The sequence below is a fragment of the Teredinibacter haidensis genome (assembly GCF_014211975.1).
Taxonomy (GTDB): domain Bacteria; phylum Pseudomonadota; class Gammaproteobacteria; order Pseudomonadales; family Cellvibrionaceae; genus Teredinibacter; species Teredinibacter haidensis.
In genome coordinates, this window is the sequence record NZ_CP060084.1 from 1 (window position 1) to 57,671 (window position 57,671).

Sequence of the window (57,671 nt, forward strand, 5' to 3'; positions counted from 1 at the left end):
TACGCTCTGACGATTGTGACTAGGCCGTAGAGCCGTAGCTGTTCCTGACGGGGAATCGGAATCGTTTAGCTCCCGTCTAAAAAGTTCTTTGCTTGTTCATGGCGCTAAGGATGCAATTCGAGCAGCGCTATGGACCTATATCCCCACTTTACCTACCTAATGGCCTCTTTGGTGGTGAGGATAAAGCGCCTAAATATTGAGGACCGGGTTCGGGTATATTATTTGGGGCTATGCCGATAATTGTTACTATTAGGAAGAGGAATCGCCCTGTCCGAATGTTGCTACTTATAAAGCTCTTGCGTAAAACTGATTCGTGCTTACCGGCCGTCGATGAATGCTCGATTAGGTCGGAGTAGCATATTTTCTAGTTCATATGAGCGTAGGGCTGTTGGTAGGGGTTTTAGTGTCCCGTTTTGGGATTGAAGGCAGCAGCTTATTATCGGGTTTTTTGGTTAGTGTGGAAATATTGATGAATAACAGTGCTGTTTGTCACTGGTTAATAAGATGAGACACTTGCCCTGCGCTAGGGTTTATGATCTGTTTTTTCGATCAAAAAAAACGGACTCTCGATTTTATTCGGAGCCCGCTTTGTTTGTTTTAAGTCACCAAAAATACAGTGTACTTAGCTTGTTTAGGCGCTCTTTTTAGATATCTTCTTTGCCTTGGGAAGCTCGATGAGCTCAGCTTCTTCGCGATCATACTCCTCGGTGTACGCCCGTCCGTAGTAGGAGTCGAGAAGAATCTGCTTCAACTCACTAATCAGAGGATAACGAGGGTTGGCACCAGTGCACTGATCATCAAAGGCTTCTTCTGCCAGATTATCTACTTTAGCTAAAAAGTCTGCTTCTGATACACCAGCAGCTTTAATCGACAAAGGGATATCCAATTCGACTTTCAATTCGTCGAGCCAAATTAACAGGGCCTCGACTCTATCTGCGGTACGCTCTTGATTAAACCCGAGTGCCTGTGCCACTTCACCGTAACGTTGAAGCGCTTTTGGTCGATCATATTGCGAAAAGGCCGCTTGCTTGGTCGGGATATTAGTCGCGTTATAGCGAATAGTATTGGTTAGCAATAAAGCATTTGACAGACCGTGTGGTAAGTGGAACTCGGCTCCCAACTTGTGAGCCATACTGTGGCAAATACCCAAAAATGCGTTCGCAAATGCAATGCCGGCAATGGTCGCCGCATTGTGCACTTTTTCTCTAGCTACAGGATCTTGCGCACCGTTTTTGTAGCTGCTGGGCAAATAAGTCTTCAGCAGCTTAAGTGCCTGCAACGCCTGGCCGTCCGAATATTCATTGGCCAGAATAGAAACATAGGCTTCCATTGCGTGAGTTACCGCGTCGTAACCGCCGAATGCTGTTAATGGGCCAGGCATGTTCATTACTAGGTTGGCATCAACAATAGCCATGTTCGGTGTTAGTTCGTAATCCGCAATAGGGTACTTTTGCCCAGTCTTATCATCAGTAACAACAGCAAAAGGTGTTACCTCTGAACCCGTACCGGAAGTGGTGGTGATCGCGACTAACTCGGCTTTTTTGCCCATTTTGGGGAATTTGTAAATTCGCTTACGAATGTCCATAAAGCGCAGTGCAAGCTCTTCGAATGATACTTCTGGATGCTCGTACATAACCCACATGATTTTTGCCGCATCCATTGGCGAGCCGCCACCGAGTGCGATAATAACGTCGGGCTGGAAACTGTTTAGTACATCTACGCCTTTGCGTACGATACTAAGGGTAGGGTCTGCTTCAACTTCGTAAAAGACTTCGGTATCCAAGCCTTTGGACTTTAATAACTTCACCAGGTCAGAAACGTGGCTAGTATTGTTAAAGAGATAACGGTCGGTAACAATGCATGCGCGTTTTTTGTGATCGAGGTCGTCCATAGCAACAGCTACGGAACCGCGACGAAAATAAATAGATTTTGGTAGTTTGTGCCAAAGCATATTTTCAGCTCGTTTTGCGACAGTTTTTTTGTTGATCAAATGCTTGGGACCAACGTTCTCAGAAATTGAATTCCCGCCCCAGGAACCGCAACCGAGGGTCAGTGATGGTGCAAGTTTAAAATTGTACAGATCACCAATACCGCCGTGGGATGCGGGTGTATTGATAATAATACGTGCGGTTTTCATGCGGCGCCCAAATTCACGGATACGCTCGTTGTTGGTATCCTGGTCGGTGTACAAACAGGAGGTGTGTCCAATCCCGCCCATTTCGACCATTTTTTCCGCTTTAGCTAGTGCATCTTCGAATGTTGAAGCGCGGAAAATCCCAAGTGTTGGCGATAATTTTTCGTGAGCGAAAGGCTCGCTCTCGTTTAATTCTGCGCCTTCACCAATCAAAATTTTGGTATTAGACGGAACTTTAATACCAGCCATTTTTGCTATGTCTACGGCGCTTTGGCCAACAATTTTGGCATTGAGAGCACCGTTAACCAGAATAACTGCGCGTACGGCGTCTGCTTCTTTCTTGTCTAGGATGTAACCGCCGTAATTTGAAAAGCGTTCCTTAACGGCATCATAGACCTCATCCATAATAATCGCTGCTTGCTCTGAAGCACACACAACGCCGTTATCGAAGGTTTTAGACATTAAGATCGAAGAGACTGCGCGTTTAATATCTGCGGTTTCATCGATGACGACGGGAGTGTTACCCGCGCCAACACCAATTGCGGGCTTACCTGAAGAGTAAGCGGCCTTCACCATGCCGGGGCCACCGGTTGCCAAAATTAAATTAATGGCAGGGTGGGTCATAAGCTGGTTAGATAGTTCAACCGATGGCTGTTCTATCCAGCCAATAATATCTTTAGGTGCACCGGCTTCAACTGCGGCGTCTAATACAATACGCGCAGCTTCACAGGTGGAATTTTTCGCTCGTGGGTGTGGAGAGAAAATAATACCATTACGTGTTTTAAGGGAGATTAGCGCCTTAAAAATTGCTGTAGACGTTGGGTTTGTAGTGGGGACAATACCGCAAAGAATGCCGATTGGCTCGGCAATTGTCATTGTGCCGAACTCGTCGTCCTCTTCCAAAATGTCACAGGTTTTATCATCTTTGTACTTGTTGTAAATGTATTCAGATGCAAAGTGGTTTTTAATCACCTTATCTTCAACAATACCCATACCGGTTTCTTTCGCAGCCATCTTTGCCAGTGGAATACGGGCATCTGAAGCTGCTAAAGCAGCTGCACGGAAGATTTTGTCAACCTGCTCTTGTGAATAGTTTGCAAAAATCTTTTGGGCCTTTTGGACCTTTTCGACCAATGCATTTAATTGCTGTAAATCGGAGTTGTTTTGATTACCCAAGGTGTCTACCTCCAGTTTGGGTTTGCAGTGATATCTCACTTTCTACCAATGGAACGCGTACGTCGTTGTTAGGACGAACTATTTGAGAACCATTCTCTTGTATTGCTTAAAGTTTAACGCATTTTAGGTGTTGTTACGTATGTACACGTTGATATGTGTCATTAGTAACAGTAATTCACGATTGTTAGGGGGTTAGAGTCTCACCCGAGGTGTGTGACCGGGTGCTTTGTTGCCATTGTCTATGACTTCAGCGGTGATGTATTTATTGTTAGCCTAGCACAAAGATCCATGTGCTGTGAGAGACATCATAATGTATACTTTTCCGCCAGGTTTACCGGATCTTTCCCATATCGATCAGCCGGGGAGTGGCATCTGAATGTTCCCAAATAGAGGTCGTTGAATGAAGATTAAAAGTTTTTTGTGGTTTCCCATTGTTGCGCTAGTGCTCTTTGCCCAAATTGGATGGGCGGGTTTCTCCGTTAGTGGCACCAAGCTTTTGGATGCCAACGGGCAACGTTTTGTTATGCGTGGAGTGAATCATGCTCACACCTGGTATAGGAATGAACTGAGTACTTCGTTAGAGGATATCGCGAGTACTGGTGCAAACACTGTTCGCGTTGTGCTGTCGAATGGCGATCGCTGGACAAAAGATTCCAGCAGTTCCGTGGCAAATATTATTGGTGGGTGTAAAGCTAACCAGCTGATATGTATGTTGGAGGTTCATGACTCTACGGGCTACCCCGAGCAAAGTGGATCTACGCACTTAAGTAACGCCGTTGATTATTGGATTGAGATTGGCGATGTGCTGAAGGGTGAAGAGGATTACATCCTTATCAATATCGCTAATGAGCCTTTTGGTAACACGGGCGTGGCTGCAAACGATTGGAAGGACTCTCATATTGCAGCTATTACCCGCTTACGAAATGATGGTTTTACCCATACTCTGGTTGTCGATGGGCCAAATTGGGGGCAAGACCACAACGATACTATGTATAACGATGCGACTGCAGTGTTTGCTGCCGATAGCTTAAGTAACACCATTTTTAGTGTGCATATGTATCAGGTTTACGCTACTAAGGAGCGAATTGAAGACTATATTGGCGGATTTTTGGCACATAACTCTATTCCACTGATTGTTGGCGAGTTTGGTGCCGATCATCAGGGGGCGAATGTCGATGAAGACACCATTTTCGCCTATACAGAGGAGAAAGGTGTTGGTTATTTAGGTTGGTCATGGTCTGGCAATGGCGATTGTTGTGTCTCTTTGGATATTGTTGAGGGTTTTGATGTTTCCCGTTTAAGTGTATGGGGAGAGCGCCTTGTTAATGGTGCAAACGGTATTAAAGCAACGTCTGTACTGGCGTCAGTATTCGATGGTGTAAGCTCAATTAGCTCTCAGTCCAGTTCCAGCAGTTCTTTAAGCTCTAGCAGCTCATCCAGTTCTGCGGCTGGTGATTCCGGCGGTGGAGGTAGTGTGGGTTGGTTAATGCTGCTTATTCTCGTTGGTAGCCGACAATTGAAGAAATTAGTGCGTTAAAGAAAAAGCCGAGCCGTATGGCCCGGCCTTTTTTTGTGGCTAGGTTTGGGGCGAGCGAAGGCCCTCATGATGGTTTGCTGGTAAGCAGACGAGTAATGCAGTCTGTTATTTGGCGTTGGCAGAAAGGTAGGGTTTATTCTGCTCTCGCCTCAAGGTAATCTAACCAGCTCAACACAATATCGTTGTAGCTAACAACACCTATCACTTTTTCTTCCTCGATTACCGGAGCAGATGAAAGGCCAAACGAATTGAATAGGCGGGCGCAGTATTTAATGTCCATCTCTTGTCGTACGGAGACAATGGGTTTGGCCATAATTTCATAGCAGTTTACGCGCTCAGGGGAGCGATCTTTTGCAATCACATGTTTTGCGATATCTGACAGTAGAACCTGCCCCCACTCGTCATGTTCGTCACGCTTTTTGATGATGACTTTTTTATAGTTGTTCTCATTCATAATTTTCAATGCTTCTGACACGGATGTTAAACCATCAACGATGGCAAAACGTTGGTTCATAACATCGCGGCAAGTGATGACTTTGCGGCTCATAGTTCTTCCTCGACAATTTCTGATAATTCTTGTGCTTGATGGGCTATGCCTACGGCGTCTTCTACATCGATTTGGATTGCGATTCCTGTTCCCGGGCTGGAGTCAAATTCGCCCACATTGGCGATACGCTCCAATATTTGCCGGCTCAAATGCTCTTCCACTAAAAATAGCAGGACATCTCGTTGGGTTTCCAGAGAAAGGCCGAAGAATGTTTTTTTCTGCTTCAGCCCTTCTCCTCTTGCATGATTAATAATGGTTGAGCCCGTAGCACCCGCTTTGCGTGCGGCTTCCATGATGGCATTGGTTTTTGAATCCTCGGTAAAAACCAAAATCAATTTAAATCTCATCGGATGCACCTCGTTCATATCTGGAATTAATTTCACGACGGGCTTCTCTATGTGCCCGCCATTCAGCAATTTGCGCGTAGGCCATTACTGATATTATAGGGAATAGGCTTGCAAAAGCGATTAGCCCAAAGCCATCGATAAGCGGGCTTCTACCGGGTATATGTTCTGCTAGTCCAAGTCCGAGTGCGGCAACAAGTGGAACAGTTACCGTAGAAGTGGTTACGCCACCAGAGTCATAAGCAAGGGGCACAATGAGCTTAGGGGCAAAGGTCGTTTGGATAACAACAATAACGTAGCCCGCGACGATAAACCAATGAATGGGGTAGCCCGTAACAATGCGCCAAGCACCAAGTGTTATGCCAACGGCAACGCCAATAGCAACCGATATACGCAAGCCCCAGATGCCGATGGCACCACCGGACACTTGGTTGGCTTTAATGGCAACCGCCATTAAAGAGGGTTCGGCGATAGTTGTACTGGCGCCAATGGCAAAGGCAAAAATATAAACCCATAGATAACCAGTATGTGGGTCGTTAAGAGCCGTAAGTTGTTCAGCCATTAAACGGCCGACTGGGAACAAGGCTTTTTCGAGGCCCATCAAAAAAAATGAAAGCCCTATAATGACGAGAGCAAAGCCTGCGAGTACGCTAGGGAGCGCGGGTATACGCTTACGAATAATAAAAAATTGAAAGCCAAAAATAATCGCTGCAATGGGTAGCACATCCCGTACAGTGGATGCGAAAACCTGTAAATATTCAGCTATAAAATTCATGATTAGAAGACTATGCCGTAGATCATAACGAAAATCATTGGGGTAAGAGAGGCGAAGGCGATCAAACCGAATCCATCAATCATTGGGTTTCGTCCTTTAATAGATGATGCCAGTCCAACGCCTAAAGCAGTGACTAAGGGGACTGTTATCGTTGATGTGGTAACACCACCACTGTCGTAGGCAATGCCTATAATTTCTTTGGGGGCAAACATGGTGACAATAATTACCATGATATAACCGCCAACAATGAGATATTGAATTGGCCACCCTCTAAGGATTCTTAAAACGCCCACTAATATAGCGATACCTACGCTTAGAGCCACAGTCATTCTCAAGCCGTTGGCATACTGCGCCAGCGCATCTTCATTGTTTTCGATAACGCCCCCTTCTGCCGCAACGCTGGCAGCCTCTGCAGCTACCGCGATAAGCGCGGGCTCCGCTACCGTCGTACCAAAGCCGAGACAAAAAGCAAATAGGAGTAGCCAGATAACACTACCTTTACGTGCAAACGCATTGGCCATATTCTCGCCTACGGGAAAAAGCCCAATTTCCAGGCCGCGAATAAAGAGGGTTAGGCCGATGACCACCATAAGCAGCCCTCCAAGAATCTCGATTATATTGGGCAGTGCTTGCCGCAATACAACCGCCTGAAAAAATGCGATCACCAGCACAATGGGTAGTAAATCCCGTACGCTTCCTGTTAATGCTGCTATCAGTGCTTTCATATAAAGGGTATATGGCCCGAGGTTCGGTTTGATAATAGTTATAAGCCTAGCAGAAATCTGGAGAAGGTTGTTGTTGAGCGCGTGCTTGTATCCTACTGGTTACTTGAGTGTTTTGTTTGAAGCTCTAGGGGCGTTGGTGAGCAAAGGGCGCGTTGCTGCTTGTGGTAGTATGCAGCCCTCTTTTGTGGTGGGGTGCTTTTTCCATGTCTCTTATTCTAGGTGTTGATCCAGGGTCTCGTAAAATGGGTTACGGCATTATTAGCCACGAAGGTAATAAACTAACTTACATTGCTAGCGGTGTTGTACGTATTCCCAAGTCGATGCTGGCTTCTGATTGTTTGGCTGATCGGTTAAAAGTGATTTTTGACTCTCTCTCGGAAGTTATTGAGCACTACCAGCCTCAGGAGTTTGCGATCGAGCACGTATTTATGTCTAAGAGTGCCTCCTCTGCGCTTAAACTCGGTCAGGCGCGCGGTGCCGCGATAGTTGCAGCCGTTAATCAGGGGTTACCCGTTGCCGAGTACGAAGCAAGAAAGGTCAAGCAGGCGGTAGTAGGAACCGGCGCAGCAGATAAAATTCAGGTGCAACATATGGTGAAGGCTTTACTCGCCTTGCCTAAGGCACCACCGGAAGACGCTTCAGATGCCCTTGCGGTAGCAATATGCCATGCCTACGCGTTTAGTGCTTTGGTTAAGCAGGCTGGGGCCAAAAAATTTCGCCGAGGGCGGATCGTCTAGCTCGTTTCCTGTCGTTAAATTTGGCGCGGGAGCTACTGGGAAACGAGTAGGCGGGCTCAGCTTCCTGCCGTTAGTCACCTAAACGTTTAGCAGCTTGCTGCGCCCGTCGCTCTGTTTCAAGCGTCTTTTTTTAGCCAATTCCCAGGAAAATAAAATTTGTGATTTTAGATGTAGCGCACAAAAATGTAACCGGTTACTATGGTCCTCGATAAGAATAATGTTAGCCTGATCGGCTGTGTAAAAAGTAGGCGAATGTGTGTTTTTACGCTGTATATAATCCGCATAGAAAAAGAATTGCTTCGCTCTGGATCATAGAGTTAATGGATCAGGTGGAACGTCAGTAGTGATTTTAGGTTGGCTCAAGTTTTCGGATAATTCGGCTTTTTCTGGGTTTTGGCGCGTTTTTCTCGCATGCAGTGGCGTCTGGGTGAGCTGTATGCGATAGCAGTTACCGCTAAAAATATCGACGCAAATCGTTCGTATCGTTTTTTACGCGTCAATATGGCGTATCTATTATTGAGCGAATTTACAGCCCTGCATTAGGCGGAGGATTACGCAATAACAGAGCAAAAAAGCGAAGCAAAATAACAAAAAATGTAATCGGTTACGCCATTGTTGCCGAACTGGCGTAGTCGCTCGGTATGCCATCCCAACCTTTCTGCTGCTCGATTGCCGAGAGGTTTGGATAGCTGTTAGAAATAGTGAAACTTGAATTTCACTACAAAATAAAATCCATAATCATTGGGAGAATTAAGGTCATGTTACGAAAAATCCCTTTTAACCGTAAGCTGCTTTCCAGCTGTATTGCGGCCAGTTTAGTCCTTGGCGCTGATGTTTCTCTAGCACAAGAAGAGTTGGAAGAAGTCCTTGTAACGGGTATTCGCAGCTCTTTGGATCGTGCTATTGATATCAAGCGTGAAGCGGTTTCAGTCGTTGATTCGATTAGTGCTGAAGACATTGGTAAGCTACCAGATGTCACTGTTACCGATGCATTGCAGCGTGTTACCGGTGTTCAAATTCGTCGTGATGCCGGTGAGGGCACCACGGTTAATGTTCGTGGCACCCCTCAGGTTGCCGTTTTTCTTAACGGCGAACAGTACTTAAGTGCCGGCGCAATTGAATCCGCGCAACCCGATTTTGCAGATATTCCAGCCGAATTACTTTCTGGTGTTGATGTTATTAAATCATCAGAAGCGAAAACGTTGTCTGGTGGTATGTCCGGTACGATCAATTTGAAGTCCCGTCGCCCCTTTGAATTGGTGGAAGGTTGGACTTTTGCCGGTTTGGGTGAAATAAATGATGGTTCCTATGTTTCTGAGAAAGGCCATAAAGTCGCGGCATTCGCTGGATTTAACGATGATAAGTTTGGTGCGTTGTTAACGGTTTCCGAGTCCAACGCTAACCTGGCAAACTACCGCTACGGAATGTTTAACGATTGGTGGTACAGAGGCTACCATGAGGATGGTTCCTGGCCGGGTTACCCCGAAGTTGATGTCACCGGCGACGGCGACACCAATGACGCGATCTTGGGCACCATTGATTACGGAATCACTAATCGTACGAGTGAGCGTGATCGTTTGGGTATTAACGGTACCTTGCAGTTTCAGGCAACAGATAATGTGGAACTGATTGCCGATATCTTCTACACCAAGATGGATCAGTATCAACGTGCCAATGGTTTGGTCGCAGATAACGCATGGGCGGAATATGACTGGTTGAAGCCTCTTCAGTTGACGAACCGGGGGCCAAGTGCTGAAGGACATACCAACGAAGATTTATACACTACCACCGTGTTTGATCTCAACGCGCTGCGTGTTACTGCCAAAGCTGAAAGTCGTGTTGAAAAGCGCGAATCTTTGAACACGAACTTCCAGGCGAATTTCATTTTCAGTGACAACCTGACGGCGACTGCGCGCTATATTCATGCAAATGCCGAGAATAACTCGACTGCAAATATTGCAGACGCAAACATCACTTCTGGTGCACAGCATGGATTAAATACCCGCGTTGCCGGAGTTGAAGCGCCTGTACACCCAAGCGGTGAAGGTCCTGGCCGAGTTCTGGTTCACGCCGATATGTCTGGCACCTACCCTAGCTATGTATACCCTGATGGGTTCGCTAACGAATTGTCTGACTACGGTTTGGTTTCCACTTTCTCCGATTTGAACGTCAACGAAGAATCTACCTTGGATGTATTTCGTTTTGATGGAAAACTGGAGTTTGACAATGGATCGTTTGAGTTCGGTTATCGATACCATAGCCGTGATGTAAGCCGTGAAGACTATGACTTTATTGCGCCTTTCACCGATAACGATGCTGATGGGAATCCTACGACTGCCTATGCTAAGTGGAAGGATTCTGGTCTGGCTATTGCTGGTGACGGCAGCGACACGATTGGTAAAACTTGGAACTTCACTGAGCTAGATAGTATGGGGTATATTCACCAGCTGAGTGACTTTGGTCCTGCAAGCTCGGGTGAAAGTTATTACTTTATTGACCCTGAAGTATTGGATGATGCTTACGGTTTCCAAGAGTCTCTCTACCCTGGAAACACCACCGTAATCAACAATGCTCGCTCTTACGAGATCAACGAAAAAAGCCACACCGGTTATATTCAGACCAACCTCTCTGGTGAGCTGGGCGTGCCTTACGACGCTAACTTTGGCGTGCAAATCGTTCGTACCTTTCTCGATATTGATCAGGTGATTGCTGGTCCGGACAACTCCGTTGTGTATGTTGATGGTCAAGAGTATCCGGGTATTGGTGGTGCACGTGGGCCAGCTATTGGCGATCGCGAAACTAAGCGAAACTACACTGACTTCCTCCCTCGTTTCAACGTATCTTTCGATATTCAGGAAGATATGAAGTTGCGTTTTGCTTACACCAAAACCATGACTCAGCTATCGGCCAACGATTTGGGTCTGGGTTTAAGTCTAACCTTCAATAACAATACTGACTTAGGTGTGTTTGAAGTTGTTAGTGGTAGCCAGGACGGTAATCCTGATATGAATCCATGGCGTGCTAACAACTACGATCTGTCGTATGAGTGGTACTTCAGTGAAACCAGCATAATCGCGGCTGGTCTGTTCTACTTTGAGGTCGATGAATATATCGCGACCCAAACTGAGCCGGTCCAGGGTGTGCCTGATTCAGATGGTGTTGTGCGTAATAACGGCATTGACGTGACATCCCGTGTTAACGCAGAAGGCGGTACGATTCAGGGAATGGAGCTGGGCTATCAGCAAGCTTTCGATTTCCTGCCTGGCGTTTTGAGTGGCTTAGGTGCAACGCTTAACTACACTTGGGCCGATGGAGAAGGCGGTGACAACGACTTCTATGGTTCTCGCATGCCTATCGCCGATTACTCAGAGCACCAGTTCAACGGTATTCTGTGGTATGAATACGAAGGTTTGCAGGCTCGCTTAGCCTATAATTATCGTAGCGAGCGTTACATTGGTAAGCCGTGGAACGATGGTCACCCTGCTGCTTGGTGGTCTGCTCCGACGTCGTACATTGACGCTTCTGTAAGCTACCAGTTTATGGAAAATTACACTGTGTACTTGCAAGGCTCAAACATTACGGAAGAGTATGAAGAAAGCTACATGCAGTGGGAAGATGTCATCGTTAACCAGAACGTTTACGAAGCTCGTTATGCGTTAGGTTTACGCGTGAAATTCTAAATTGTTCGGTATTTAAAAAGGTGAAACTAAGGGGCAGCTTGCTGCCCCTTTTTATTGGGTGTGAAAAATGAATTATGGCTCCCCTTTAAAAATGGTTATTGTTGGTGGCGGTACTGCGGGTTGGATGAGTGCCGCCATCCTGGCTCATAGCTTGAAGAGTCAGCCGGTAGATGTCGTGTTGCTGGAATCAGCGCTTATCAGTACCGTTGGTGTGGGCGAAGGTTCCACTCCAGCACTAAAAACGCTTTTCGACCAGCTGGGGATTACTGAGCAGGAGTGGATGCCTCGCTGCAACGCAACGTACAAATGTGGTATCACGTTTGAGGGTTGGTCAACAAAGCCTGGCTTTTCCCGCTATTATCATCCGTTTGCTTCGCAAATAGACAGCCACACGTTGCCTTTGTTTATTGCCAATGCTCAAGCGAGGCTAAGAGGGTTTGATACCCACGCGCATCCGAACCGCTATTTTTTATCTGCCCGTCTGGCGGATAATCATCTCGCCCCGAAGCCTCACTATAATTTTCCGTTCGAAGTCCACTACGGTTATCACTTTGATGCCGCGCTGCTTGGTCAGTTCCTAAAAGAAAAAGTACTGCAAATGGGAGTAGCCCATCAAGTTGGAACGGTCGTTCACATTAATTCGAAAGATAATGGAGGCATTGCTTCGCTATTAACGGATGAGGGCGAAAAGATCGAGGCTGATTTTTTTATTGATTGTAGTGGCTTTAACGGCCTACTTATTCAACAGCACCTTAAAACACCGTTTGAAAGCTATGGAAATGCTCTCTTTAACGATTCGGCGGTTGCCTTTGGGACTAAGGCAAGCGAAGTGCTGCCCTCGCAGACAACGGCTACTGCCTTGATGCATGGCTGGGCCTGGAAAATTCCTTTGGCCAGCCGGACTGGTAACGGTTACGTGTATTCCAGTCATTATTGCAGTGCAGACGAGGCTGAGCTTGAATTGCGGGAGCATTTGGGGGCGAAAGAAGCCGATGTTGATGTGCGGCACCTTAAAATGAAGGTGGGACGTGTGAAACAGCATTGGAGTAAAAATTGCCTGGCGGTCGGTCTGTCACAAGGGTTTATTGAGCCGCTGGAAGCGACTGCGCTATTCCTTGTTCAGCAAACGGTTGCCTTGTTTGTCGATTATTTTGGCCGAGGTAATTTTACCGATAAGCACCAAAACGACTATAACAAGCGTATAAATGAACAGTTTGATGGTGTTCGAGATTATGTCGTAACACACTACAAAACCAATTCTCGGGATGATACCGAATACTGGCGGGATGCTAGGGCAAATCCCGATGATATTTCTCAGCAGCTTAGGGCACTCTATCAGTGTTGGATGAGTGGGAAGGATCTGGCGGCAGAAGTGAAGCGTCAAAAGATGGATAGATTTTACCCTGTCCCTTCTTGGTACTGCATTTTTGCCGGAATGGGTATCTTTCCAAGTCGTGACCGCCTTAACGCAGTAGCGGAGCCGAACGCAATGGAGGCGCTTGATCATTTCGTAGCGCGTTGCGCGCTGAATTACGATTCTCATCGCGAAGTGCTATCGCGCATGAGGGAAGCGCCAGTAAAGTGAGAGTGATTTCTGGGGTGGGTTTATGGACATTGTTGGCACCAAAAAAATATGACACTAAAAATATTCGACATTTTAGTGGCGTAACGCCATGTAACCGGTTACAATGTTTGTGTGGCATCGAGTCTCTCTCTGTTTCACGATCACCTTAGCGGTGGAACAGTAGAACCGACGACACTCGGTGTTATTGAAGTATTAAGGCATACACTCTCGCATATGTCATTTTTCGGGGCAGTTTTTACTGCCCCATTTTTTTGCCTGTAGCCTTTGCGATAAGGTAATCGATTTTATCTGTTTTCAGCAAAATCCGTGTACCTGAATGTTTGCGGCGATGAATTTCATTGGCGCTCTGCGGTACACTAGCTCCTTTGTATCGCCCTCCAGACCGAGATGTTGCAGCCTGTTCGGGGTGAGAAACCAAAACGGAGCTCTTTGCCCTCTATGATTGCCAGACTTAACGGAATTCTTGTCGAAAAACAGGCCCCTCAACTGATCGTTGATATTCAGGGTGTGGGCTACGATTTGTTGGCCCCTATGTCAACCTTCTACCGCCTGCCAGAATTAAAGCAAACGGTTCTTCTACATACGCATTTTTCTGTGAGTGAAACTTCGCAGCAGCTATTCGGTTTTATCTCGAAAAAAGACCGTGATTTCTTTCGGATGCTAATAAAAGTTAATGGGGTAGGCCCCAAAATGGCCGTGGGTATTATGTCCATGGAAACGGATGATATTGTCCGCTGTGTGGGGGGCGACAACGTTACTGCACTGGTAAAGGTGCCCGGCGTTGGCAAGAAAACTGCGGAACGTTTGATTATTGAAATGCGCGATAAGCTAAAAGGTTGGATCTCGCCCGCTGGTGAGGATGGCATTACAGAGCCGCTTACCGCTGAGGCCGGTGATATCTCTCAGAATACATTGATTTCCGAGGCTGAAAGCGCGTTGGTGGCTTTGGGTTACAAGCCTACAGAAGCGGCGAAGGCCGTATCGCGGGTCGTAAAACCTGAAATTAGCCGCAGTGAAGACCTTATCAAGCTGGCATTGCGCAGCATGATCCCTGCATAATGTGGCACCTTTTTTCATTACAAAATAAAGCATTTCATGATCGAACAAGATCGTATTATTGACGGCAACGCGCAGCCGCGTGAAGAACAGCTGGATAGGGCCGTAAGGCCTAAAACGTTGGCAGAATATATTGGCCAGCCGGTTGTTCGTGAGCAGATGGAAATTTTTATTGGCGCGGCCCGGGCTCGAAAAGAAGCCCTGGACCACACGCTGGTATTTGGTCCTCCCGGTTTGGGTAAAACAACACTTGCCAATATTATCGCCGAAGAAATGGGTGGCGATTTAAAAACCACCTCGGGCCCGGTGCTGGATAGAGCTGGCGATTTGGCGGCCCTAATGACCAATCTTGAGCCCGGTGACGTACTCTTTATCGATGAAATTCATCGATTAAGCCCTGTGGTGGAAGAGATTCTCTACCCGGCGATGGAAGATTTTCAGCTGGATATTATGATCGGCGAAGGCCCTGCCGCGCGCTCCATCAAACTGGAGTTGCCTCCCTTTACCTTGGTGGGGGCTACGACGCGTGCCGGATTGCTCACCTCTCCCTTGCGAGATCGTTTTGGTATTGTTCAGCGCCTAGAGTTTTACAACGTTAAAGATCTCACTTATATCGTGACCCGCAGCGCAAATTTAATGGGCATATCGATAGAGCCGGGTGGGGCGATAGAGATTGCTCGTAGGGCAAGGGGAACACCGCGTATTGCCAACCGTTTATTGCGACGGGTACGCGATTATGCCGAGGTCAAAGGTGACGGGATTATCACCGAATCGATTGCGGATCTGGCGCTCGATATGCTGAATGTGGACAGTCATGGTTTTGATCATATGGATAGACGCCTGTTGCTGGCCTTAATCGAAAAGTTTTCCGGAGGCCCCGTGGGGGTGGACAGCTTGGCTGCCGCGATCAGCGAAGAGCGGGATACCATTGAGGATGTGCTTGAACCCTACTTGATTCAACAGGGTTATATTCTGCGCACGCCGCGTGGCAGAATGGCAACCCAAAATGCCTATCGCCACTTCGATATGGTTGCGCCCGATAGTGTCGGCGGCAAAAATCGGCAAGATGAGCTTCCCGGCTCATAAGATCAATTTTTATGACTGAATTTTCGTATCCTCAGCGAGTCTATATCGAAGATACCGATGCGGGTGGTATTGTTTATTACGTCAACTATTTAAAATTTATGGAGCGGGCTCGTACAGAGTTTTTCCGCTCGCGGGGTTTTAGCAAGCCCGCATTTATTGCTGAGGACCGGTTGATGGTTGTAGCCGCGGCTAATGTAGAATACAGGCGCCCGGCACAGCTTGATGATAGGTTAGTAGTGGGCGTGCACTTACAAAAACTGGCCCGAACCTATGTCGTGTTTGAGCAAGAAATATTTCGTGGTGACGAGCATTTGTGTTCGGGTACTATTAAAGTCGCATGTGTTCAGCAGCAAACGATGAAACCAAAAGCACTACCAAACGTTGTTGTGGCGGCTCTACGTCAATCCTTGGGGGAAAACAGCTAAATGAAACAGGAACCCTTATCCATTCTTCATCTGATAGGCGATGCAAGCCTGCTAGTACAGATCGTAATGTTTCTGTTGCTGCTGGCCTCCATGGTGTCTTGGGTGATGATTGTTCAGCGTGGAATTTATCAAAGCAAAGCCAGTAGTGCGTTTAAAGCCTTTGAAGCGCTGTTTTGGTCCGGCACCGATTTAACCCAGCTTTATCGCCAGGGCAACGGTAATGCCAACCGCAACTCCATTGAAGGTATAGAAAATATTTTTCGGGCCGGCTTTAAAGAGTTTACCCGTTTGCGTCAGCAGGGCAGTACCGATCCGGACGCGATTATGGAGGGTACACAGCGGGCGATGCGTGTGGCGCTGACACGCGAAGAGGAGAAGCTTGAAAGTAATCTTCCGTTTTTGGCGAGTGTTGCTTCGGTTAGCCCTTACATCGGTTTGTTCGGGACGGTGTGGGGTATTATGAACTCTTTCCGCGGCTTGGCGAATGTTCATCAGGCCACATTGGCTACTGTGGCTCCGGGTATATCCGAAGCTTTGGTGGCAACGGCCATGGGCTTGTTCGCCGCGATTCCGGCTGTTCTCGCTTACAACCGTTTTTCTGCCAGCGCGGAACGATTAACCACTCGCTACGAAACTTTTTCCGAAGAGTTTTCTTCGATTCTGCACCGTCAAGTGCACGCAAAAACTCCATAGAGAAGAACCATGGGCGGAAAAGCAAAGCGTAAGCCAATGGCTGAGATTAACGTGGTTCCCTACATCGATGTGATGTTGGTGCTGCTAGTGGTGTTTATGGTGACGGCACCTTTGCTGATGCAGGGAGTGAAAGTGGATTTGCCGCAAGCGCCATCCACCCCAATGGAAAATAAAGACGATGAGCCTTTGATCGTGTCGGTCAAGCCCGATGGAACGTACTATTTGAACTTGGGAGGCGAGCAGGAACAGGCGAAACCGTTAGCATCCATTACGAACACCGTGGCTAAAGTGTTGCGACAAAAACCTAATACTCCTGTGCTGGTATGGGGCGATACTCATGTTGAGTATGGTTTGGTGGTGTCACTAATGACAGAGCTGCAAAAGGCCGGGGCCTCTTCGGTTGGTTTGGTAACTGACCCTCCCTCAGATTAATGACACTAATCCGTTTCTACCTAATTCCCATTACCGTCAGCTTGCTATTGCACGGAGCCGTGATCGCTGCTCTGCTGTATGGCTGGGAACGGGCACCGGAAGCAAAACGGATCGCACCACCGAAATATATAGAAGCCAAATTGGTCGAACTGAAACCAAAAACCAAGAAGAAAGCTTCTGCCAAGAAAAAACCTAAGGTTGTCGATGTGGTGGCAAAGCGAAAGCAGCAGGAGAGAAAGAAGCTGTTGGCAGAACAAAAACGCCAAAACGACATCAAGAAAAAGGAGCAGGAAGAGGCCGCCAGAAAAGCCGCAGAAAGGAAAAAGCGCGAGCTGGCGCTGGCGAAGCAGCAGGATCAGGACCAAAAATTAGCCGAACAGCAAAGACGTGAGCAATTGCAGCAGGAGTTTGAGCGAGCGCTGGAAGAAGAGGAAGGGTTGCTGCAGGAGGACGAGTTCGCGACTGAGGCCGCTGGTTACGCTGATGTGATCCGGCGCAGAATTGAACAGAAATGGAGCCGGCCACCTTCCGCCCGAAATGGAATGCGTTGCGAATTAACCATAGACATGGTTCCCAATGGGCGCATTGTCGATGTGAACATTAAAACCAGTAGTGGTAACCTCGCGTTTGATCGTTCAGCGGTGGCTGCCGTGAAAAAAGTGGAAAATTTCCCCGAGATAAAAGACATTCCCATTGCTGTTTTCGAGCGCCACTTTCGTAAATTTAGTTTAGGTTTTCAGCCAGAGGATTTGAGACAATGATAAAAAGAATAGCGCTGACAATGCTTGTGCTAAGTTTGTGCTCTTTTGCCAGAGCAGAGTTGATGATCGAAATTACCCAGGGAATGGATAATCCAACGCCAATTGCCCTAGTGCCTTTCGGTGGCAGCAATGGCCTGCGTGAAGACGTGGCCGCGATAGCCTCGGCAGATTTATTGCGTAGCGGTTTCTTTCGTCCCATTCCGGTAGCCGATATGCTGCAAATGCCGCAGAAAGAAGCAGATATTTTTTATCGTGACTGGCGCATATTGGGTACAGAGTTTCTTGTCATTGGCAATATGCAGCGCGGCAGCCAAGTGGATGCGGAGAACCCGAATCAATTTGTGCTCGAATACGCCTTGTACGATGTGTTGGGCCAGCGCAATCTTTTCAAGCGTGTTATTAGTGGCGGTGAAAGTGAGTTGCGTGATCTGGCGCATAAAGTCAGTGATGCAGTCTATGAAGCCATTACCGGTATCCGCGGCGCTTTCAGTACAAAAATACTTTATATAGAAGACTTAAATCGAGCTGGGGCAGGGCGTTACCGCTTAGTGACGGCTGATGCCGATGGAGCACGTGAAAAAGTTTTGTTTTCGTCTCGGGAGCCACTGCTATCGCCGAGCTGGTCCAGCGATTTGTCGCAGGTTGCTTATGTATCGTTTGAAACCTCGCGCCCGGCAATCTTTCGTCAGAATCTGTTAACGGGTGTTCGGGAGCAGCTAACAAACTTTCAGGGCCTTAACGGCGCGCCTGCCTGGTCGCCAGATAATAAAACGCTGGCGCTGGTGCTATCCAAAGATGGTAACCCGGAAATTTATACACTGGAAATCGCAACGCGAAGGTTAACACGTGTAACACGGCATTTTGCGATTGATACCGAGCCGAATTGGACTGCGGATGGTAAAGGTTTAATATTTACCTCGAATCGTGGCGGTAACCCACAAATTTATCAAATTGGACTTGAATCCGGGCGCATAGAACGCTTAACCTTCGAGGGTGATTACAACGCCAGACCAAGGGTGTCGCCAGACGGCAAAAGTCTTGTCATGGTTAACCGTTATAAAGGCGTGTTCCATATCGCATGGCAGGATATTGCATCGGGTGATATGCGCATTCTGACGGAAACGTGGCTTGACGAATCGCCAAGCATAGCGCCTAATGGCGCCATGTTGTTGTACGCTACTCAGTACAATAATAAAGGGGTTCTTGCTGCTGTATCGATGGATGCAGGAGTGAAATTTAGACTGCCCTCTAAGCAAGGAGATGTAAGGGAGCCTGCGTGGTCTCCTTTCGTTAACGAGTGAACAGGGTAAGAAACGGGGTTGATACGCTTTACTAACACTTGGGAGTGATAAAAATGACTAACACATTGAAAACCTTTTTAACCTTGATCGCAGTGATTGGCTTGCTGGCAGGTTGTGCATCTAAAACGACAACTGAAGATGCTCCTGTTGAAGCAACTCCAGAGCCAACACCTGAGCCAATGGTGGTCGCTGATCCTTATGAGGCGATCCAGAATCTGGCTACTGTATTCTACTTCGACTTCGACCAGTCTATCCTCAAAGCGGAAGCGCGTTCTGCTCTGATGATTTACGCCGAAGTTCTGAAAGAAGCTCCCAAGTCTATTCGCTTAGAAGGTCATGCCGATGAGCGCGGTACTCGTGAGTACAACATGGCTTTGGGCGAGCGTCGCGCAAATGCCGTTCGTGACTTCCTGGTACTGCAGGGCGTAGATTCTTCTTACATCGAAACAGTTAGTTACGGTGAAGAAAGTCCAGCGGCTATTGGCAGCGGCGATGGTTCATGGTCTCAAAACCGTCGTGTCGAAATCAAGCTGTAATTAGTTACACAAATTGATGATATTAAAATCACTCGCAGCCGCTATCGTTTTGGTAGCGGCTTCTTCCGTTTTTGCGCAGGTAGAAGTTGTCGATCGCTCTCCCGCCGGCGTATCTCGGATGCCGCCCCCGATGACGACTCCACCGCCGCCTAATAATTCGGCTCAGCAGGCTGGCGAACTTTATTACCAGTTGCAGGTATTGCAGCAGGAGGTTCTGGAGTTGCGCGGTATGATCGAGCTGCAGGCGCATGAGATTAAGCGTCTGAAGCAGCAGCGCCTGGATGATTATCTGGACCTGGATCGACGTTTGAGCGCATTGGGACAAGGTAAGCAGGTTACTTCGGCTGGGGATGCCGTGGTTCCAGAAGCTGCTCAAGCGGCTCCTGCACCGGAAGAAGAGATTCGTCACTATCGCGCTGCTATTGACCTGGTCTTAAAAAAGCAGCAATACGATACCGCTATTGTGGAGCTGAAAAAGCATCTAGCAACTTATCCCCAAGGGCGTTATGCGGCTAATGCCACCTATTGGTTAGGTGAGATTTACCTACTGAAAGGTGAGCTGGAACAGTCGCGGCAATGGTTCAGCCAGCTACTGGCAGATTTTCCTGGGCACCGCAAAGTGCCGGATGGCAAGTTCAAGCTGGGCAAGGTTTATCATTTAATGGGTGATGAAGCTCAGGCTCGCGCACTACTGAATGAGGTGGCCGCCTCCTCGACGGGAGCGTCTAAGCTAGCTAAAAGCTATCTACGAGAACACTTCGGTCCATAAGCCTCCCAAAACCGCTGTAATCAGCTACACTCGCTGTTTGCGGCGGTATTCGCTAAAATCCCGCTCCCTATCTTTACCTTGAGTCGTCAATGAACGATAACAGTCTTCGTATTACCGAAATTTTTTATTCGCTGCAGGGTGAAGCCCGAACGGTGGGGTGTCCCACCGTCTTTGTGCGCCTAACTGGCTGCCCTTTGCGTTGCGTCTACTGTGACTCAGAATATGCCTTCTTCGGCGGTGAGCGCAAAACCTTCGCCGAGGTAGCCGAGCAGGTCTCCCGTTATCAGCCACAGCATGTATGTGTTACGGGGGGTGAGCCTCTAGCACAGCCAGCGTGTCTGTTGTTATTGACGTATTTGTGCGATCTTGGTTATCAGGTGTCGTTGGAAACCAGCGGTGCTATGGATATTAGTGGTGTGGATTCGCGTGTTAGCATTGTGATGGATTTAAAAACACCGGCTTCCGGCGAGCAGGACAAAAACCGCTATGAGAACATTGCGTTTCTAAAGCAGAAAGATCAGGTTAAATTTGTTATCTGCGACGAGCAGGATTATCAATGGTCTCGCTTTAAAATTGATGAATATCAGCTGGTTGCATGCGTTGGCGAGGTATTGTTCTCACCTAGTTTTGAGCAAGTGAGGCCTGTGGAATTGGCTGAGTGGATTTTGCGGGACAGGCTTAAAGTCAGGTTTCAGTTACAATTACATAAACAATTATGGGGAGAAAAGCCCGGTGTCTAAAAAAGCCGTTGTCCTTGTTTCCGGGGGGCTAGATTCAACCACCGTACTGGCGATGGCCAGAGATTTAGGGTATGAGTGTTACACCCTTTGTTTTGATTATGGCCAGCGCCATTCCGCGGAGCTAAAGGCTGCAGAAAAGGTATCGGCAACATTGGGGGCCGTTGAGCACAAGGTTATTAAGCTGGATCTACGTGCAATTGGTGGATCCGCATTGACCGATGATGATATATCGGTTCCTGAAGCAGAGACCGTGGGTATTCCTGTTACCTACGTGCCCGCACGCAATACAATTTTCCTGTCCATCGCCTTGGGGTGGGCTGAAGTTCTTGAGGCGGAATCGATCTTTATTGGTGTGAACGCGGTTGATTATTCGGGTTATCCCGATTGTCGTCCAGAATATATCAAGGCTTACCAGCTAATGGCTGCGTTGGCGACCCGGGTGGGGGTAGAAGGCAAGCCTGTCTCTATTAAAACGCCGTTAATAGAGCTTTCCAAAGCCGATATTATTACCCAGGGCTACGCTTTAAGGGTTGATTACGGTTTAACGGTTAGCTGCTACCAGGCTGACGCAGCCGGTCACGCTTGTGGTAAATGTGATAGTTGCCGGTTGCGCAGCAGAGGTTTTTTGGATGCTGGAGTGGATGATCCGACGATCTACCAGCGTATTAACTAAAGTTTATGAAATAAATGTAAAAAAGCTCTTGAGTTTTCAGGGCAAATCATTAATATGTGCGCCTCTTTCGGGGGTGAGCTGATTCAGCCGCCGGAGCCCGAAAAACAGTATTTGAGCTTTTAGGGTCGTTAGCTCAGTTGGTAGAGCAGTTGGCTTTTAACCAATTGGTCACTGGTTCGAATCCAGTACGACCCACCATCCAAAAAAAGGGAACATTTATGTTCCCTTTTTTGCTATTTGTCTTTATGGATTTTAACCGCTGAAAGGCGTAGCCTGAAGTTAGAGTAATGCAGTAGAGGCTCTCATATGTCCGATCAAACCGAACACTCGCAAAGCGCTGAAGGGGTGGTGAAAGCCTATCTCGATGTCGCATTGGCAGCGCCTCACCAAAAACCTGTTAATAGCGATCAGTTGGTTCTGCAGATCAAGGCAGCGCTCAAACAGCATAATGCCGTTTTGGTTGCTCATTACTACACCTCGCCCGAGATTCAGGAGCTGGCCGAAGCCACCGGTGGTTGCGTAGCCGACTCTCTGGAGATGGCTCGCTTTGGACGGAGCCATCAAGCTCAAACATTGGTTGTGGCGGGTGTGAAGTTTATGGGGGAAACAGCGAAAATCCTGTCGCCGGAAAAGCGTGTTTTTATGCCAACGCTGGAAGCGACTTGTTCGTTGGATATTGGCTGCCCTGCGGATGAATTTTCGGCTTTCTGTGATCAGCATTCGGATCGTACAGTGGTTGTTTATGCGAATACTTCTGCTGCGGTAAAAGCTCGTGCAGACTGGGTGGTAACGTCTAGCATTGCGGTGGACGTAGTCGATTATCTCGACAGCAAGGGCGAAAAAATTCTATGGGCGCCGGATAAGTATCTGGGCAATTATGTGGCTGAGCAGACCGGTGCCGACATGCTGCTGTGGAATGGTTCCTGTATCGTTCATGAAGAGTTTAAGGCTCGTGGTATCGAAGACCTTAAAAAACTCTATCCCGAAGCCGCTGTGCTGGTTCACCCTGAGTCGCCAAAGCCCGTCGTGGCCCTTGCTGATGCGGTGGGTTCGACCAGTCAGCTGATTGAAGCGGCGCGCACACTACCTAACCCCTCTTTTATAGTGGCAACTGATCAGGGCATTTTTTACAAAATGCAGCAGGCTTGTCCGGATAAGCAATTGATGGTCGCGCCTACCGCTGGCAGTGGCGCCACCTGTCGAAGCTGTGCCAACTGCCCATGGATGGCGATGAACGAGCTTGAGAATCTCGCTCAGCTTGTGGGAGATTTTGAAAATGAGCACGCTCGTCATTGTGAAGTCTTCGTCGACTCAGTATTGGCAGAAAAGGCCATGATTCCCCTACAGCGTATGCTGGGCTTTCAGAAAGCTTAACTCCATTCTTCAATACTTCCTCTAGCGTTATGTGAGATATCTGCTCTGCAGCCTATTTTAAGGTAAATGCCCTTGTATCTTTTACCTAGTTTTATAAAGGTTATTAGGATGAGTGTTTTTCATATTCGAGGCGCATAGCAGTTATATTGTTTTTTCATCCTAATATCATCTAAATGTTAGGATGAATATTGATATGTTTCACTATAGCTCCTAGAATCCCTTCCACTCACTGGCTCTTCTTAAGGCTCACAGATATGTCAACAGTTGTTCAGCGGCACCACACTTCGGTTCGTATTCAGCGTGCGCTGTTGTTATGCCCGTTATTTTTACTGCCTTAGCGCAACTTCGTAACAACTTTCCCACTAATTATAAGCTTACTTTTCCCTGTTGAGCTTACCGCTCGAAGAAATGTAACCGCATTGCTGGCGATCCCGGCAGGCGATAGGAGAAAAACATGAATAAAGAAAAACTCGTAATTTTCGACACCACGCTGCGCGATGGCGAGCAAAGTCCGGGTGCAAGTATGACCCGTGAAGAAAAAGTACGTATTGCCAAAATGTTGGAGAAAATGCATGTCGATGTGATTGAGGCGGGCTTTGCTATTGCCAGCCAGGGCGATTTCGAGGCGGTAAAAGCGGTTGCTGATACGGTAAAGGACTCCACTGTATGCAGTCTTGCTCGCGCCATCGATACCGATATTGATCGAGCGGCAGAAGCTCTAAAGGGGGCGAATTCTTCGCGTATTCATACCTTTATTGCCACCTCCCCGATTCATATGAAGTACAAGCTGAAAATGGATCCTGAGCGCGTACTGGCTCAAGCGATTCACGCCGTAAAGCGCGCGCGTAATTACACTGATAATGTAGAGTTCTCTCTGGAGGACGGCAGTCGCTCTGAATTCGATTTTATGTGCCGTATAACTGAAGCCGCTATCGCAGCTGGGGCGACGACCATTAACGTGCCGGATACCGTTGGCTATGGTGAGCCGGGCGAATATGGCGCAATGTTTAAACGTTTGATCGAAAGCGTACCAAACGCAGACAAGGCTATTTTTTCCACGCACTGCCACAACGATCTGGGGCTTGCTGTGGCCAATTCCCTTTCGGCGGTTATGAATGGCGTGCGCCAAGTAGAATGTACTATCAACGGTCTTGGGGAGCGCGCAGGTAATGCTTCGCTGGAAGAGATCGTTATGGCGGTGCGTACCCGCAGGGATATTTTTCCGGTCCATACAGGTATTAACGCTGAGCACATTGTGCCTACTTCGCGTCTGGTATCTTCTATTACTGGCTTTCCTGTTCAGCCAAACAAGGCCATTGTGGGGGCTAATGCCTTTGCTCACGAGTCTGGCATTCATCAGGATGGCGTACTCAAGCATCGCGAGACCTACGAAATCATGCGTGCGGAAGATGTGGGCTGGAATACCAATAAAATTGTACTGGGTAAGCACTCTGGGCGCGCAGCGGTGAAAGCGCGCTTCGAAGCGCTGGGGATTGTGTTTGATAACCAGGACGCGCTGAACCAAGCCTTTGCACGCTTTAAGGATCTCGCTGATAAAAAGCACGAAATCTTCGATGAAGACCTCCATGCGCTGGTGTCAGCCAAAGGTAGCGAGAATATGGAGGAAACCTACCTGTTAGTGGATATGGAAGTTTGCTCCAAAACTGGCGTTAAGCCGGTCGCGAAGCTGACGCTGCAGGTGAGGGGCGAGGATTCTGTAGCCGAGTCGGAAGGTAGTGGCCCGGTAGATGCAGCCTATAAAGCGATCGAGAGCGTGGTGAAAAGCAACGCTGATCTCCTGCTCTACTCAGTTAATGCCATTACCCAGGGTACCGACTCCCAGGGAGAGGTCACGGTGCGGCTGGAGCGTGATGGTCATATTGTTAATGGCATAGGCTCTGATACTGATATCGTTAAGGCTTCAGTGAAGGCTTACCTGCATGCACTTAATCTGATTGCGTCCAAAAACAAGCGCTCGCACCCTCAGCGCGACGGTGTGTAGCGATTGCTTAGGGTTTGGTTATCGCGCTGCCAAAGGGTAAACTGCCGAGCATGAATGAACGTCAGCGCATGCAGTATATGGAAGCAATGGGTATCGACATGTTCGTGCCCCGCTTCACACTTCCTCAGGCTCAGATATCTCAATTGTGTGAGCTACCTGAATTTCCTGCCAATCAAGAATCGCCGCCATTACCCGTTATTGATGATCGAGCCGGTTTGCGCACAGCGAAAGCGATTGGCGGCTTGCTGGAAGAGAGCCGGCTGGTCGATCAGCTAGTAGCTGCGCCTGTTTCAACAACAGAAGTCGTCGAGCCCGAAAAGCAAGTTTTTACGGAACCTTCAGTCGATGCGGGTATCCAACAGGCGGCCGAATTTACATTGGATTTGTGGCGAGTTAGTGAGCATTTACTTGTTATGGACGCCAGGAAAGTGGGGGCGGCTTTACCCACAGAAGCTTTACTTAGTAATATTTTACGGGCCTGCGGACAGCAAGGTGCCCCAGCGGTGGCGGATACGCTGAGATGGCCGTTGACAGACTTGCCGGGTAAGCCTAAAAGCTGGGCTGCGGCAAGGGAAATGGTGGCGTCTTTTCTGGAAGGAAAGCTACTTTCGCGACCGGTAACCACGATGATGTTGTTTGGCGAGGAGAGCTTTCGGGTTTTGTCTGCGGTGGAGCCGGGTGTTCAGGCTTACCAAAGCGCACTCTATGAGAGGGTCTCTATAGACTCCTTCGCCGCTGATGCTTTGGTGTTTCCCAGTCTTGCGCAGCTATTACATCAGCCTGCGCTTAAAAAAAATGTTTGGCAAAGCTTGTTGAAGTACGGGCTGGCCCTTTGTTAAAAGGTACTAGCTTTTGGCTTTAGATCTTAAAAGTGACTTCGACTTGCCGGACGGTGCTGCCTGCCAGCTGCGCAACTTTGATGACTCCCACCTGCAGGCCATTCTGGCGCTTGAGAAGCGATCCAACCCTCACCCCTGGAGTGAGCGGAATTTTCAGGATTCCATTGCCAATAGCCATATTTGCATTGGTGTTCAGACTAACGAAGAATGGGTGGCGTTGGCGGTGTTCTCCATAGCTTCTGGTGACGCAGAGCTACTGATAATCTCGGTTGATCCCTTGTGGCAGGGGCGGGGTGTTGCGAGCAGGATGCTGGAGTTAATGGGGGAGGTTTTGGAGGATTTTGCTGCAGAGCTGTTTCTGGAGGTGCGGGCATCAAACGAAGCCGCGATTCACCTGTATGATAAATGCGGCTTCAACTGTCTTGGTGTGCGCCCTGCATACTACCCTGCAGATCGGGGCAGAGAAGATGCCCATATATACGGCAAATCTCTGCGTATCGGTTAAGCGCTTTTGCTTAACTGGCGCTGCCGGCCAAGGGCGAGCAAACCGATTCCCAGCATAAGCAGTATGCCGGAGCTGGGCTCGGGTACGTCAATGGCTGGAGGGTTGAACAAGAAACGGTGAAATTCACGTCCGCCGGTGTATGAGTTCGCCGCTACTGAACCGTCGAAAACCGCTCCGCCGGTAATATCCGCGCCTGCTGCCAATACCGATCCAAACATCGCGATATTGTTAAAGTCGATGGTATCAGCTTCGAAAAAATTCCATAGAATATTTCGGGCTCCAAGCTCGTGAGATCGAAAGCCGTCTACCAGATTAACGCCGCCTTTAGCTTCGATAATTGAACCGCTAACATTGATAATCACCGTTTCTGCTGCGTTGTAGTTCAGGCGTAGGCTGTTGTTTTGAGCAAAGATGTCGGTAGCATCAACATTAAAAACAGCCACGGCATCTGAGCCTAGATAGTCCAGAGAAGTAGTGCCTGTGGTGTAAGCACCGTTAGCAGACAGCCCTGAAAACTGCAGCGAGGCTGTTTCAAGGTCAGCCATTACCGCATCGATACTCAAGGAACTATCGTGGATTAGCCCGCCAGCACCATTAAAATTGATAGAGCCAGTAACGTTGTTGCTACCCGCGTATATGATATTGCCGTGCTGGATATTAATGTTGTTGGCATTGATATCGCCCACTACTTTTACCGTATCGCTCAGTGTTAGCGTTGGCTCTTTTGTCGCTAGGTCCACGGCTCGACCAGAGGCGTTTAGGTTGCCGCCAATAAATGTTTTACCTTCCACATCGCCACCGGAGAAGTTGTAATCCTCGGCAAGAATTAGGTTGTATTCGCTGAGAGGTAGAGCGGTTGCGTTCAGGCTTATGGCAACGGCAGCAGTAGCGATAAGTACCTTTAAAGCTTTTTGGTACATGAGTTTTATATCCATATAGTCAGTAGTTGAAAAAGAGTAAAGGGAAGACGTTTGATCGTGCCTAATGCACTTTTTGTACCACAAACAATTTTCTTTTAAAACAAAGAGTTATAAATACGTTGCGGGCTCTGCTGTAAAGAGTTTCGACGATATTTCCGCGACCAAGTGCTAATATGACGAGCACCCTGCGAGTTACAGCCGTATCTCCCGAGAGGGTTTTTGGGACTATCTCTTACACAGGGACAATGCTTAGGGCATAATCGCCCTCCTTAAATCACCACGAATGATTCAGATCCTAAATGAGCCTTCAGCAAGACATCGACAAGCGCCGTACCTTCGCCATTATTTCCCACCCGGATGCGGGTAAAACCACTATCACCGAAAAACTATTGCTGTTCGGCAATGCCATTCAGTTAGCCGGTTCGGTAAAAGGTAAAAAAGGGCCTCACGCTAAATCCGACTGGATGAGCATGGAGCAAGAGCGGGGAATTTCAGTAACATCGTCTGTCATGCAGTTTCCCTACAAAGAGCGGGTTGTGAACTTGTTGGATACGCCGGGGCACGAGGACTTCTCCGAAGATACTTATCGCACGCTTACCGCAGTGGATTCGGTATTGATGGTTATCGATGGCGCTAAAGGTGTGGAGGCTCGGACCATCAAACTGATGGAGGTTTGCCGCCTACGGGATACGCCGATTCTTTCGTTTATCAACAAAATGGACCGCGATATACGTGATCCAATTGAGGTTATGGATGAAGTAGAGGACGTGCTTAAAATTGCAGCGGCGCCCATTAACTGGCCCGTAGGAATGGGGAAAGAGTTCAAAGGAATTTATAACCTTTATACGGACACTATCCATCTCTACAAAAGTGGGCGCGGGCATGCGATTCCCGAAGATCTGAAAATACAGGGTCTCGATAGCCCCGAAGCGGATGAGCTGTTCGGCCCTTACGCTGAGGATATTCGTGAAGAGATCGAGCTGGTGCGCGGTGCGACCCATACCTTCGATGTGAATGAATATCTCGCGGGTAGATTAACGCCAGTATTTTTTGGTACCGCGCTGGGTAACTTTGGCGTGCGTGAAATGCTTGATGGTTTTGTAGAATGGGCACCCACGCCGCTTAGTAGGGTTACGAGCGAGCGAACCGTGCGGCCGGAGGAAGATAACTTTAGCGGTTTTATTTTTAAAATTCAGGCCAATATGGACCCCAAGCACAGGGATCGGATTGCGTTTATGCGTGTGTGCTCCGGTAAGTACACCAAGGGAATGAAAATGAAGCATGTGCGTATTGGTAAAGATGTAAAAATAGCCGATGCGGTTACTTTTCTTGCGGGAGATCGAAGCCAAGTAGAAGAGGCTATTGCTGGCGATATTATTGGTTTGCACAATCACGGCACCATCCAGATTGGTGATACCTTTACCAGCGGTGAGGAGCTAAAGTTCAGCGGTATTCCTCATTTTGCGCCGGAGCTGTTTCGCCGTATTCGTTTAAAAGATCCATTGAAAACCAAACAGTTACAGAAGGGCTTGCAGCAGTTATCAGAAGAGGGGTCGACGCAAGTGTTCTTCCCTTTGAACAATAATGATATTGTCGTCGGCGCGGTTGGGGTACTGCAGTACGAAGTCGTCGCCTATAGGCTGAAGGATGAGTATAAGGTTGAGGCGATCTACGAGCCGGTGAATGTTACGACGGCTCGATGGGTTGATTGTGGCGATGACAAAAAACTGGCTGAGTTTAAACGTAAATGTGGCGATAACCTGAGTGTTGATGGTGGTGGCCATTTAACCTACTTGGCGCCTACACGCGTAAACCTGTCGCTAACCGAAGAGCGCTATCCTGATGTTGTCTTTAGGTCGACTCGTGAACACTAGGCGACGGGTAAACATTTAAAGGATAAATGTAGAGGTCGTTATGGCAGGTAAATATAAGTTATTGCCTGAAGTTCCAGAGGAAATTCCTCGTGCCGGCGGGCCATTTCGCCGTTGGTTAGGAGGCAGTTTTTTGCGAATGCTGGGCTGGCGAATGGAAGGGGAGATGCCCAATACGGGGAAGCTGGTTTTAGCTGCTGCCCCCCATACGTCTAATTGGGATTTCGTGCTGGCGATGTTCACGGTAATGGCTTTGGGGGTTCGCTTATCTTTTTTAATGAAAAAAGAGGCGTTTTTCTGGCCATTCAAGGGCTTGTTTATGCGCCTTGGTGGAATACCCATTGATCGCAATGCACCGGATGATATTGTTGAGCAAATAGCGACCTGGTATCGTGAAAAAGATAGAATGTGGGTCGTGATTACACCCGAAGGTACACGGGCTAAAGTAGATAAATGGAAAACAGGCTTTTTACGCGTTGCGGAGCGAGCCGAGGTTCCGATTCATGTTATTGCTTGGGATTATCCCTCCAAGCGTTTAGTGATCGGCCCAAAGTGGCAGACAACGGGAGATCATGTCGAGGATGCAGCGAGTATTCGCCGTTATTTAACCTCTTTATACAAGGGTAAATTCCCCGATAATCAATAATAAAAATAGTAAAGGTGTGTACATGGAGCAACGATCGCATATAACAGGTTTCCTAATTGGATTGGCCGCTTTTATCGTGGTAGTTGCTGGAATGCGTACCGCAGAATCACTACTGGTTCCTTTTCTACTCTCATTATTTATTGCCGTCATTTGTACACCGCCGCTGATGTGGATGAAATCCAAAGGGTTACCTGGGTGGTTAGCCATGCTAATTGTGGTAGCCAATATCGCCGTAGGAGGCTTGGTAGTAGGGGTTGTAGTCGGCTCTGCCATTGCTGATTTTCGTCAGGACTTACCGCTTTATCAGATGCGCTTAACAGAGCTTACCTCTGGGTTATTTCAAAAGTTGGCTGCGATGGGGCTTTCGGTAGACGCACAGCAAATCCGTACCAGTTTTAACCCGGCAGCAGCTTTATCGGTCGCGGGGGACACGTTGGCAACTTTGGGCAACTTAATGACGAATGCCTTTATGATTCTACTCACGGTTATTTTCATTCTTGGTGAGGAGGTTGGCTTTTCAGAAAAGCTGAAGAGCACGTCTAGAAATTCCGAAAAAACGATTGCTGCCATTAATCAGTTTTCTGCGGGAGTGAACCGCTATATGGCAATTAAAGCTCTGATGAGTCTACTAACTGGTACGATAATCCTTATATGGTTATGGGTGCTGGGCGTGGATTATTTTGTGCTTTGGGGAATGCTCGCATTTTTGCTAAATTTTGTGCCAACGTTGGGGTCTGTTATTGCTGCCGTTCCGGCAGTGCTATTAGCTGTTGTACAGTTGGGAGTGGGAGACGCGGCTTTGGTTGGCGTTGGTTTTCTCGCTGTGAACTTTGGTGTGGGCAATCTTTTGGAGCCCCGAATGATGGGGCGAGGTTTGGATCTATCCACTTTAGTGGTGTTTCTTTCCTTGGTTTTCTGGGGGTGGGTATTGGGGCCGGTGGGTATGTTGCTTTCCATCCCATTGACCATGACGGTTAAGATTGCACTGGAAAGTTTCGACGATACCCGCTGGATTGGTGTGCTGCTTGGCTCTGGCCGCAGTCTTGTCAAAACCCAGTTAGTGTTGAACCGATTAGGGGAAAAATAAAATTGACCTACAGTTTTTTTCTTTGGTGAACAATATCTAAAGCGGCGGCACGGTAGGCTTCTGCCAGTGTTGGGAAGTTAAAAATACTTTCCACAAAGAGGTCTACCCGGGCATCCGAAAGCAGCGCCATTTGGCCAATATGAATTAGTTCGGTTGCTCCTTCCCCAACAATCATAACGCCCAGTACCTTTTTTCCTGCTGGGTCGCAAACAATTTTCAGCATTCCGTTCTGTATCCCAGAAATTTGCCCGCGAGCAATTTCATCGAATCGGGCAACACCAACCAACACCCTGCCGTATTGTTCTCTTGCCTGTGTCTCACTAAGACCGACGGAAGATAATTCCGGGATGGAATAAATGCCGGTAGGAATAATGTTGTGCATTATACCCGGAGGCATATCTAGAGCATTACACGCTGCGCGCCTGCCTTGCTCCATTGATGCTGAAGCTAAAGATGGTGGGCCTATCACGTCTCCCGCAGCATAAATCCCGAGAATGTTGGTTTGCAGATTTTCGTCCACGCTAATCAAGCCGCGATCATTCAGTTTCAGGTTCGCATTTTCAATCCCCAGCTCCTTAACGTTGGCGATACGCCCTGCCGCGCAGAGTAGCTTTTCACCCTTTATTTGCCGGCCGTCTTCGGTTTCTGCAATCACAGCATCAAAACCGTTCCAATAAGCTCGAGTCACAACTGTTTCCCCCAGCCAAGTTCCCCCCATGTGTTTAAATCCGTTCACGAATGTTTCGGTCAGATCACTATCGAGAAATCCCAGAGGTAGCGGGTATTTGTCTATCATGGTGACCTCCACTCCCAGCGCCTGAAATATTGACGCGTACTCGCTGGCGATTACTCCACCGCCGAGCACTATCAAGCTTTTTGGCAGGTACATCATGGAAAGAACGGAATCGCTGTCGAAGAGGTGCTCGTGATCGATAGCAATATTATCGGGGTGGTGCGGATGAGAGCCGCAGGCAATAACAATGCATTCGCCAGTTAGCGAGAATTTCTCTCCGGCAACAGTGATGACTTCAATTTCTGTCGATGAAATAAAACGTGCGCGGCCGTGGATAAGTTCAACACTCGAACGCTCCAGCTGACGACGCATGTAGGTATCATGGGCTAGTAGAACATCGTTCAGGCGGTTAATCAGGGTGGCGAGTTCAACATCTTCTGGGAGCTCAAAATTGGCAAGCTCGGCGTTCATGCGCATGTTTTTCACGCGAAGTGCATTTTCTCTTAGCGTTTTTGAGGGAATGGTTCCCCTGTGAACACAGGATCCACCCAATTCTCGGGTTTTCTCGATTAGTGCGACTCTGGATCCTGACTGCGCGGCGTGTAGGGCGGCTTTTTGACCAGCCGGCCCGCTGCCGACGATTAACATATCGTATTGGTTGTTGTTACTCACGCGGTCATGGCCTCCATTGCAGATTTCACCAAGTCTTGTTTTTCTAATAATTCAAGTACTTCGTCCCGATAGAGATTGAGTTCGGCGAGAACGACTTGTGAAACTAATTCTTCACGGGATATACAGTTGTTATCTCCCTGCTCACTCATAAAATGATGGGTGAAGGCTTCCGCAGCGATGGCAATCATCGTCTGATTTCGGGCGGCTCCAGCATCGTTATAGCAATCAAAAAACCGCACAACATCGACAACAAGCCTGGGCATTTCCCACTGTTCTACTACTTGCACCCCTATTTGGCGTTGGAACTTATCCTCTAGCGCCAGAACTTCCGCTGTATCGAGCGTTGTGTTTGATTCGGCAGCAACTTTTAGAGCTGTTTGCACCGCAATTGGACGGCCAATAGCGTGCAACAACCCTGTGATAAACGCGGCTTCGACATTACGCCTGGAGACGCGCGCAATTTCTTTCGCCCATAGCCCTGTCATTAGCGAGCAGCGAATTTCGTACTGAATATGTTCTTCGTAGCCAGGCGTATTAAACAGGCTGGAGTTTATCGAGGCGGCTAGGGCGATTTCAGAAATCAGCTTCATTCCAAGGCGTGCAGAGGCCTGTTGAAGCGATACGAGGCTGCTATTGGGGCTGTAAAGCGCGGAATTCGCTATGCGCATAACGTGTGCGGCAAGTGTTTGATCACTTTGAATCAACGTCGCCAGTTCGGATGCATCGGAATCTACGTCCTGAGTGAGCCGTACGACCTTGCCAGCCACCTCCGGTAACATGGGGACATCGATATGGTGGGCATTGATCTGCTCGAGGATGGCGGCTTGTAGCGGGAGTAGGCGGTCAGGTAGACGGTTTGGTGCAGTCATGATTGAAAACCTGAAGGTTAGGGATTTAAGCGGTGGTCTGAATTCATTTTAAATTTAGCACGTAGTCTTTGCGCCTGTGTTTTATTTGTACAGTGCGTGAAGATGGATTGGCTTACGTTGTTGTCACCGCAATCAACGATAGGGGTTGTGGCCATTGGTAAACCAATGATTTTTGAACTAGCTTTTAATATATTTAATTGCTTGTGGCTGAAGGTTTTGAGCACGTTGATACGCTATCAAGCAAATAGAGCAGTGTTAAATACGAGGTAGCAAAAATGTCATTACAAAAAGTAATGGTTATTTATTCGAAGCAGGAGTCGGCGCTGGGTGTTCATATCGCCAATCATTTTTCTGCGCGCTTGATCGAGGCCGGTGAGGGGGCAGAACAGCTGCTTACCGAGGGAGACTGTAGGGCCGTTGTATTCGATTGTGTGAAAGCAGGAAAAATGGATTTGCTGTACTGCCAGAAACTTCTGGAAGAGGAATGTATGGTTGATACTCCGCTGATTGTGGTGGCGGAAGAGAATCTGCTCGAAGATAAGTTAAAAGCGCTGGAAATTGGTTGCGATGACTATCTGGATACTTCTATGGCGGGCGATGAAGCCTGCGCTCGTATAAACAAAAGTATCTTTAACCAGATAGCGAACCAGCAGCTGAAATCACGGTTGGAGCTGGCGAATCAAACCGCCCATTCTGCCATGTCGGACAACAGTGACCTAGGTGCAAATATTCAGTTCTTACTGGGGGTCCACGATTGCGATAACGTTGATGAGCTTGGGCAACTGTTTTTTCGTACGTTAGGCCGATACGGCCTGCATTGTAGCCTTCAAATGCGTAGCATTATGGGTGTTAAAAATATGGAAGCTCACGGTATGGCCAAGGATCTGGAATCACAAATGCTTACCCAGCTGGCGGGGGAGGGGCGCTATATCGATTTTGGGTGCAGAACAATCATAAATTATGACTGTGTATCCCTTCTTGTTAAGAACATGCCTGTTGACGATAAGGAAAAATATGGTGCGATTAAAGACAATACATTTTCTTTATTACAGGGTTTAAATGCACGTATTCTGGTTTTAGAAGACAAGCAGCATCTCTTGGATGAAAAAGCTGCACTGCGTAAAATCTCGGAGGATGTGGGCTCGGTGATGGTGACAATTAAAGATTCGTATCAAAAAGTCATGTGCGATATTGTGACTGAAGTTGAAAACGTGGCCGAGCTGATTCAGAGTAAAGTGCCGACATTGGCTCTTACTGAAGAGAATGAATATTTCTTGGAAAACGCGACGGTTAACGCGATTGCTGAAACGAACCGAATTTTTAATGAAGGGTTGGTGGTTGATGAAATTTTCGCCAAACTTGAACATGCTATTGAAACGAGTTTAAAAACCGTTGATAACGCTCCTTCGATTGAAAAAACGGCAATGGTTAATGCTAGCCCACAAAATAAGGATGAAGATAGCTCTGTAGAGTTGTTTTGACCCGTAATTGTGGTTGTTTTTTGTTGGTTATCACGCTCGAAATTACAGGAAATCTGCTCAATTCAAGAAGGTTTAACGGCAAGTTATCCATCGAATGAAATTTACTGTGGATAGTTTCCAATGCATAATTGTGACTGGCCGTCTTCCAGGCGGCCTCGTATCGGTGATAACATCGGAAAACAGCTATGCAATAAGAGTTAGACCAGAATGGAAAATAAAGATCTCGTATGGGATTTAGACGTTTTCAAGAAAAGGCAGCGAGCCCAGGACTTTGTTATGGGGTTCGAAAATCAATTATGCGTTTATTCCGGGTCGGTTGAACAACTCTATACCAACTACAATATATTTTTCCCCAAAGAAGAAAACCGAAAGCTGGTAATCCTACCTAATCCATACGCTCATCACGATACATTACAGGGCATCATTGAAGATGCAGTGCGCCCGACAGGCTTGTTTATTGTTCCTGCAGACAAAAATGATGTTGAATCTAAGCGCTTAAATATTATCCTGCCGCTTAGGACTGCGAGCGCCAAGGGGCGGGCAGTACCTTTAGAGGTGGGATTAAACCTTATTAATCAGAAAAGGCCAGCGGACAAGCCATTTTTACCGGTACTGGTGAAGGGTGATTTACGTGAACTTAATGCCGAGACGCCCTGCTTGCACCTGCATATGATAAATCTTGTACATCTTCCCAAGTTGTCCGCAATAGAAGTTAAAGATATCGAGAGGGTTGTGCTGGAGAGGTTGGAAAGCTTGGCTGCCCGACGCTAGAACAGTCAGGCCGTTGATGTAAAAAAGCCGCTCATTTTTAAAAATGAGCGGCTTTTTAGGTTCTGAACGGGGCTAGCTATTTTAGCTGAAATACAACGGGGAGTGTAAAAGAGAAGGTCTCCCCCTTGAGGTCTTGCGGTATCGGGGGGAAGGGGCTGGCTTTCATCACTGCTTTTTCTGCTGCTTTTGTTAGCACTTTAAATTTGGAGCCTTCTATGACAACCACATCCTGCACCTCGCCCGTGCGGTCGACCGTAACGTTAAGTCTAACGTGACCCTGCCACCCGCGCTCCAGAGCTCTTTTGGGGTAGACCAGGAATCTGTAAGACCATTTTTTTAGGCTGGCGATGTATAGCTGCTGAGCGAGCAGGCTTTCGGCGGTAAAGTCGAAATCTTCCTCTTCTTCTTCTAGTAAATCCGCATCCAGCAGGGCTTGCTGAGGCTCCGCTGCAGGTGTTTTATTCACTGGAACTGGAGTAGCTACTACGATTTCCTGCTCGTCAACTACGGGAGCTTGAACCTCGGGTTTTACCGTCGCAATAGGGCTTGCCAGTGCTGGAGGGGCAACAATTGTGGGAGCTGCTGGTTTAGTAACGATTGCGGCGGCAGCAGGTGCGGCAGCGGCTATTTGGGTGTTCGCAGCGGGTTGTGAAGACTTCACACTCTGTATTGCGGCAATGCGCTCGTCACTCGGGACTGTTGCATCGAAACGTGCCAGTAATTCAGAGTCTACATTTCCCGCGACCAGCAGGCCATCACGAAAACCGGACGAAAGTGGAACTGGTCCGATCCAGGTTCTTAACAGTAGATTAAAAAACTCAGAGCTTTGAATTTCACCCAAATCGATTCCATTCAGAATGACTTGTACGGAATCGTCTTTACGGCGAATAGTAAAAATATCGCCGGCGATCAGCTTAACCTTCAGCATGTTACTGAAATCAGCCATATATTGCGCATTTGCGGTGAGTTCCGCGGAGCTGGCGTTAATGGCCATACCTTCGATCCACATGCGTTTGAAGCTGCGTGCAGATAACCGGTTAGCTAGAATGCGTACCTGAATTTGCTTATCCTCCGGCGCCATCAGTATTTGTGAGGAGCTGGAAGATAGACTGGTTACTGACAGAGCGGCGATAAACTGTTCTTTTCCGAGCTGAGAGTGAATGGATAGGCCGTTGAGTGAAGTCGCTGCGTGGACATTTAATGCCACGACTTGTAAAAGCACAGCAATTGCTGAAAGTTTTATAGAGCGTAAAAAATTATATTTGCGCATATGAGTCTCACAAGATTTAAGTTGGAACCTATAGTTTTATTGTTTTGTGAGTTATCAGGTATCGCCTTGTCAATGTGTATGAACCTCTCACCTACCAGCCTTCTCAAGGCGCTCTGAAACTAAAGTACTACTCTACACCAATATGAAACTAACTCAAGCCTATGCGGTGTATAAATACAGTTCTAAATCAAACTCTCAATTTATGTAAACAGTCTATCTTGTGATGATTTTGGCGTCAAAAAGAACCTAAATATCATATGCTTACGTTCATTTTGTCAGTTTATGTTGCATGATCCTTACACGGGGGTGTGAAGCAGGTTGCAAAACAACAAAAATATACAAAAAAGGTGTGTAAATGGAGCTACGACAACGATAATCGGTTATTTTACAAGAACAATCACACCCAAATTACGTGGATTCACCACGAGGCAATTCGTCTATGGAAGTACACCCTTTACACCGCTACGAGCAATCTTCGCTTTATAATTTGCTTTCCTCAATTCCTTTTTACAAGGCGGTTAAGCAGCGAGATCCGTGGCAGTACGATTTACTGATGAGTTACTCGAGGATTATTGAGTATCGTCCGGGGGAGGTGTTGCTAGAGCAGGGCCAGAATGATCAGTGGCTGTACTTTCTTCTGCGGGGCCAGTTGGCCGTTATTGTTGGCAGCGGTGACGATGAGCGAAAAGTGGTGAATTACATTACTCCCGGTGAAGTGTTTGGCGATCTGGCAGTATTGATAGACCACGAGCGAACAGCCACTGTCGTTGCAGATCCAAACTGCAAGTCTGTTATGGTTTTTGGTACGGATTTCCAGGTCTTTGGTGATCTAGATGATGTTCGAAAAATATCTTTATCAACGAAGCTAGAATACTACCGAAATATGGTTCACAACCTTCGCTGGAAATTGGAGGTTTACCGCATGTCATACCCGGACCAGTCTTTCGCATCGAACCACCGTAAAGTCAAACTCTACACGGGTCAAAAAGACACGCTTGAAGAACTCAAAAGTCTGGATGAACAGGCAAGAGCTCTGGCGAGGCTGCTGGTCATCTGGAACCTTGAATTCGACCGGCTCTCAATATCTCCACGGGAAAAGCTGGATTACAGTAGCCTAGTAGCCCTAGGTGAGTAATGTGCTCTAACGTTCTATAGCGATCGGCAGTTGATCGTTATTTGCAGCCTTCTAATGTAGACACTTTTGTCTAAGCGCCCTGCAGGCCGTTGACAAGTTATCGGCGTTGCCAGCGAGGCGTTAAATCTGGCTCAAAACACTCATTTATTCGTTATATTTTCCGCTTCTCCGCCAATTTCGCCTTGACCTGACGGTCTCACTTACGTTTTTCAATAAGCTGCTTGCCAGTTATGAGAGCGAATTTCCAAGATGACAGTAAAGGGCCTATGCTCTTTCTGCCCGCTAATTTTTACCCGCTGGGTTAAATCATTCAAACTTATTCGAATTCACGTAAAACGGATGGCCGCTTAGCGGACGTGCTGTTTGGGTGCCTTATGAGACTATCATTGTTGTGGCTCTTGTATTTGGTTGATTCCCAATTTGAAACGGAGGTGCAAGTCTTGCTGCTCGAGCAAGGAGCACGAAGGTTGCGGCTTTGCTTTTATCCTCCTCTTTGTAAGTGGCCAAGTTCCATTTGTAGAGGTGCGACCATGTACAAATGCGTTGCCTGCTCGCAGCTAGAGTCGTTTGTAATAGGCTTTTAACGATTGTTCTTGGGGCGAATCTCGGATATCCGTCTTGGTGGCACCGTTCTACGAATTGATACGAGCATAGGAAAGTCAACTAATATTAATGAAGTGGATGTTCGATGCTTGCAGGTATTTGACGTGCCCTAGTTATTGATTTGGTATTGAATAAGATGAAGACAATTTACAGGTTTTATTTGGCTATACGTTTGATGTTCGGGTATAGGGAGGCCCTAAAAGCGATGAATTGGCAACTGATTTCGCTTATAGGAATACTTTATGTTATGCCTGCAGTAGCAATCAACGAAGAAAGATTGTGGTTGCCAGCTAAATACCACAAGTATTATTTGGATTTAAAAGAGTCTGCTCAGGCTGCAGAAAACTTGGATATTTGTGTTGAAGTTTTACGGGGAACACTCGATTTTGAGCAAAGCAGCAAAAATCGCCCCATTTTTCGAATACAGTGCCGTCGCGAAGATGGTTTGAGTTACAACGAAATGGTTGATGGCGTGAGCAAAGAAACGCTTACGCATAAAGCTCCCACTGAAGGGCCTTTAAGCGTAAAAGAGGTTGAGCGGCTAAGGATGTTAGAAGAAAAGCGTAAACAGGATTACCGCGAGTCCTGCTTGGACGAATTCCAAAAACAAACGATATTTATGCTTGGGTTACAGCTTCATACCCCAGAGCAAGCCAATCCGTTGGAGTTTAATGACGACAGTGCGGTATTTATTATGGAATTCGATGCAAAAAATATTGCAGGCACACCCTTAAAATATCGGGCAACATGCCGGGTTGGTACGGATAAATCGGCAGAGGTGGTGATTAAACCTCGAAAGTAGACTGAAAACGTTATTTCTGAGTTTCAAAACATCTGAGTTTCAAAACAAAAGAAGGCGCCGTTAGGCGCCTTCTTTAAAGCGGGATGCTAGTTATGCTTGCTTGGGGGGACGACCTCGACGCTTAGGAGCTGCTTTGGCCGCAGCTTTAGGGGCCGTTTTCTTGGCCGCAGGACGACCACGACGCTTGGCCGCAGCTTTAGGAGCCGCTTTCTTGGCTGCAGGACGACCACGACGCTTAGGTGCGGCTTTGGTTGTAGCCTTAGGAGCCGTTTTTACCTTTGTCTTTGTTTTCGCTTTTGCAGCTGCTTTCTTTGCTTTGGTTTTCGCTGCGATAGAAGCTTTCTTTGCAGCAGTTTTGGCTTTTATAGCGGCTTTTTTAGCGGTAGCTTTCTCTCTGATTGCGGCCTTTTTAGCGGCAACTTTAGCGGCGGCAGCCGCTTTCTTTGCAGCGGATTGTTCAGCTATTTGAACTTTCTTTATATATGCAGCTTCCTCTTTTGCGATGGCCTTTTCTAGTGCCGAGGCTTGAGCTGCTTCAGTTTTTGCTGTGGCGAGGGCTGTTTTTGCCTCAGTTAATGTACTTTTTATAGTGTTGGCGGCGGCGGATGTAGCCGCAGCTACTTTTCTTGCTGCAGCCAATTGCTTGGTTTGAGCAGCCGATTTCTTTTTGGCTCGAATGGAGGCGACTTTTGCTTTCGCAGTAGATGCTTTCTTCGCTGCAGATGTTGATTGAATTGTGGCAGTTTTTACGCTTGCTTCAGCAGATTTTAACTTTGCTGAACGAGCTTTTTCCAGTTTGCCCTTTAACGCTGAAAGTTCCTTTTCTAGCGCGGCGACAGAATCGACAACTTTTGCTTTTCTAGCGGCCATAGTAATTACCCTTACCCTTTGTTGGTTGTACTTATGAAAGTTGTAGCACTACATTACGAAATAACAAGAAAAATTCAAGTTTTTTCATCGATTTAGCATGCTTTTTTAGTGTTTTTTAATAAAAAAAAGATTTTCATTGCCTGTTTAACTATTTTTCGCATTTTTACGCGGATCCATATTAAATAAAAGCGTTTAATTGGGTGCCGAAATTTCACTTACTTAAAGCAAATGCGTGAACTAAATGTAGAACTCAAAAATTCGCTAGTTGTGCAGCGATATTTTAATGAAACGCTAATATCCTTTGTGGTTGGTAGCATTGTTTTAGACTGTAATTAACTTCGTACACTTACGCATAAACGCGATTTCGGTGGAATTACTGAATTTTTAGAAAATAATCAGTATTCCCATTCGTATGGAGTAGTTTAACGTTGAATTAATAGGATTGACTTTACCTCTTTAAGGGACTTCCACATTGACCTTGTAATTCTATGGCGAAATGAAATTGTTTTATGTCCGTCGAGATCGGTTTGACACATAAAATCGGTTATTTCGCATTTTTATTCATATCTAAATTTAGAATAGTTGTTGAAACACTCTCAAATCCCGTTTTATGCTTTGTAAAGGTCACCGCTCAATACCCGGGAGTTTTTGAAAAAGCCTGTGTATGCGCTGCTCAGCCTAGTGTGTATGGACGTAATACAAAGTGTTCCTTTACTGGATGCGTTATTGAAAGGCGCTTCCACTCTTTTGGGTTTTAATGTGTAGAGGCGGGCGGTGTTGCCAGCATCGCACGCTTAGACGGCAGACGCGCTTGGGCGTGAGAGAAAATTTAGATTGTCTTTGGGCCTGCCAGGTAGGAATAAATAGCCTTTGCGGGCTGTATTAATAAACAGTACTATGTGTGTTGTTTAGCCTAAAAGACGTTTTGAGTGGGAAGTACCATTGCTGTCCGTTGACGATGTTTGTCGCCGATAAGGCTCGTACCGCATTCGGTCTTGTTGGCGCCCATATTTTATATGAGCGGGCTTGTTGAGCCGTGAGTTCGTTAAGAGTCGCTTGAAAATGAAAAAAATCATCCACATAGATGCAGACTGTTTTTTTGCCGCGCTGGAAATACGTAAAAACCCCAAACTTGCAGAGCTGCCCGTTGCGGTTGGCGGCGCGCCAGATAGACGGGGCGTTGTTGCAACCTGTAATTACTTGGCCAGGCAATATGGCGTGAAATCGGCGATGGCTTCTGCTTATGCGAAACGATTGTGCCCGGAGTTGGTTATCGTAAAGCCCGATATCGAACTTTATCGGCATGTGTCATCGCAGTTGCTGTCTATTTTTCATCGCTATACCGAGTGCGTCGAGCCGCTATCTCTTGATGAAGCCTACCTGGATGTTTCGGGCTGTGATTTGTTGAAAGGTAGTGCAACGTTGATTGCCAGAAATATAAAGGAGGTCGTTCGAGCGGAATTGGGAATTAGTGTCTCTGCCGGTGTGGCGCCCGTTAAATTCTTGGCAAAAATCGCCAGTGACTGGAGAAAGCCGGATGGACTTTTTGCTGTGCCCCCCGATGAGGTGGCACCCTTTGTGAGTAAGCTTCCTCTGGCGAGACTTCCCGGTGTTGGTCCGGCCACTGAGCGTAAGCTCTCCCGATATGGATTGCTGAATTGTCAAGACCTTAAGGAATTTGATCCCAATACATTGGCGAAGGAATTTGGTTGTTTTGCGCAAAGGCTACTGGACATGAGTAAAGGCATAGATAGTCGTTGTGTTCAGCCTCACCACATACGAAAATCCGTGAGTATTGAGCGAACTTACCCGGAAGATATCTCTGATCCTGCTCAGGTGCCTGGCTATTTGGACGAATTAATTGCTGGCCTCCGGCATCGCTACGGAAAATTATCAAATAAGTATCCGATAAGTAAAAAATTTGTGAAGCTAAAATTCGATAATTTTGAGCAAACGGTGTTGGAAACGAAGGTTTCACATCTTACTGACCCTTTTGAAGCTCCGGAATTTATGCGCTTATTGTTGGCAGCGTGGTACCGGCAGAAACGGGGGATACGGCTGCTGGGAGTAGGCTTTCGGTTTGCTCAGTCCGAACGCTGCCCCGAACAGATATTGCTACCCCTTTAAAAGAGCGCTAAGACCCCAAAAAGAAGTTTTTCGTTTTGGGGCGAGCAAAAAACGACCACAACTTAAATGACGAGCAGACAGGTAAAAGATCGTGTAGAATGCCGGATTGCCGGGAAAGACAACTTTGCTGCACAACAGCAATACATTGCGATTGTGATGGAGCTGATCTACTCTCTAGGGCAATAGAATCGCTTTTCGCTGTATACTGGCAGCGAGTCTCCGCTTCGGCAGAGATCGCGATTTCATTATCGAATGTGGAGAATAAATTGTGAGTCGTAGAAAACGCATTGAATCGGCCGAAGATAAGGCTGAGATTGATTTGACACCAATGCTAGATGTGGTGTTCATCATGCTGATCTTCTTCATCGTGACAGCATCGTTTATCAAAGAAAAATCGCTGGGTTTGAATGTGCCAGAAAACACCGAAAACCTGCCACCTCCCGAAACCGAAAGTAAGAGTATTTTGGTTCAGATCAACGCTAACGATGAAATTTACATTGACCAGCGTCGTGTCGATATCCGCTCCGTACGCTCCCTGATCGCACAGAAAAGCGCTGAAAGCCCAGAGGGTGGCGTGGTCGTTATGGCCCATGAGCAGGCTTCCACGGCCTCCTATGTCGCGATTGCCGATGCCGCGCGAGAAGCAAACATTTATGATGTGTCCCTAATTCCGCGAAAGAATTAGTTAGCGTCGCGTCTTAAAGAGCACTAAAAGCAAAAAGCCACTGTTCAGTGGCTTTTTTTTGGTTCGAATTTGCAGCGATTACTGTGCTGTTGTCCAACCCTTTATTTATTCACAACGCATGTTCTTATTGATCCGCATATCTACTGGTTTTCTAAGACTTCTTCTGTTTTTGGTTTCGAGCGCCTGCGGAGGCGCCTCGCTTGGCGGGACCAGTGTTTCATACCTTGTACTTCGATATTGATCCCAGTGAAAACGTCTCTAGCTCTTTTAATACGCAGCGACGATGGGCTTGTGGTTCAGCAAGGGTAGCGGCTTGAAACGTTATTATGGCTGCGGCCTTAGATGTTTCGTAAGCGACCCAGGAGCCGAGCTTTGATCGGTATCAACGTAACAGCACGTTTACAGCTACATCGTCATGGCAGCTTTGGGGCGGCGCACGCTTCTATTTTCCGGAAACGGAACCTTTTGCCTTTTGCGAGCAGCCGAGCGTAGGGTAAAAACGCCGTAGGGGATAGTACTTGCAACTATTTCTCTGGAGTACGTTTTAAACATTCAGTTTGTTACGAAGTGCATCTAAACCTAGAGGTGGTGGGGCATATTGGTAGATTGTTAATGTGGCTTCGATCTTGGATGGCCAAACCACCCGAGATCGAAGCCGCTACAGCATTTTTATGGAATGCGAAGGAAGCGGAAAGAGATGAACAATAAAAATTATTTGTCCAAATACAGATCAATAGAAGGGCAAGAGCATATCAAATTGCGGTCTCCGTAAACGTTATCGATGCGGTTAACGCTCGGCCAAACCTTATGTTCTTTTAAATACGCTAATGGCCGCGACGCTTCTTCCCGGCTATACGGGCGCTGCCAATTTTCTTCAATAATATCGTCGAGAGTGTGTGGAGCGTTACATAGAGGGTTATTGTCTCGTGGTAGCTCACCGTTTTGTACGCGCTCAGCTTCCTGGCGAATGGTGATCATGGCATCGCAGAAGCGGTCTAGCTCTGCTTTGCTTTCGGATTCGGTGGGTTCGATCATGAGGGTCCCTGCAACGGGGAAGGACATGGTTGGTGCGTGGAAGCCGAAGTCCATGAGTCGCTTGGCAATGTCTTCTTCCGTAATACCGCTGCTTTCTTTTAGCGGGCGTAAATCCAGCAGGCATTCGTGGGCGACAAAACCATTTTTGCCTTTGTACAAAATTGGATAGTGCGTCTGCAATTGTGAGGCGACATAGTTGGCGTTAAGAATGGCCACTTCGGTGGCCTGTTTTACACCGGTGCCGCCCATCATACGAATATACATCCAGCTAATCGGCAGAATACTCGCAGAGCCCCACGGTGCTGCTGAAATAGTACCGTTACCCTGTTCTGTGCCGGGTATACTTTGTAGTGGGTGCGAGGCTAAATACGGTGCTAAATGAGCTTTTACGCCGATAGGGCCCATTCCGGGACCACCACCACCATGGGGTATACAGAACGTTTTGTGGAGGTTGAGGTGGGAAACGTCGCCACCGAATTCTCCCGGTGCGGCAAGGCCGACCAGCGCATTCATATTGGCGCCGTCGATATAGACCTGGCCGCCGATGTTATGAATAAGCTCGCAAATTTCTTTGATGTTCTCTTCAAAAACACCGTGGGTGGAAGGGTAGGTCACCATAATGGAGGCAATACTGTCCCCGTGTTGAGTGATTTTTGCTTTCACATCGTTCACGTCTACATTGCCCTGCTCATCACATTTGATTACGACTACTTTCATTGACGCCATTTGTGCCGATGCGGGGTTTGTTCCGTGGGCAGATTGGGGTATTAAGCACACGTTGCGCTGGTGTTCACCCTTGGCTTCAAAATATTTTTTGATGGCGACCAATCCTGCATATTCGCCCTGTGAGCCGGCATTGGGCTGAAGGCTTATGGCATCGTAACCGGTGCATGCTTTTAGCATGTTCTGCAGCTGTTCAAATAATATGGTGTAGCCCTGGGCCTGATCTATTGGGGCAAAGGGGTGAAGCTCGCCGAACTCAGGCCAGGTAACGGGAATCATCTCTGCAGTAGCATTTAGTTTCATTGTGCAGGAGCCGAGCGGAATCATCGCGTGGTTCAGGGCAATGTCTTTTGATTCTAATCGTTTGAGGTAGCGCAGCATCTCCGTTTCGGATTGGTAGCGATGAAAAATTTCGTGCTGTAGGGCTTTTTGTTCACGCGCGGACTCTCTGGGGATGGCGGTATTGCCCTGCGCTTTGACTTCCAGACTGTGAAAATCCAGTGGCGATTCGCCGGCTGCAAAAACGGCGAGTAGAGCCTCGATATCTTTTTGCGTAGTGCATTCGTTCAGGCTGATACCTAGCGCATTTTTTCCCTCTAGGCGCAGATTAATATGTGATTTAAGTGCGCGCTGGTAAAGAGCCATTTGCTGTTCGCCCACTTCAATACACAGCGTATCGAAAAACTGGCTGTGGCGAAGCTTGTAGTTTAGCGAGGTTAGGCCCTGGGCCAGAATTTTAGTTAATAGGTGAATGCGTTTGGCAATTCTGTCGATGCCATCAGAGCCATGGTACATGGCATAGAAGGCGCTCATCACCGCCAGTAAAACCTGAGAGGTGCAAATATTTGAGTTGGCTTTTTCTCTGCGAATATGTTGTTCTCGGGTTTGCATGGCCATGCGCAGAGCTGGCTTGCCTCGGCTGTCGACAGAGACACCAATTATGCGGCCGGGAGTCGAACGCTTGTATTTTTCTCGGAAGGCGAAGAACGCTGCGTGTGGACCGCCAAAGCCCATAGGAACGCCAAACCGCTGATTGCAGCCTACGACAATATCCGCGCCTTGTTCACCCGGGGCTTTGAGCAGGGCTAGGCTCATTATGTCGGCGGCAACAATGGCCAGAGCCTCTTTTGCGTGAACGACCTGAGTAAGCTTTTCCAGCTCCAGCAGTTCACCGTTTGCACCTGGGTTTTGTAGCAGTGCTCCGAAGTAGTCGTGGTTTTCCAAATCAGTATTGGGGTCACCAACTACAATATCGAAACCGAAATGTTCGGCGCGGGTTTTCAGCACAGCAAGGGTTTGTGGCAGGCAGTTGTGATCGACAAAAAACTGGTCAGACTTGTTTTTACGGGCCACGCGCTTTGCCATCGCCATAGCTTCAGCTGCGGCAGTAGCTTCGTCCAGCATCGAGGCGTTGGCCAGATCCATGCCAGTAAGGTCGGTAATCATTTGCTGGAAGTTAAGTAGGCCTTCGAGGCGGCCCTGTGCAATTTCTGGCTGATAGGGGGTGTAAGCGGTGTACCAGCCTGGGTTTTCCATGACATTGCGCAGGATTACAGGGGGTACATAGGTGCTGTGGTAACCCAGGCCGATGTAGCTCTTAAACCGCTGGTTTTTCTGAGCGATGGCTTTGAGTTCAGCCAAGGCCTGCTGTTCTGTCATCGGTGCAGCCAGGCTGGCGGTCTGTTCGCTACGGATCGCTGCGGGCACCGTTTGCTCAATGAGTTCATTTAAGCTGCTTACCCCCAACTTTTCCAGCATGGCAGAGGTCTGCTGCGGGTTGGGACCAATATGCCGGTTGATAAACTCATCGTTGTAGTTGAGTTTATCGAGTGATTCTGGTTGTGAATGGCTTGGCTCGGTATGCGGCATAGAGGTATTTCCGTACAATCGCTGAAAGGTGCTGAGGACCTGAGACATAGAGGGGGAAAACAAGCGCGCAATATACCGTTTTGGCCTCTGCTCAGCAATTGTTCCTTTGTCAATCAATAATATATTTGTGAAAGCGAAGAGTAGTGCTCGGTATGTCGTGGATTAGCCTGATTTTTGTAGCCTGGATAGGCGTTTGTGCCTTCCGAGGATTTCGCCGTGGGTTCTGGCTTAGCTTACTCGCGCTTTTGGGCGTGATCGCCGCCTACGCCACCAGCCTCCTGTGGGGGGCTGGGCTTAGCCAAAGGTTGATGACTTGGGGCTGGCCGCCTCTGCTGGCCTATTGCGGTGGCTTTACCGGTATCTATCTGTTGGCGTATCTTCTTGTGGCCGAGTTGCCTCGGTTATTGCTGGCAGCGCTGTTTACGAAGACCTCCCGCTTGCCTTGGTTAGGGGCTTTTTTGGGGACCTGCGTTGGTGTTGTGTCTGGCCTGCTGATGGTGTGGGCGTTTTCTTTTGTGCAGGCATCGTTGCAGCTCAGTAAGGCGCCGGTGATGGCTGATAGCCCTCTTACCGATAGAGACAAGGTTGTAGCTATTGCGGCAAAAGCAGTAGGAGAGGCTTCGCGCATGGGCGCGTTAGTCGCGGGGGTAGATCCGCTGCAGGCGGAAGTGCTGGGTAAGCTAGCGCGAGAGCCGCAGAAGTTGATGCGCAACTTGCAGGCTCTAGGAGAGTCTGACCAGCTTAAACAGTTTCTTTCTAGTTCCGAATCCCAACGCTATATGCGCGAAGGAAATCTGGATGGTTTAATTGAATCGCCTGGTTTTCAGGGAATAATTAATCTTCCCGAGTTAGCAGATTTGCGCCAGTTCGCGCTGGCGGAAGTAAAAAGTGATGGTGATGACGAAGCTGGATTGCGGGAGGCCGATATATTTATCGCCTCGCGAATGGCTCTAGCCTGGCAGCGCGTGCATGCTATGCGTAACGATTCTCGAGTGCAGGATATCGTAAAGGATGAGCAGGTTCAGCAGATGATTGAGAGCCGTGATATTCCCGGTCTTTTGATGAATGCCAAAGTGCAGTCGTTAATGGGGCTGGTAATGGCCGGAGAAATTGCGACGGTTGAACGGGAGCCGCGGCTAATGATGGAGAAAATACCTACGGCAGTAAACCTTGATGCATCCGTTTTATATCGATGGAGGGATAGTGAAGGCCGGGTTCGATATTCTGACGAGGCTCCAGAAGGTGTAGATGTGGACTTAATTCAGTACTGATACAGGCGTAAAAAGACGATGGTAGTCAAAAAAATTGGCGGTTGGCAGCAGCTCAACGTAGAGGAAATTTACGAAAATCCGTGGATCAAAATCACCCACGAAGACGTGTTAACGCCTGCCGGCACGCCCGGCATATACGGGGTTGTACATTTTAAAAACCGCGCCGTGGGTGTTATTCCGATTGATGAGGACGGTAATACCTGGCTGGTGCGTCAAAGTCGTTACACCTTAGATTGCTATACTTGGGAGATTCCAGAGGGGGGGGCGCCCTATGGTGAAGATATGCTGGAGGCTGCAAAGCGAGAGCTTGAGGAAGAGACAGGGCTGAAAGCGCGGGATTGGAGTGAGCTGATGACTATTCACCAGTCCAATTCGGTCAGCGATGAGGTGGCCAAGCTTTATGTTGCCAAAGGGTTGTATGAAGGCCGGCAGCAGTTGGAGGCTACAGAAGATATTACCGTAGAGAAAATGCCTTTAACAAAAGCGATTGATATGGTTAAAAATGGAGAGATTACGGATGCTTTATCGGTAGCGGCATTACTTAGGTTGGCGCTAGATGGGGTTAGTTAGCCCCTAGTGGCACTGGCCCTAAACGAGAAACGCGCTTGTGACTTATCGCCACAAGCGCGTAGATTACCGTAAAACGGCCGACCTCCTGTCGAAATGCAAGTCCAGTCCCATCTAACATCCCCGGCTTTCTCCAAGAAAACGCGGTTCAAATCTCTTCCTTGACCTTCCCTGATTTCCTTTTTTTACATTCACATCCTGTGAACTAAAGCGCATCCATTGACCTTACCTGGCCACGCGCACGTTCCTTGAGGTACATCCGTGTTGGTGCGCATCCCTTGACCTACCGTGGCCATTCATCGCGTCCGTGTGATCATCCTTGAGAGACTGTATTCTGAGCTTTTTGACGTTTTTTCAATAGTGGCAAGGTTCTGTACTGCTTGTAGGATATTGACCATAGTGTTTGCGCGAATCCAGCGTTACACGTTTCGTGGCTCTTACAAGGGTGCCTCGATATAACGTTTAGCAGCTAACGGATCGGTTTCGCCCCAGGGCTTTGGCTTGGTATAGTAGTTTATCTGCACGTTGAAGGGTGTGGCTAAAGTCATTGTCTTCCGCTGCTATTGTCGTCACTCCAATACTTAAGGTCATGGAAAACGGCTTCCCGTCTGGGGCGTCTATGGTGAGCTCCTCACAGCTTTGGCGAATACGTTCGGCCAGGGCAACCGCGCCTTCCAGGTCCGCATCTGGGCAGGTAAGTGCAAATTCTTCGCCACCCAATCGCCCGAATATATCGGAATCTCTTGTGGCCAGACGGCAGCATTCCGTGAGGGCTATTAGTGCGGTGTCACCGGCGGCATGCCCGTAAGTATCGTTTATGGCTTTGAATAGGTCGACATCAATCATCAACACAGATAGTGGGCGGTTATGGCGGAGTGATTTTGAATACTCAGCCTCCGACAATGCGAAGAAATGGCGACGATTATAGGTGTGGGTTAATGGATCCTGTGTGGCCAGACGCTCCAGCTCTTCGTTGGCTTTAACCAGCGCGCGGCGGGCATTGATGAGGCGTAAGGCTGAACGCATCCGGGCCGACAGCACGGGGTATTCAATGGGCTTTGACACAAAGTCGTGAGCGCCCAGATCAAGGGCTTGAATAATGCTGTTATCGGCGGTGTTGGCCGAAACCATGATGACGGGGATATCCCGGGTGTGCTCATTGGCTTTTAACTGTTCTAGTGTATCCAAGCCGCTGATGCCAGGCATGCGAATATCCAACAATATAATGTCGGGTTTTTCTTCGTGTACTTTATCGAGGCACTGCTGACCATTGTACGCGGCAATAACTTCAAAGCCTTCGTCCTCAAGCTCGAAGGTCAGGAGTACGACATTGTCTTCTACATCGTCAACGACGAGAACTTTGGTCATAGGGGGATAAGATTTAGCCTAGTATTTGTTCAGTATAGGTGATGGCAGAATCTTTGCTTTGGTGTTATAGGATAAAGATCATCGTTACAGGTGGATATGCTCCAGGTGGGTAATAGCCTTCATGCTAAAAGCCGCGAGGAGCTGGCCGTTGATAGTGTGCTTGACCGGTCGTTGCGGGTCATTGGGTTTTGCCCTGGAGGTTTGGTCTTTATGACGGTGGGAGTGCAATAGTTTTCGCCGCAGGCGCATAAAAAGACGGTCGCTATCGGTATTATTGATGTGTGCGGATCTTACCTATTGGTGGAAATAACCGCCTACTCACTGGCGTACCTGCCAGCTTTTGGGAGCGATCAGATAGGGTTTTCGACTTTAAGCTCGGCGCTAAGGTAGCGGATGGCTTTTGTCATATGTTTGCGTTGTCGGTTTACCACCAGTACGATCGGAACGAGATTTTGTGCTTTTGCCGTAACGAATGACTCTGTCGGTTGAGGTTATCCATCGTGCGGTTTCGATATTTCTGGGTGGGCCCCATGCTGAGACTTTCCGTTGGGTGAGGCACTTTAATGAACCGTTCGAGGTATTTCTATAATATCTCTATGGTTGGACTGGTTTTTTCCCGCCAGCTTTTGTTGAAGGGCGATAAGAGCTCTATTCAGGGTCGATACCGATTGGCTTAACTCCCTTACGGCGCTCTCAATTTCTGCCGTATCACTTTGTTCCTCCGAAGTGGGTTCCAAAAATATGTTTTCTTTGTTGTAGCCGTGTCTTGCCATGATCAAGCCTCCAAGTAAAAGGTGAATTTGACTGCTGTTTTGAGCCAGATTTTTGGACCTTAAAAGGTGACCCGATATGTGTTGGTGATCCGATGAACATGAATCTTTTGTCGGTTATATACCTTGTGTTTTTTATTGCTTGCTTTACTCCTGCCCAAATCGTTCTGCATCGCAGTGAGGAACGGACTTTGCGTTCGACCTTTTTTATAGTGTCTAATGATGAGGCTCTGGTTGCATAGTCTGCTCTTACATGGCTCCGTGGCTAACGTTATTCTATTACGACGATCTTTGGATTTGCGTTGAGTAAATCCACAGTATAATAAAACATTTATAATGCTTGCATATGACCAGATTAAACCGCTCGGCAGTATCGGATTTATTTTTGGACTACTGGTGATATGCGGGCTCCATTTTTTCTAAAGAATTCAGTTGGTATGTTTCCGTCTTGGATTAATTCCCAGTTAGCCTATGTAGCTGCGTCGTAAATATGAACCCCTCAGTAGCTCTATAGCAAAGGAGTACCTATAAGGTGCGTCCGGTGTTGTTTGCTTCTATATCCTAGATGCCGATGATTTTACCCCTCCCCCCGTATTTAACTCGTAGTGAATGAACCTGTGACACGTCTGGTTTGGGAGCTTGCCCTGCCAGTAAAGGTTAATCTGAGTTAGGGTTGAGCCTAGGATGCACATGGCATATGCCGGTGCTTGTTAGGAAGAGATGCAAGATAATGTGGTTTGAGTCGGAGCGCAATAACGAAACTCTGGTGGTTTCCTGTGGGTAAATCGCGAGAAAGTTTGTGGATAAGTGCGCGCTAACTCGCCAGCTCAGGTGGGATAAAAGCGTTGCGCTGCTACATATCGTTGGCTTCAATTTATAATATTTTCTACTAATGTAGACAGGGTTTTATGCCTTTCGCTCCGATAGTATTTTATTAAAACCGGATATCCGAGTTCAGCTAGGGTTCAGTCGAAGGTAAGCAAAATGCTCGTTAACAAATGTGAGAGCGAGGAGCTTGTGATGAACCCTTTTATAAAGCGCTTTTCAATGGTCGTTTTTCCCTTGGTTTTAACCGCGTGCGGCGCCGAGCATGTCAGTATTTACGACGATGGGTATTACAGTGACGTGTATGTGGAAGCATCGTCGGTTCATGTTATGACGGATAACCACGATAAGCCGGAGCTGGATGATTTTTATTTGGTCGACAGTTATGGTTATAGCTCGGAATTTAGTTCGAGCCCTGGATTAACCGTTGATCCCTATATGGATGACGGTTGGTTTGAGGTGTATTGGTATACGCGAGCATGGGACGATTATTGGGTAGAGTTCTATGTGAACGATAGCCCGTCAATTACGCATGCGTCTTACGTGGGGTCTCAATTGTGTGGGCTGGGTTTTGAGTGCGAGGACGATGGTATTCAGTTTTGCCAGTACACTGCAGGTTTTAGCCTGTCCTGTGACACGGGAGAAGATCAGGTTACTGATGTAAGCTCTATGATGTACACCGTTCCGCAAACGCTCTATTTTATTGTGCAGGTGTGCGATTTGAATTTCGAGTACTGTGAGTACTCCACAGAGCCGGTGTTGTTTGAATAGCTTGAGGGAGACTGGCTGGAACTGCGGGATTGTCTTTTTCCCTTCCATCGATAACAAGCTTTGAAATATTTCTTCTCCCCCCATCGCGAAGGGAGGAGAACACTTCAGGCAGTCACATAGTGGCCGACCCAAAGAGAGGCCGGTTACCCGGCTGTTGAGAAGCTATCTGCATTGCCTAAAAAGGGGATTAAAATGTCCATCTATTCGTTATAAACTCCGTTTTTTCCCCATTTTTACCTTGCGCTGACGGCCTAGCTTACGTTTTCAAGAAGTTACTAGTGGCTATTTTCTTTTAAAAAACACATCAATGCCTTCTGGGCATGTAGGCGGTTTTCTGCTTCATCCCACACCACAGAGCGTTTATCGTCTTCCATTAATTCGTGGCTGACTTCTTCACCTCTATGTGCGGGTAAGCAGTGCATAAACACTGCATCGTTTTTCGCGCGGTTCATTAGTTCGTGGTTGACTTGATAACCCTCGAACTGACCTTCACGTTGCTGCTGCTCCTCTTCTTGGCCCATGCTTGCCCAGACATCGGTTACGACCCAGTCTGCATCTTTTACCGCGTCAGCGGGGCTGCGCATCACTGCCACACGGTTTTTGTTTGTTTTTACCAGTTCTGCATCCGGCTCATAGCCCTCTGGGCAGGCAACCCGAAGTTCAAAATCACATAAACGTGCGGCATTAATATAGGAGTGACACATATTATTGCCGTCGCCAATCCACGCGACGGTTTTACCTTCGGGGCTGCCCCGGTGTTCAACGTAGGTTTGAATATCAGCTAACAGCTGACAGGGGTGGTAGCTATCGGTTAGTGCGTTAATGACGGGTACTTTGGAGTATTCGGCAAAGCGCTCGATTTTTTCGTGTTCGAAAGTGCGGATCATGATCATGTCGACCATGCGCGACAGTACGCGGGCAGAGTCTTCGATCGGCTCGCCGCGACCGAGCTGGGTGTCACGTGGCGACAGGAAGATGGCGCTGCCACCTAACTGTGTCATACCTGCTTCAAAAGAAACGCGGGTGCGAGTGGATGATTTTTCGAAAATCATGCCCAGCACCTGGTTTTTAAAGGGCTCGATTATTTTCCCTTGTTTCAGTTCGGTTTTCTGCTTGATGGCACTATCGATAATAGCGGTAAGCTCATCTGGTGCGAGATCCAGCAGCGTTAAAAAGTGTCTTATAGCCATAATAATTAAAACTCTTCGATGAGTTTGACAACAATTTGCACAATTTCTTGCGCTTGTTCATCGGAAATGATTAGTGGTGGTAACAAGCGAAGGGTATCGCCTGCCGTTACATTCACTAGCAGTTTCTCTGCTTTGGCTTTTGTGACTAGCTCCGCGCATTCGCGATCTAGCTCTATACCAATCATTAAGCCCTTTCCTCGAATATTGAGTACTTTTTCGGAGCCTGCCAGTTTCGCTCGAAAAGCGTCCAAAAAATAAGTGCCGAGTTTTTCCGCTCGCACAATAAGATTTTCTTCGATTAGAGCTTTAGTTGCCGCCAGCGCAGCGTTGCAGACCAGAGGGTTTCCGCCAAAGGTGGATCCGTGGTTGCCAGGCTGCAGGATCTCGGCGGCTTTACCTCTCGCCAGACAAGCACCAATGGGAACGCCGTTGCCCAATCCTTTTGCTGTCGTGACTACGTCGGGCAAAATATTGTTGTGCTGGTAGGCGAAAAACTTTCCGGTACGGCCGTTGCCGGTTTGAATCTCATCGAGAATCATTAGCCAGTCGTTGGTATCGCAGAGTTCACGCAACTGATTCAAATAATTGTGATCAGGAACATTTACGCCACCTTCCCCCTGTATCGGCTCCACCATAACGGCTACGGTACTCTCTGTGGCGGCGGCTTTAATGGCTTCTATATTGTTGTAGGCGACATGTTCAAAACCGCTTACCAGCGGTTCAAAACCTGCTTTGACTTTTGGATTGCCTGTAGCCGAGAGGGTTGCCAAGGTTCTGCCGTGGAAGCTTTTATCTGCAGTGATGATCTGTGGTAGAGCAATACCCTTCTGCTGACCGAATTTTCGCGCTATTTTTAAGGCTGCTTCGTTTGCTTCCGCGCCGGAATTTGAGAAGAACACCTTGTCCATGCCTGAAAGGTCTACCAATAATTCACCTAACTCCTGCTGAGGCTCGATTAGGTAAAGATTGGAGCAGTGAATCAATTTTTCTGCTTGTTCCACGATAGCTCTTGTTACTGCGGGGTGGTTGTAACCCAAACCGCAGACGGCGATGCCGGAAAGTGCGTCTAGATAGCGATTCCCATCACTGTCCCACAAATAAGCTCCATCCCCTTTGGTGAGGGTGGTTGTTCTTTCTCCGTATGTATTCATGAGTGCGGACGCCGACATTATTAACTCCCAAAAGCAAAACAGGCAGCTTCGGCTGCCTGATCAAACGATTATTCTATAAACAAATGTTCTATTTGTAAAATAGGGGCCAAGGACTTATTTTCGCTTCGGTCCAGTGATGGTTGAGTTATAGCCTCGCAGTGAGTGTTGCACCGAAATGGGCCTCGGCTAAGGGAGACGCTATTGGCTATAGGGCACTTATGTTTGCGAGACTGAAGTCCAATGTGTTCGAAAATAGCTCGCAGGATTCAGTTCCTTTGCGACAGAGCCTATCAACGAATGGGATCAATATGTTACTGGAATCGATAGTGTTTGCCGTTGCGGTATTCACAGCTTTTATGATTGTGCGCAGCTGGCTAAACCGTTTCTGTCTCTTCCGGGCTTTACTCGGAGCTGAAACCGGTTAACCTTGTGCTGCAGGGCGCTTACGTTGGAAATAGCAGTGGGAACTTGAATGTCGTTAGCGTACAATACCCGACAAAATCAGTAGGTTAATACAGTGAGGTCAGTACCCCATGGATATCATGGATACCATTAAAAGCCAGATTGCAGACAATGCCGTCATTCTATATATGAAAGGCTCGCCAAATGCACCACAGTGCGGTTTTTCGATGCGTGCGTCCCAGGCAGTAATGGCCTGTGGCCAGCGATTCGCTTATGTCGATATATTGTCCAATCCGGATATTCGTGAAAACCTGCCTAAATATGCCAATTGGCCGACTTTCCCTCAGTTGTGGGTGGGCGGCGAGCTGGTGGGCGGTTGCGATATTATTACCGAAATGCAAGAAAGTGGCGAGCTAAAGCCGTTAATTGATGCCGCTGCTCCAGCAGAGGACGCTGGAACTGGCGAATAAGTTAATCTCCAGATATATAGCGTCGAAAAAGCCCGCGTTTAGTTCGCGGGCTTTTTTTTTGCCCTAAGCTTATAGTTCGTTGGACTATAATGGTTCAGAGATACCTTATTACCATCGAGATAGAGAAAAACAACTATGGCCATATCCCGCAGACAATTTGTTCTTCAGTCCGCCGCAGTCTATACAGCCCTTGCCAGCATCAAAGTTAACGCGCTCGCAAAGGCGGTAGAAGAGACAGGCATTAAAGACCTCTATAAGCACGATTTCCATATCGGCACTGCTATCAGTGGTTCCAATATGAGAGCGTCTGATTCGAGTTTTTTGGGGCTGGTAAGCCGAGAATTTAGCGCGATTACCATGGAAAACAGCATGAAGTGGGAGAGGATTCATCCAACTCCAGAGCGCTGGGACTGGGAAACAGCAGACAAATTTGTGGACTTCGGTGAAAAACACAATATGTATATGTTGGGGCATGTATTGGTTTGGCACTCGCAAGTGCCGGATTGGGTGTTTCAGGATGAAAAGGGCAAGCTTATATCCCGCGAGGCCCTGCTAAAGCGCATGGGGAGCCATATCGGAAATCTTGCTGGGCGTTATGCTGGTCGTATGACGGCCTGGGACGTGGTAAACGAAGCCATTGATGAAGATAAGGGCTGGCGAAAAAGTCCTTGGTTTAACACCATTGGGGCAGATTTTATGGATCACGCCTTCAATTTTGCTCATGACGCAGACCCGAAAGCGCATCTGGTCTATAACGATTACAACATGCAAAATCCGGCTAAGCGCGCTTTTCTGGTGGACTATATCCGCAAGGCGAAAAAGCGTGGCGTGCCCATACAGGGCGTTGGCCTGCAAGGGCATGTCGGTCTGGATTTTCCCAATATTCAAGAATTTGAAGACAGTATTGAAGCCTACGCTGCCGAAGGTATGCGCATTCATATTACAGAGTTTGATATGGATGTGCTGCCCGTAGCCTGGGAGTTTATGGGGGCGGAAATATCTACAAATTTTGAATATTCCGACGAGTTAAACCCTTATGCGGATGGCTTGCCTGCTGCAGTGGAGCAGCGTTTAAATGATCGCTACGTAGAATTTTTCAAGCTGTTTCTCAAGCATCGCGACAAGATCGAACGGGTTACTCTTTGGGGAACCGGTGATGGGGAGTCCTGGAAAAACAATTTCCCTGTCGTTGGTCGCACCAACTACCCGCTGTTATTTGATCGTGAATACAAGCGAAAGCCTTGTTACGATGCAATTGCGGCCTTAAAAAAATAACAGACTAAAATAACGATAGCTCTCGCCTGCCGGAAGTGATTGTTACTTCCGGTGTCGTCTCTTTGAATTGTTTGTTAGAGCGTAGGTGTAACCCTAGTGCCTGCGCGATCGTAAATAGCTCAGCCCCTCCTTTTTCCCCCTTAATCAAAGCAATGAAATAGACAGCGCCGACTCACTAAAAGAAGGCAGTAGCTATGCCTAAAAAGCAGCTACTGTATTTTGGTCGTGGTGCAGAAGTTTAATCTTGGATGAAAGATTATTGGTTCCTGTTCCCTTTTTAATGACTTTCACTAGAGCTTGGTGGTTAAGAACCTTGTTTTTTACCGGGGCGCGTTTATAGTGGCAAAAAAATTGCTAATAACAAACCTGTTTAGTATCAGTGTGGAATACAGTGTATTTCACAACAATTTAGGGGTAGGCGTATGGAAACCTGGGTAAATTTTCTTAACGGTATTATCTGGAGCCCGGTGTTAATTTATCTTTGCCTGGGAGCTGGGCTTTTTTATTCGATTCTTACTCGCTTCGTACAGGTACGGCTTTTCTCCGAAATGTGGAAGCTTTTGCTTTCAGGCAAAAGTTCGGAACAGGGAATCTCTTCTTTTCAAGCGTTGACCGTGTCGCTCTCGGGCCGGGTCGGTACCGGTAATATTGCTGGTGTTGCTGCCGCTATTGGTTTTGGTGGTCCGGGTGCGGTGTTTTGGATGTGGTTGGTGGCGTTTCTTGGCGCTGCAACGGCCTATGCCGAATCAACTCTGGCGCAAATCTATAAAGAGGAGCAGGAGCCGGGGGGGCAGTATCGAGGCGGCCCGGCTTTCTATATTGAAAAGGCCATGGGGCAAAAATGGTACGCATGGCTTTTTGCCGTTTCTACCATAGTTGCCTGCGGCTTTTTGTTGCCTGGGGTGCAGGCCAATAGTATCAGTATGGCGGCCTCTATGGCCTTCGGTAGCGGAGATTTAATTGAGACCAGTTTCGGCGTGCTCAGCCAGGCACAAATTTTAACGGGAACA

The 57,671-nt window shown here is 47.8% G+C and carries 49 protein-coding genes and 1 tRNA gene (1 of these 50 running past the window's edge); 35 read left to right on the forward strand and 15 right to left on the reverse strand.

The annotated features are described in order from the left end of the window. Positions 1-631: 631 nt before the first annotated feature. A complete protein-coding gene (gene adhE, locus H5715_RS00005) occupies positions 632-3,310 on the reverse strand; it encodes a bifunctional acetaldehyde-CoA/alcohol dehydrogenase (protein ID WP_075188321.1) in 2,679 nt (892 codons plus the stop codon). 400 nt (positions 3,311-3,710) lie between these two features. Here adhE and H5715_RS00010 point away from each other — a divergent pair, with 400 nt between their 5' ends. After that, positions 3,711-4,847 (forward strand): glycoside hydrolase family 5 protein, encoded by a 1,137-nt coding sequence (locus H5715_RS00010; protein ID WP_075188322.1) that lies wholly within the window; start codon positions 3,711-3,713, stop codon positions 4,845-4,847. A gap of 133 nt (positions 4,848-4,980) precedes the next feature. On the opposite strand, the gene H5715_RS00015 is transcribed toward H5715_RS00010, so the two are convergent. From H5715_RS00015 to H5715_RS00030, 4 genes are read right to left on the reverse strand one after another with little or no spacing between them, the layout of a single operon-like run. Next, the gene (locus H5715_RS00015; RefSeq protein ID WP_075188323.1) at positions 4,981-5,394 is read right to left on the reverse strand and encodes a CBS domain-containing protein; all 414 of its coding nucleotides are present in this window, start codon (positions 5,392-5,394) and stop codon (positions 4,981-4,983) included. After that, a complete protein-coding gene (locus H5715_RS00020) occupies positions 5,391-5,741 on the reverse strand; it encodes a P-II family nitrogen regulator (protein ID WP_075188324.1) in 351 nt (116 codons plus the stop codon). The genes H5715_RS00015 and H5715_RS00020 overlap by 4 nt, the downstream gene beginning before the upstream one ends. Next, entirely contained in the window at positions 5,731-6,513 is a 783-nt protein-coding gene (locus tag H5715_RS00025) for a DUF1538 domain-containing protein (RefSeq protein ID WP_075188325.1), read from the reverse strand. Before H5715_RS00025 ends, H5715_RS00020 begins: the two co-directional genes overlap by 11 nt. A 2-nt stretch (positions 6,514-6,515) precedes the next feature. After that, positions 6,516-7,238 (reverse strand): DUF1538 domain-containing protein, encoded by a 723-nt coding sequence (locus tag H5715_RS00030; RefSeq protein WP_075188326.1) that lies wholly within the window; start codon positions 7,236-7,238, stop codon positions 6,516-6,518. Between the two features lie 203 nt (positions 7,239-7,441). Between H5715_RS00030 and ruvC the strand changes: the two genes are divergently transcribed. From ruvC to rimI, 19 genes are all read left to right on the forward strand, one after another. Continuing rightward, positions 7,442-7,975: a crossover junction endodeoxyribonuclease RuvC gene (ruvC, locus tag H5715_RS00035; protein ID WP_075188327.1), complete on the forward strand. Its 534-nt coding sequence runs from the start codon at positions 7,442-7,444 to the stop codon at positions 7,973-7,975. 758 nt (positions 7,976-8,733) lie between these two features. Then, positions 8,734-11,655: a TonB-dependent receptor gene (locus tag H5715_RS00040; protein WP_075188328.1), complete on the forward strand. Its 2,922-nt coding sequence runs from the start codon at positions 8,734-8,736 to the stop codon at positions 11,653-11,655. A gap of 67 nt (positions 11,656-11,722) precedes the next feature. Then, entirely contained in the window at positions 11,723-13,240 is a 1,518-nt protein-coding gene (locus tag H5715_RS00045; protein WP_075188329.1) for a tryptophan halogenase family protein, read from the forward strand. Between the two features lie 438 nt (positions 13,241-13,678). Then, positions 13,679-14,299 (forward strand): Holliday junction branch migration protein RuvA, encoded by a 621-nt coding sequence (gene ruvA / locus H5715_RS00050; RefSeq protein ID WP_075188331.1) that lies wholly within the window; start codon positions 13,679-13,681, stop codon positions 14,297-14,299. A 36-nt stretch (positions 14,300-14,335) separates the two neighbouring features. Next, positions 14,336-15,382 (forward strand): Holliday junction branch migration DNA helicase RuvB, encoded by a 1,047-nt coding sequence (gene ruvB / locus H5715_RS00055; RefSeq protein ID WP_075188332.1) that lies wholly within the window; start codon positions 14,336-14,338, stop codon positions 15,380-15,382. 11 nt (positions 15,383-15,393) lie between these two features. Continuing rightward, positions 15,394-15,807: a tol-pal system-associated acyl-CoA thioesterase gene (gene ybgC, locus H5715_RS00060; protein WP_075188333.1), complete on the forward strand. Its 414-nt coding sequence runs from the start codon at positions 15,394-15,396 to the stop codon at positions 15,805-15,807. Continuing rightward, complete coding sequence (gene tolQ / locus H5715_RS00065; protein WP_075188334.1) at positions 15,808-16,500, forward strand: protein TolQ; 693 nt, start codon at positions 15,808-15,810, stop codon at positions 16,498-16,500. A 9-nt stretch (positions 16,501-16,509) separates the two neighbouring features. Beyond that, positions 16,510-16,932 carry a protein TolR gene (gene tolR / locus H5715_RS00070; protein ID WP_075188335.1) on the forward strand — a complete coding sequence of 141 codons (423 nt, stop codon included), beginning with the start codon at positions 16,510-16,512 and terminating at the stop codon, positions 16,930-16,932. After that, the gene (gene tolA, locus H5715_RS00075) at positions 16,932-17,693 is read left to right on the forward strand and encodes a cell envelope integrity protein TolA (protein WP_075188336.1); all 762 of its coding nucleotides are present in this window, start codon (positions 16,932-16,934) and stop codon (positions 17,691-17,693) included. The genes tolR and tolA overlap by 1 nt, the downstream gene beginning before the upstream one ends. Next, positions 17,690-18,994 (forward strand): Tol-Pal system beta propeller repeat protein TolB, encoded by a 1,305-nt coding sequence (tolB, locus tag H5715_RS00080; RefSeq protein ID WP_075188337.1) that lies wholly within the window; start codon positions 17,690-17,692, stop codon positions 18,992-18,994. The genes tolA and tolB overlap by 4 nt, the downstream gene beginning before the upstream one ends. 53 nt (positions 18,995-19,047) lie before the next feature. Next, positions 19,048-19,530, forward strand: coding sequence for a peptidoglycan-associated lipoprotein Pal (gene pal / locus H5715_RS00085; RefSeq protein ID WP_075188338.1), 483 nt, complete (start codon positions 19,048-19,050; stop codon positions 19,528-19,530). Positions 19,531-19,546: 16 nt separating this feature from the next. Beyond that, complete coding sequence (locus H5715_RS00090; RefSeq protein WP_246434811.1) at positions 19,547-20,299, forward strand: YbgF trimerization domain-containing protein; 753 nt, start codon at positions 19,547-19,549, stop codon at positions 20,297-20,299. Between the two features lie 89 nt (positions 20,300-20,388). Beyond that, complete coding sequence (queE, locus tag H5715_RS00095; RefSeq protein WP_075188339.1) at positions 20,389-21,039, forward strand: 7-carboxy-7-deazaguanine synthase QueE; 651 nt, start codon at positions 20,389-20,391, stop codon at positions 21,037-21,039. Beyond that, positions 21,032-21,712: a 7-cyano-7-deazaguanine synthase QueC gene (queC, locus tag H5715_RS00100; RefSeq protein WP_075188340.1), complete on the forward strand. Its 681-nt coding sequence runs from the start codon at positions 21,032-21,034 to the stop codon at positions 21,710-21,712. Before queE ends, queC begins: the two co-directional genes overlap by 8 nt. Positions 21,713-21,834: 122 nt before the next feature. After that, positions 21,835-21,910: transfer RNA gene (locus tag H5715_RS00105), tRNA-Lys, on the forward strand. Positions 21,911-22,018: 108 nt separating this feature from the next. Next, entirely contained in the window at positions 22,019-23,086 is a 1,068-nt protein-coding gene (gene nadA / locus H5715_RS00110) for a quinolinate synthase NadA (protein WP_075188341.1), read from the forward strand. Positions 23,087-23,540: 454 nt separating this feature from the next. Beyond that, a complete protein-coding gene (locus tag H5715_RS00115; protein ID WP_075188342.1) occupies positions 23,541-25,088 on the forward strand; it encodes a 2-isopropylmalate synthase in 1,548 nt (515 codons plus the stop codon). 50 nt (positions 25,089-25,138) lie between these two features. Beyond that, a complete protein-coding gene (locus tag H5715_RS00120; RefSeq protein ID WP_139309957.1) occupies positions 25,139-25,927 on the forward strand; it encodes a hypothetical protein in 789 nt (262 codons plus the stop codon). Between the two features lie 13 nt (positions 25,928-25,940). Further along, positions 25,941-26,432 carry a ribosomal protein S18-alanine N-acetyltransferase gene (gene rimI / locus H5715_RS00125; protein WP_075188344.1) on the forward strand — a complete coding sequence of 164 codons (492 nt, stop codon included), beginning with the start codon at positions 25,941-25,943 and terminating at the stop codon, positions 26,430-26,432. Here the strand turns inward: rimI and H5715_RS00130 are convergent. Continuing rightward, the gene (locus tag H5715_RS00130; RefSeq protein WP_075188345.1) at positions 26,429-27,352 is read right to left on the reverse strand and encodes a choice-of-anchor A family protein; all 924 of its coding nucleotides are present in this window, start codon (positions 27,350-27,352) and stop codon (positions 26,429-26,431) included. The genes rimI and H5715_RS00130 overlap by 4 nt on opposite strands. Before the next feature lie 299 nt (positions 27,353-27,651). Between H5715_RS00130 and H5715_RS00135 the strand changes: the two genes are divergently transcribed. Genes H5715_RS00135 through H5715_RS00145 form a run of 3 tightly spaced genes read left to right on the forward strand, consistent with a single transcriptional unit; the run spans position 27,652 to position 30,956 of the window. Continuing rightward, positions 27,652-29,226: a peptide chain release factor 3 gene (locus H5715_RS00135; protein WP_075188346.1), complete on the forward strand. Its 1,575-nt coding sequence runs from the start codon at positions 27,652-27,654 to the stop codon at positions 29,224-29,226. 40 nt (positions 29,227-29,266) lie between these two features. Beyond that, on the forward strand, positions 29,267-29,869 hold the full coding sequence (locus H5715_RS00140) for a 1-acyl-sn-glycerol-3-phosphate acyltransferase (protein WP_075188347.1): 603 nt from the start codon (positions 29,267-29,269) through the stop codon (positions 29,867-29,869). A 22-nt stretch (positions 29,870-29,891) separates the two neighbouring features. Further along, positions 29,892-30,956, forward strand: coding sequence for an AI-2E family transporter (locus H5715_RS00145; RefSeq protein WP_075188348.1), 1,065 nt, complete (start codon positions 29,892-29,894; stop codon positions 30,954-30,956). A gap of 7 nt (positions 30,957-30,963) precedes the next feature. Here the strand turns inward: H5715_RS00145 and sthA are convergent, their stop codons facing one another. Next, positions 30,964-32,361 (reverse strand): Si-specific NAD(P)(+) transhydrogenase, encoded by a 1,398-nt coding sequence (gene sthA, locus H5715_RS00150; protein WP_075188349.1) that lies wholly within the window; start codon positions 32,359-32,361, stop codon positions 30,964-30,966. Then, complete coding sequence (locus tag H5715_RS00155; protein ID WP_075188350.1) at positions 32,358-33,230, reverse strand: HDOD domain-containing protein; 873 nt, start codon at positions 33,228-33,230, stop codon at positions 32,358-32,360. Before H5715_RS00155 ends, sthA begins: the two co-directional genes overlap by 4 nt. A gap of 275 nt (positions 33,231-33,505) precedes the next feature. On the opposite strand from H5715_RS00155, the gene H5715_RS00160 reads away from it, so the two are divergent. Next, positions 33,506-34,711: a response regulator receiver protein gene (locus tag H5715_RS00160; protein WP_075188351.1), complete on the forward strand. Its 1,206-nt coding sequence runs from the start codon at positions 33,506-33,508 to the stop codon at positions 34,709-34,711. Between the two features lie 207 nt (positions 34,712-34,918). Then, entirely contained in the window at positions 34,919-35,482 is a 564-nt protein-coding gene (locus H5715_RS00165; RefSeq protein ID WP_075188352.1) for a hypothetical protein, read from the forward strand. 76 nt (positions 35,483-35,558) lie between these two features. On the opposite strand, the gene H5715_RS00170 is transcribed toward H5715_RS00165, so the two are convergent. After that, positions 35,559-36,752: a TonB family protein gene (locus tag H5715_RS00170; RefSeq protein WP_075188353.1), complete on the reverse strand. Its 1,194-nt coding sequence runs from the start codon at positions 36,750-36,752 to the stop codon at positions 35,559-35,561. A gap of 439 nt (positions 36,753-37,191) precedes the next feature. On the opposite strand from H5715_RS00170, the gene H5715_RS00175 reads away from it, so the two are divergent. Together H5715_RS00175 and H5715_RS00180 are read left to right on the forward strand one after the other, a co-directional pair. Beyond that, positions 37,192-37,887 carry a cyclic nucleotide-binding domain-containing protein gene (locus H5715_RS00175; RefSeq protein WP_075188354.1) on the forward strand — a complete coding sequence of 232 codons (696 nt, stop codon included), beginning with the start codon at positions 37,192-37,194 and terminating at the stop codon, positions 37,885-37,887. Between the two features lie 808 nt (positions 37,888-38,695). Then, positions 38,696-39,292 carry a hypothetical protein gene (locus H5715_RS00180; protein ID WP_075188355.1) on the forward strand — a complete coding sequence of 199 codons (597 nt, stop codon included), beginning with the start codon at positions 38,696-38,698 and terminating at the stop codon, positions 39,290-39,292. 90 nt (positions 39,293-39,382) lie between these two features. Here the strand turns inward: H5715_RS00180 and H5715_RS00185 are convergent, their stop codons facing one another. Then, positions 39,383-40,162, reverse strand: coding sequence for a hypothetical protein (locus H5715_RS00185; RefSeq protein WP_075188356.1), 780 nt, complete (start codon positions 40,160-40,162; stop codon positions 39,383-39,385). A gap of 1,062 nt (positions 40,163-41,224) precedes the next feature. On the opposite strand from H5715_RS00185, the gene dinB reads away from it, so the two are divergent. Both dinB and H5715_RS00195 read left to right on the forward strand, forming a co-directional pair. After that, complete coding sequence (gene dinB / locus H5715_RS00190; protein ID WP_075188357.1) at positions 41,225-42,289, forward strand: DNA polymerase IV; 1,065 nt, start codon at positions 41,225-41,227, stop codon at positions 42,287-42,289. Positions 42,290-42,557: 268 nt separating this feature from the next. Further along, positions 42,558-42,974 (forward strand): ExbD/TolR family protein, encoded by a 417-nt coding sequence (locus H5715_RS00195; RefSeq protein ID WP_075188358.1) that lies wholly within the window; start codon positions 42,558-42,560, stop codon positions 42,972-42,974. A 711-nt stretch (positions 42,975-43,685) separates the two neighbouring features. Here H5715_RS00195 and gcvP read toward each other — a convergent pair. After that, a complete protein-coding gene (gene gcvP, locus H5715_RS00200) occupies positions 43,686-46,601 on the reverse strand; it encodes an aminomethyl-transferring glycine dehydrogenase (protein ID WP_075188359.1) in 2,916 nt (971 codons plus the stop codon). 152 nt (positions 46,602-46,753) lie between these two features. On the opposite strand from gcvP, the gene H5715_RS00205 reads away from it, so the two are divergent. Then, the gene (locus H5715_RS00205; protein WP_075188360.1) at positions 46,754-47,872 is read left to right on the forward strand and encodes a CvpA family protein; all 1,119 of its coding nucleotides are present in this window, start codon (positions 46,754-46,756) and stop codon (positions 47,870-47,872) included. Between the two features lie 18 nt (positions 47,873-47,890). Further along, on the forward strand, positions 47,891-48,442 hold the full coding sequence (locus H5715_RS00210) for an NUDIX domain-containing protein (RefSeq protein ID WP_075188361.1): 552 nt from the start codon (positions 47,891-47,893) through the stop codon (positions 48,440-48,442). Positions 48,443-48,901: 459 nt separating this feature from the next. On the opposite strand, the gene H5715_RS00215 is transcribed toward H5715_RS00210, so the two are convergent. Both H5715_RS00215 and H5715_RS00220 read right to left on the reverse strand, forming a co-directional pair. After that, positions 48,902-49,807: a GGDEF domain-containing response regulator gene (locus H5715_RS00215; RefSeq protein WP_075188362.1), complete on the reverse strand. Its 906-nt coding sequence runs from the start codon at positions 49,805-49,807 to the stop codon at positions 48,902-48,904. Positions 49,808-50,367: 560 nt separating this feature from the next. Continuing rightward, positions 50,368-50,580 (reverse strand): hypothetical protein, encoded by a 213-nt coding sequence (locus tag H5715_RS00220; protein WP_075188363.1) that lies wholly within the window; start codon positions 50,578-50,580, stop codon positions 50,368-50,370. A gap of 1,017 nt (positions 50,581-51,597) precedes the next feature. On the opposite strand from H5715_RS00220, the gene H5715_RS00225 reads away from it, so the two are divergent. Beyond that, complete coding sequence (locus H5715_RS00225; protein ID WP_075188364.1) at positions 51,598-52,173, forward strand: hypothetical protein; 576 nt, start codon at positions 51,598-51,600, stop codon at positions 52,171-52,173. Positions 52,174-52,448: 275 nt separating this feature from the next. Here the strand turns inward: H5715_RS00225 and argF are convergent, their stop codons facing one another. Further along, positions 52,449-53,363, reverse strand: coding sequence for an ornithine carbamoyltransferase (gene argF, locus H5715_RS00230; protein WP_075188365.1), 915 nt, complete (start codon positions 53,361-53,363; stop codon positions 52,449-52,451). A 5-nt stretch (positions 53,364-53,368) separates the two neighbouring features. Further along, positions 53,369-54,532: an acetylornithine transaminase gene (locus H5715_RS00235; RefSeq protein WP_075188366.1), complete on the reverse strand. Its 1,164-nt coding sequence runs from the start codon at positions 54,530-54,532 to the stop codon at positions 53,369-53,371. Between the two features lie 515 nt (positions 54,533-55,047). On the opposite strand from H5715_RS00235, the gene grxD reads away from it, so the two are divergent. The 3 genes from grxD to H5715_RS00250 all read left to right on the forward strand — a co-directional run. After that, positions 55,048-55,386, forward strand: a complete 339-nt coding sequence (grxD, locus tag H5715_RS00240; RefSeq protein WP_075188368.1) for a Grx4 family monothiol glutaredoxin — start codon at positions 55,048-55,050, stop codon at positions 55,384-55,386. 135 nt (positions 55,387-55,521) lie between these two features. Further along, on the forward strand, positions 55,522-56,661 hold the full coding sequence (locus H5715_RS00245) for an endo-1,4-beta-xylanase (RefSeq protein ID WP_075188369.1): 1,140 nt from the start codon (positions 55,522-55,524) through the stop codon (positions 56,659-56,661). Between the two features lie 422 nt (positions 56,662-57,083). Then, positions 57,084-57,671 carry the 5' portion of an alanine/glycine:cation symporter family protein gene (locus H5715_RS00250; RefSeq protein WP_075188370.1) on the forward strand. 924 nt of this gene lie beyond the right edge of the window, so 588 of the gene's 1,512 nt are visible here — the first part of the coding sequence; it begins with the start codon at positions 57,084-57,086; the stop codon falls past the right edge of the window.

Bases quoted from the DNA above. Each gene is read 5' to 3' on its own strand.
- H5715_RS00045 (WP_075188329.1), top strand. From the start codon at position 11,723: ATGAATTATGGCTCCCCTTTAAAAATGGTTATTGTTGGTGGCGGTACT.
- dinB (WP_075188357.1), top strand. From the start codon at position 41,225: ATGAAAAAAATCATCCACATAGATGCAGACTGTTTTTTTGCCGCGCTG.
- pal (WP_075188338.1), top strand. From the start codon at position 19,048: ATGACTAACACATTGAAAACCTTTTTAACCTTGATCGCAGTGATTGGC.
- H5715_RS00140 (WP_075188347.1), top strand. From the start codon at position 29,267: ATGGCAGGTAAATATAAGTTATTGCCTGAAGTTCCAGAGGAAATTCCT.
- ruvB (WP_075188332.1), top strand. From the start codon at position 14,336: ATGATCGAACAAGATCGTATTATTGACGGCAACGCGCAGCCGCGTGAA.
- H5715_RS00155 (WP_075188350.1), bottom strand. From the start codon at position 33,230: ATGACTGCACCAAACCGTCTACCTGACCGCCTACTCCCGCTACAAGCC.
- H5715_RS00015 (WP_075188323.1), bottom strand. From the start codon at position 5,394: ATGAGCCGCAAAGTCATCACTTGCCGCGATGTTATGAACCAACGTTTT.
- H5715_RS00170 (WP_075188353.1), bottom strand. From the start codon at position 36,752: ATGCGCAAATATAATTTTTTACGCTCTATAAAACTTTCAGCAATTGCT.
- ruvA (WP_075188331.1), top strand. From the start codon at position 13,679: ATGATTGCCAGACTTAACGGAATTCTTGTCGAAAAACAGGCCCCTCAA.
- H5715_RS00205 (WP_075188360.1), top strand. From the start codon at position 46,754: ATGTCGTGGATTAGCCTGATTTTTGTAGCCTGGATAGGCGTTTGTGCC.
- gcvP (WP_075188359.1), bottom strand. From the start codon at position 46,601: ATGCCGCATACCGAGCCAAGCCATTCACAACCAGAATCACTCGATAAA.
- grxD (WP_075188368.1), top strand. From the start codon at position 55,048: ATGGATATCATGGATACCATTAAAAGCCAGATTGCAGACAATGCCGTC.
- nadA (WP_075188341.1), top strand. From the start codon at position 22,019: ATGTCCGATCAAACCGAACACTCGCAAAGCGCTGAAGGGGTGGTGAAA.
- H5715_RS00215 (WP_075188362.1), bottom strand. From the start codon at position 49,807: ATGACCAAAGTTCTCGTCGTTGACGATGTAGAAGACAATGTCGTACTC.
- H5715_RS00165 (WP_075188352.1), top strand. From the start codon at position 34,919: ATGGAAAATAAAGATCTCGTATGGGATTTAGACGTTTTCAAGAAAAGG.
- H5715_RS00010 (WP_075188322.1), top strand. From the start codon at position 3,711: ATGAAGATTAAAAGTTTTTTGTGGTTTCCCATTGTTGCGCTAGTGCTC.
- ybgC (WP_075188333.1), top strand. From the start codon at position 15,394: ATGACTGAATTTTCGTATCCTCAGCGAGTCTATATCGAAGATACCGAT.
- tolB (WP_075188337.1), top strand. From the start codon at position 17,690: ATGATAAAAAGAATAGCGCTGACAATGCTTGTGCTAAGTTTGTGCTCT.
- H5715_RS00220 (WP_075188363.1), bottom strand. From the start codon at position 50,580: ATGGCAAGACACGGCTACAACAAAGAAAACATATTTTTGGAACCCACT.
- H5715_RS00090 (WP_246434811.1), top strand. From the start codon at position 19,547: ATGATATTAAAATCACTCGCAGCCGCTATCGTTTTGGTAGCGGCTTCT.
- H5715_RS00145 (WP_075188348.1), top strand. From the start codon at position 29,892: ATGGAGCAACGATCGCATATAACAGGTTTCCTAATTGGATTGGCCGCT.
- ruvC (WP_075188327.1), top strand. From the start codon at position 7,442: ATGTCTCTTATTCTAGGTGTTGATCCAGGGTCTCGTAAAATGGGTTAC.
- H5715_RS00020 (WP_075188324.1), bottom strand. From the start codon at position 5,741: ATGAGATTTAAATTGATTTTGGTTTTTACCGAGGATTCAAAAACCAAT.
- H5715_RS00175 (WP_075188354.1), top strand. From the start codon at position 37,192: ATGGAAGTACACCCTTTACACCGCTACGAGCAATCTTCGCTTTATAAT.
- H5715_RS00225 (WP_075188364.1), top strand. From the start codon at position 51,598: ATGAACCCTTTTATAAAGCGCTTTTCAATGGTCGTTTTTCCCTTGGTT.
- H5715_RS00235 (WP_075188366.1), bottom strand. From the start codon at position 54,532: ATGTCGGCGTCCGCACTCATGAATACATACGGAGAAAGAACAACCACC.
- H5715_RS00160 (WP_075188351.1), top strand. From the start codon at position 33,506: ATGTCATTACAAAAAGTAATGGTTATTTATTCGAAGCAGGAGTCGGCG.
- H5715_RS00245 (WP_075188369.1), top strand. From the start codon at position 55,522: ATGGCCATATCCCGCAGACAATTTGTTCTTCAGTCCGCCGCAGTCTAT.
- H5715_RS00025 (WP_075188325.1), bottom strand. From the start codon at position 6,513: ATGAATTTTATAGCTGAATATTTACAGGTTTTCGCATCCACTGTACGG.
- tolR (WP_075188335.1), top strand. From the start codon at position 16,510: ATGGGCGGAAAAGCAAAGCGTAAGCCAATGGCTGAGATTAACGTGGTT.
- H5715_RS00120 (WP_139309957.1), top strand. From the start codon at position 25,139: ATGAATGAACGTCAGCGCATGCAGTATATGGAAGCAATGGGTATCGAC.
- H5715_RS00030 (WP_075188326.1), bottom strand. From the start codon at position 7,238: ATGAAAGCACTGATAGCAGCATTAACAGGAAGCGTACGGGATTTACTA.
- H5715_RS00115 (WP_075188342.1), top strand. From the start codon at position 23,541: ATGAATAAAGAAAAACTCGTAATTTTCGACACCACGCTGCGCGATGGC.
- tolA (WP_075188336.1), top strand. From the start codon at position 16,932: ATGACACTAATCCGTTTCTACCTAATTCCCATTACCGTCAGCTTGCTA.
- H5715_RS00210 (WP_075188361.1), top strand. From the start codon at position 47,891: ATGGTAGTCAAAAAAATTGGCGGTTGGCAGCAGCTCAACGTAGAGGAA.
- tolQ (WP_075188334.1), top strand. From the start codon at position 15,808: ATGAAACAGGAACCCTTATCCATTCTTCATCTGATAGGCGATGCAAGC.
- H5715_RS00185 (WP_075188356.1), bottom strand. From the start codon at position 40,162: ATGGCCGCTAGAAAAGCAAAAGTTGTCGATTCTGTCGCCGCGCTAGAA.
- H5715_RS00130 (WP_075188345.1), bottom strand. From the start codon at position 27,352: ATGTACCAAAAAGCTTTAAAGGTACTTATCGCTACTGCTGCCGTTGCC.
- H5715_RS00040 (WP_075188328.1), top strand. From the start codon at position 8,734: ATGTTACGAAAAATCCCTTTTAACCGTAAGCTGCTTTCCAGCTGTATT.
- queE (WP_075188339.1), top strand. From the start codon at position 20,389: ATGAACGATAACAGTCTTCGTATTACCGAAATTTTTTATTCGCTGCAG.
- H5715_RS00135 (WP_075188346.1), top strand. From the start codon at position 27,652: ATGAGCCTTCAGCAAGACATCGACAAGCGCCGTACCTTCGCCATTATT.
- H5715_RS00180 (WP_075188355.1), top strand. From the start codon at position 38,696: ATGAATTGGCAACTGATTTCGCTTATAGGAATACTTTATGTTATGCCT.
- argF (WP_075188365.1), bottom strand. From the start codon at position 53,363: ATGGCTATAAGACACTTTTTAACGCTGCTGGATCTCGCACCAGATGAG.